This window comes from Planococcus sp. CPCC 101016, assembly GCF_007859295.1.
Lineage (GTDB): Bacteria > Bacillota > Bacilli > Bacillales_A > Planococcaceae > Planococcus.
The window spans coordinates 1,903,078-1,959,809 of sequence record NZ_VOHB01000002.1; the positions used below are offsets into that span (position 1 = coordinate 1,903,078).

62 protein-coding genes (2 of these 62 only partly in view) are annotated in these 56,732 nt (G+C 42.6%); 33 read left to right on the plus strand and 29 right to left on the minus strand.

The window, feature by feature from the left end:
* On the minus strand, positions 1-647 hold the 5' portion of the coding sequence (locus FQV26_RS08965) for an NAD(P)H-hydrate dehydratase (RefSeq protein ID WP_397431016.1). The gene continues 196 nt to the left of window position 1, outside the view; only the first 647 of its 843 coding nucleotides appear in the window; it begins with the start codon at positions 645-647; the stop codon falls past the left edge of the window.
* Positions 648-901: 254 nt separating this feature from the next.
* On the opposite strand from FQV26_RS08965, the gene FQV26_RS08970 reads away from it, so the two are divergent.
* The 6 genes from FQV26_RS08970 (at position 902) to FQV26_RS08990 (ending at position 6,495) form a co-directional block, all read left to right on the plus strand.
* A complete protein-coding gene (locus FQV26_RS08970) occupies positions 902-1,921 on the plus strand; it encodes an ATP-grasp domain-containing protein (RefSeq protein ID WP_146557148.1) in 1,020 nt (339 codons plus the stop codon).
* 56 nt (positions 1,922-1,977) lie between these two features.
* On the plus strand, positions 1,978-3,498 hold the full coding sequence (murJ, locus tag FQV26_RS08975) for a murein biosynthesis integral membrane protein MurJ (protein WP_146557149.1): 1,521 nt from the start codon (positions 1,978-1,980) through the stop codon (positions 3,496-3,498).
* Between the two features lie 235 nt (positions 3,499-3,733).
* Positions 3,734-3,859, plus strand: coding sequence for a hypothetical protein (locus FQV26_RS19015; protein WP_261384290.1), 126 nt, complete (start codon positions 3,734-3,736; stop codon positions 3,857-3,859).
* Between the two features lie 356 nt (positions 3,860-4,215).
* The gene (locus FQV26_RS08985) at positions 4,216-5,157 is read left to right on the plus strand and encodes an MBL fold metallo-hydrolase (RefSeq protein ID WP_146557150.1); all 942 of its coding nucleotides are present in this window, start codon (positions 4,216-4,218) and stop codon (positions 5,155-5,157) included.
* Between the two features lie 146 nt (positions 5,158-5,303).
* Positions 5,304-5,474 (plus strand): hypothetical protein, encoded by a 171-nt coding sequence (locus FQV26_RS18755; RefSeq protein ID WP_186759701.1) that lies wholly within the window; start codon positions 5,304-5,306, stop codon positions 5,472-5,474.
* Positions 5,475-5,775: 301 nt separating this feature from the next.
* Entirely contained in the window at positions 5,776-6,495 is a 720-nt protein-coding gene (locus tag FQV26_RS08990) for a 3-ketoacyl-ACP reductase (RefSeq protein WP_146557151.1), read from the plus strand.
* A 44-nt stretch (positions 6,496-6,539) separates the two neighbouring features.
* Here FQV26_RS08990 and ptsP read toward each other — a convergent pair whose 3' ends face one another.
* On the minus strand, positions 6,540-8,258 hold the full coding sequence (ptsP, locus tag FQV26_RS08995) for a phosphoenolpyruvate--protein phosphotransferase (protein ID WP_146557152.1): 1,719 nt from the start codon (positions 8,256-8,258) through the stop codon (positions 6,540-6,542).
* Complete coding sequence (locus tag FQV26_RS09000) at positions 8,255-8,524, minus strand: phosphocarrier protein HPr (protein ID WP_146557153.1); 270 nt, start codon at positions 8,522-8,524, stop codon at positions 8,255-8,257. The genes ptsP and FQV26_RS09000 overlap by 4 nt, the downstream gene beginning before the upstream one ends.
* Before the next feature lie 193 nt (positions 8,525-8,717).
* Between FQV26_RS09000 and FQV26_RS09005 the strand changes: the two genes are divergently transcribed.
* The 6 genes from FQV26_RS09005 to FQV26_RS09030 all read left to right on the plus strand — a co-directional run bounded on the left by FQV26_RS09005 (position 8,718) and on the right by FQV26_RS09030 (position 14,257).
* Positions 8,718-9,470, plus strand: coding sequence for a DeoR/GlpR family DNA-binding transcription regulator (locus FQV26_RS09005; protein WP_146557154.1), 753 nt, complete (start codon positions 8,718-8,720; stop codon positions 9,468-9,470).
* Positions 9,467-10,399, plus strand: a complete 933-nt coding sequence (gene pfkB / locus FQV26_RS09010) for a 1-phosphofructokinase (RefSeq protein ID WP_146557155.1) — start codon at positions 9,467-9,469, stop codon at positions 10,397-10,399. The genes FQV26_RS09005 and pfkB overlap by 4 nt, the downstream gene beginning before the upstream one ends.
* Entirely contained in the window at positions 10,396-12,309 is a 1,914-nt protein-coding gene (locus tag FQV26_RS09015; RefSeq protein ID WP_146557156.1) for a PTS fructose transporter subunit IIABC, read from the plus strand. The genes pfkB and FQV26_RS09015 overlap by 4 nt, the downstream gene beginning before the upstream one ends.
* A gap of 346 nt (positions 12,310-12,655) precedes the next feature.
* Complete coding sequence (locus FQV26_RS09020; protein ID WP_146557157.1) at positions 12,656-13,027, plus strand: nuclear transport factor 2 family protein; 372 nt, start codon at positions 12,656-12,658, stop codon at positions 13,025-13,027.
* Positions 13,028-13,198: 171 nt separating this feature from the next.
* Entirely contained in the window at positions 13,199-13,576 is a 378-nt protein-coding gene (locus tag FQV26_RS09025; protein ID WP_146557158.1) for a VOC family protein, read from the plus strand.
* Between the two features lie 93 nt (positions 13,577-13,669).
* The gene (locus FQV26_RS09030; protein ID WP_146557159.1) at positions 13,670-14,257 is read left to right on the plus strand and encodes a histidine phosphatase family protein; all 588 of its coding nucleotides are present in this window, start codon (positions 13,670-13,672) and stop codon (positions 14,255-14,257) included.
* Positions 14,258-14,291: 34 nt separating this feature from the next.
* Here FQV26_RS09030 and FQV26_RS09035 read toward each other — a convergent pair whose 3' ends face one another.
* Positions 14,292-14,504 (minus strand): hypothetical protein, encoded by a 213-nt coding sequence (locus FQV26_RS09035; protein ID WP_261384291.1) that lies wholly within the window; start codon positions 14,502-14,504, stop codon positions 14,292-14,294.
* 159 nt (positions 14,505-14,663) lie between these two features.
* Here FQV26_RS09035 and FQV26_RS09040 point away from each other — a divergent pair, with 159 nt between their 5' ends.
* The 7 genes from FQV26_RS09040 to FQV26_RS09070 all read left to right on the plus strand — a co-directional run bounded on the left by FQV26_RS09040 (position 14,664) and on the right by FQV26_RS09070 (position 21,348).
* Complete coding sequence (locus FQV26_RS09040; protein ID WP_146557161.1) at positions 14,664-15,116, plus strand: SRPBCC family protein; 453 nt, start codon at positions 14,664-14,666, stop codon at positions 15,114-15,116.
* 16 nt (positions 15,117-15,132) lie between these two features.
* The gene (locus tag FQV26_RS09045) at positions 15,133-15,588 is read left to right on the plus strand and encodes an SRPBCC family protein (protein ID WP_146557162.1); all 456 of its coding nucleotides are present in this window, start codon (positions 15,133-15,135) and stop codon (positions 15,586-15,588) included.
* Positions 15,589-15,833: 245 nt separating this feature from the next.
* Positions 15,834-17,096, plus strand: coding sequence for an MBL fold metallo-hydrolase (locus FQV26_RS18760; protein WP_186759704.1), 1,263 nt, complete (start codon positions 15,834-15,836; stop codon positions 17,094-17,096).
* 131 nt (positions 17,097-17,227) lie between these two features.
* Positions 17,228-19,231 carry an ABC1 kinase family protein gene (locus FQV26_RS09055; RefSeq protein WP_146557792.1) on the plus strand — a complete coding sequence of 668 codons (2,004 nt, stop codon included), beginning with the start codon at positions 17,228-17,230 and terminating at the stop codon, positions 19,229-19,231.
* 146 nt (positions 19,232-19,377) lie between these two features.
* Positions 19,378-19,659, plus strand: a complete 282-nt coding sequence (locus tag FQV26_RS09060; protein WP_146557163.1) for an AbrB/MazE/SpoVT family DNA-binding domain-containing protein — start codon at positions 19,378-19,380, stop codon at positions 19,657-19,659.
* A gap of 83 nt (positions 19,660-19,742) precedes the next feature.
* A complete protein-coding gene (locus FQV26_RS09065) occupies positions 19,743-20,090 on the plus strand; it encodes a type II toxin-antitoxin system PemK/MazF family toxin (protein WP_146557164.1) in 348 nt (115 codons plus the stop codon).
* A 199-nt stretch (positions 20,091-20,289) separates the two neighbouring features.
* Positions 20,290-21,348, plus strand: a complete 1,059-nt coding sequence (locus tag FQV26_RS09070) for an MBL fold metallo-hydrolase (protein WP_261384322.1) — start codon at positions 20,290-20,292, stop codon at positions 21,346-21,348.
* Positions 21,349-22,546: 1,198 nt separating this feature from the next.
* On the opposite strand, the gene FQV26_RS09075 is transcribed toward FQV26_RS09070, so the two are convergent.
* Positions 22,547-22,933 (minus strand): VOC family protein, encoded by a 387-nt coding sequence (locus FQV26_RS09075; protein ID WP_146557166.1) that lies wholly within the window; start codon positions 22,931-22,933, stop codon positions 22,547-22,549.
* Positions 22,934-23,055: 122 nt separating this feature from the next.
* Between FQV26_RS09075 and FQV26_RS09080 the strand changes: the two genes are divergently transcribed.
* The 3 genes from FQV26_RS09080 to FQV26_RS09090 all read left to right on the plus strand — a co-directional run bounded on the left by FQV26_RS09080 (position 23,056) and on the right by FQV26_RS09090 (position 26,801).
* Positions 23,056-23,619, plus strand: coding sequence for a GNAT family N-acetyltransferase (locus tag FQV26_RS09080; RefSeq protein ID WP_397431019.1), 564 nt, complete (start codon positions 23,056-23,058; stop codon positions 23,617-23,619).
* A 104-nt stretch (positions 23,620-23,723) separates the two neighbouring features.
* The gene (locus FQV26_RS09085; protein ID WP_261384292.1) at positions 23,724-24,533 is read left to right on the plus strand and encodes an AraC family transcriptional regulator; all 810 of its coding nucleotides are present in this window, start codon (positions 23,724-23,726) and stop codon (positions 24,531-24,533) included.
* Between the two features lie 168 nt (positions 24,534-24,701).
* Positions 24,702-26,801: a sensor domain-containing protein gene (locus FQV26_RS09090; RefSeq protein ID WP_146557168.1), complete on the plus strand. Its 2,100-nt coding sequence runs from the start codon at positions 24,702-24,704 to the stop codon at positions 26,799-26,801.
* Between the two features lie 100 nt (positions 26,802-26,901).
* Here the strand turns inward: FQV26_RS09090 and FQV26_RS09095 are convergent, their stop codons facing one another.
* The 7 genes from FQV26_RS09095 to FQV26_RS09120 form a co-directional block, all read right to left on the minus strand.
* Complete coding sequence (locus tag FQV26_RS09095) at positions 26,902-28,503, minus strand: pyruvate oxidase (RefSeq protein WP_146557169.1); 1,602 nt, start codon at positions 28,501-28,503, stop codon at positions 26,902-26,904.
* 134 nt (positions 28,504-28,637) lie between these two features.
* Complete coding sequence (locus tag FQV26_RS09100) at positions 28,638-28,907, minus strand: hypothetical protein (protein ID WP_146557170.1); 270 nt, start codon at positions 28,905-28,907, stop codon at positions 28,638-28,640.
* 42 nt (positions 28,908-28,949) lie between these two features.
* Positions 28,950-30,308 (minus strand): phenylacetate--CoA ligase family protein, encoded by a 1,359-nt coding sequence (locus FQV26_RS09105; protein ID WP_146557171.1) that lies wholly within the window; start codon positions 30,306-30,308, stop codon positions 28,950-28,952.
* 84 nt (positions 30,309-30,392) lie between these two features.
* Complete coding sequence (locus FQV26_RS09110) at positions 30,393-31,139, minus strand: TerC family protein (RefSeq protein WP_146557172.1); 747 nt, start codon at positions 31,137-31,139, stop codon at positions 30,393-30,395.
* A 398-nt stretch (positions 31,140-31,537) separates the two neighbouring features.
* On the minus strand, positions 31,538-31,717 hold the full coding sequence (locus tag FQV26_RS19020; RefSeq protein WP_261384293.1) for a Fic family protein: 180 nt from the start codon (positions 31,715-31,717) through the stop codon (positions 31,538-31,540).
* Between the two features lie 86 nt (positions 31,718-31,803).
* Complete coding sequence (locus tag FQV26_RS19025; RefSeq protein ID WP_261384294.1) at positions 31,804-32,055, minus strand: Fic family protein; 252 nt, start codon at positions 32,053-32,055, stop codon at positions 31,804-31,806.
* Between the two features lie 370 nt (positions 32,056-32,425).
* Entirely contained in the window at positions 32,426-32,671 is a 246-nt protein-coding gene (locus tag FQV26_RS09120; RefSeq protein WP_146557173.1) for a hypothetical protein, read from the minus strand.
* Positions 32,672-33,465: 794 nt separating this feature from the next.
* Between FQV26_RS09120 and FQV26_RS09125 the strand changes: the two genes are divergently transcribed.
* Positions 33,466-33,723, plus strand: a complete 258-nt coding sequence (locus FQV26_RS09125) for a hypothetical protein (RefSeq protein ID WP_146557174.1) — start codon at positions 33,466-33,468, stop codon at positions 33,721-33,723.
* Between the two features lie 449 nt (positions 33,724-34,172).
* Positions 34,173-34,607: a YybH family protein gene (locus FQV26_RS09130; RefSeq protein WP_146557175.1), complete on the plus strand. Its 435-nt coding sequence runs from the start codon at positions 34,173-34,175 to the stop codon at positions 34,605-34,607.
* A gap of 59 nt (positions 34,608-34,666) precedes the next feature.
* Here the strand turns inward: FQV26_RS09130 and FQV26_RS09135 are convergent, their stop codons facing one another.
* Both FQV26_RS09135 and FQV26_RS09140 read right to left on the minus strand, forming a co-directional pair.
* Complete coding sequence (locus FQV26_RS09135) at positions 34,667-35,041, minus strand: YciI family protein (RefSeq protein WP_146557176.1); 375 nt, start codon at positions 35,039-35,041, stop codon at positions 34,667-34,669.
* A 119-nt stretch (positions 35,042-35,160) separates the two neighbouring features.
* Positions 35,161-35,667: a DinB family protein gene (locus FQV26_RS09140; RefSeq protein ID WP_146557177.1), complete on the minus strand. Its 507-nt coding sequence runs from the start codon at positions 35,665-35,667 to the stop codon at positions 35,161-35,163.
* Positions 35,668-35,921: 254 nt separating this feature from the next.
* On the opposite strand from FQV26_RS09140, the gene FQV26_RS09145 reads away from it, so the two are divergent.
* Entirely contained in the window at positions 35,922-36,242 is a 321-nt protein-coding gene (locus FQV26_RS09145) for a hypothetical protein (RefSeq protein WP_146557178.1), read from the plus strand.
* Between the two features lie 3 nt (positions 36,243-36,245).
* Positions 36,246-36,536, plus strand: a complete 291-nt coding sequence (locus FQV26_RS09150; protein WP_146557179.1) for a type II toxin-antitoxin system RelE family toxin — start codon at positions 36,246-36,248, stop codon at positions 36,534-36,536.
* Positions 36,537-36,807: 271 nt separating this feature from the next.
* On the opposite strand, the gene FQV26_RS09155 is transcribed toward FQV26_RS09150, so the two are convergent.
* The 3 genes from FQV26_RS09155 to FQV26_RS09165 all read right to left on the minus strand — a co-directional run bounded on the left by FQV26_RS09155 (position 36,808) and on the right by FQV26_RS09165 (position 38,823).
* Positions 36,808-37,080 carry a MarR family transcriptional regulator gene (locus FQV26_RS09155; protein ID WP_146557180.1) on the minus strand — a complete coding sequence of 91 codons (273 nt, stop codon included), beginning with the start codon at positions 37,078-37,080 and terminating at the stop codon, positions 36,808-36,810.
* 191 nt (positions 37,081-37,271) lie between these two features.
* Complete coding sequence (locus FQV26_RS18765) at positions 37,272-37,919, minus strand: hypothetical protein (RefSeq protein ID WP_186759707.1); 648 nt, start codon at positions 37,917-37,919, stop codon at positions 37,272-37,274.
* Positions 37,920-38,277: 358 nt separating this feature from the next.
* Positions 38,278-38,823, minus strand: a complete 546-nt coding sequence (locus tag FQV26_RS09165; protein WP_146557181.1) for a TetR/AcrR family transcriptional regulator — start codon at positions 38,821-38,823, stop codon at positions 38,278-38,280.
* A 168-nt stretch (positions 38,824-38,991) separates the two neighbouring features.
* Here FQV26_RS09165 and FQV26_RS09170 point away from each other — a divergent pair, with 168 nt between their 5' ends.
* Positions 38,992-40,446, plus strand: coding sequence for a DHA2 family efflux MFS transporter permease subunit (locus FQV26_RS09170; protein ID WP_146557182.1), 1,455 nt, complete (start codon positions 38,992-38,994; stop codon positions 40,444-40,446).
* 806 nt (positions 40,447-41,252) lie between these two features.
* Here the strand turns inward: FQV26_RS09170 and FQV26_RS09175 are convergent.
* A complete protein-coding gene (locus FQV26_RS09175; RefSeq protein ID WP_146557183.1) occupies positions 41,253-41,507 on the minus strand; it encodes a hypothetical protein in 255 nt (84 codons plus the stop codon).
* 23 nt (positions 41,508-41,530) lie between these two features.
* A complete protein-coding gene (locus FQV26_RS09180) occupies positions 41,531-42,427 on the minus strand; it encodes an acyl-ACP desaturase (RefSeq protein ID WP_146557184.1) in 897 nt (298 codons plus the stop codon).
* A 397-nt stretch (positions 42,428-42,824) separates the two neighbouring features.
* Between FQV26_RS09180 and FQV26_RS09185 the strand changes: the two genes are divergently transcribed.
* The 4 genes from FQV26_RS09185 to FQV26_RS09200 all read left to right on the plus strand — a co-directional run bounded on the left by FQV26_RS09185 (position 42,825) and on the right by FQV26_RS09200 (position 45,647).
* The gene (locus FQV26_RS09185) at positions 42,825-43,289 is read left to right on the plus strand and encodes a hypothetical protein (RefSeq protein ID WP_261384295.1); all 465 of its coding nucleotides are present in this window, start codon (positions 42,825-42,827) and stop codon (positions 43,287-43,289) included.
* Positions 43,290-43,680: 391 nt separating this feature from the next.
* On the plus strand, positions 43,681-43,971 hold the full coding sequence (locus FQV26_RS09190; protein ID WP_146557185.1) for a hypothetical protein: 291 nt from the start codon (positions 43,681-43,683) through the stop codon (positions 43,969-43,971).
* A gap of 267 nt (positions 43,972-44,238) precedes the next feature.
* Positions 44,239-44,853 (plus strand): hypothetical protein, encoded by a 615-nt coding sequence (locus tag FQV26_RS09195; RefSeq protein WP_146557186.1) that lies wholly within the window; start codon positions 44,239-44,241, stop codon positions 44,851-44,853.
* Between the two features lie 587 nt (positions 44,854-45,440).
* Positions 45,441-45,647 (plus strand): hypothetical protein, encoded by a 207-nt coding sequence (locus tag FQV26_RS09200; RefSeq protein WP_146557187.1) that lies wholly within the window; start codon positions 45,441-45,443, stop codon positions 45,645-45,647.
* Positions 45,648-45,762: 115 nt separating this feature from the next.
* On the opposite strand, the gene FQV26_RS09205 is transcribed toward FQV26_RS09200, so the two are convergent.
* The 10 genes from FQV26_RS09205 to FQV26_RS09245 form a co-directional block, all read right to left on the minus strand.
* Complete coding sequence (locus tag FQV26_RS09205) at positions 45,763-46,230, minus strand: NUDIX hydrolase (protein ID WP_146557188.1); 468 nt, start codon at positions 46,228-46,230, stop codon at positions 45,763-45,765.
* A gap of 92 nt (positions 46,231-46,322) precedes the next feature.
* Entirely contained in the window at positions 46,323-46,571 is a 249-nt protein-coding gene (locus FQV26_RS09210) for a hypothetical protein (RefSeq protein ID WP_146557189.1), read from the minus strand.
* Positions 46,572-46,786: 215 nt separating this feature from the next.
* Positions 46,787-47,878: a glycerol dehydrogenase gene (locus tag FQV26_RS09215; RefSeq protein WP_146557190.1), complete on the minus strand. Its 1,092-nt coding sequence runs from the start codon at positions 47,876-47,878 to the stop codon at positions 46,787-46,789.
* A 435-nt stretch (positions 47,879-48,313) separates the two neighbouring features.
* Positions 48,314-48,997, minus strand: a complete 684-nt coding sequence (locus FQV26_RS09220) for a DUF554 domain-containing protein (protein WP_146557191.1) — start codon at positions 48,995-48,997, stop codon at positions 48,314-48,316.
* A gap of 285 nt (positions 48,998-49,282) precedes the next feature.
* Positions 49,283-50,500: a Bcr/CflA family efflux MFS transporter gene (locus FQV26_RS09225; protein WP_146557192.1), complete on the minus strand. Its 1,218-nt coding sequence runs from the start codon at positions 50,498-50,500 to the stop codon at positions 49,283-49,285.
* A 129-nt stretch (positions 50,501-50,629) separates the two neighbouring features.
* The gene (locus FQV26_RS09230) at positions 50,630-52,399 is read right to left on the minus strand and encodes an SMP-30/gluconolactonase/LRE family protein (RefSeq protein ID WP_146557193.1); all 1,770 of its coding nucleotides are present in this window, start codon (positions 52,397-52,399) and stop codon (positions 50,630-50,632) included.
* A gap of 81 nt (positions 52,400-52,480) precedes the next feature.
* Positions 52,481-53,032: a dihydrofolate reductase family protein gene (locus tag FQV26_RS09235; protein ID WP_146557194.1), complete on the minus strand. Its 552-nt coding sequence runs from the start codon at positions 53,030-53,032 to the stop codon at positions 52,481-52,483.
* A 384-nt stretch (positions 53,033-53,416) separates the two neighbouring features.
* The gene (locus FQV26_RS09240) at positions 53,417-53,881 is read right to left on the minus strand and encodes an NUDIX domain-containing protein (protein WP_186759710.1); all 465 of its coding nucleotides are present in this window, start codon (positions 53,879-53,881) and stop codon (positions 53,417-53,419) included.
* Positions 53,882-53,955: 74 nt separating this feature from the next.
* Entirely contained in the window at positions 53,956-54,105 is a 150-nt protein-coding gene (locus FQV26_RS18770; protein WP_186759713.1) for a hypothetical protein, read from the minus strand.
* A gap of 96 nt (positions 54,106-54,201) precedes the next feature.
* Positions 54,202-54,846, minus strand: a complete 645-nt coding sequence (locus FQV26_RS09245) for a DUF3885 domain-containing protein (protein ID WP_146557195.1) — start codon at positions 54,844-54,846, stop codon at positions 54,202-54,204.
* A gap of 175 nt (positions 54,847-55,021) precedes the next feature.
* On the opposite strand from FQV26_RS09245, the gene FQV26_RS09250 reads away from it, so the two are divergent.
* Positions 55,022-55,837, plus strand: a complete 816-nt coding sequence (locus tag FQV26_RS09250; protein ID WP_146557196.1) for a DUF1835 domain-containing protein — start codon at positions 55,022-55,024, stop codon at positions 55,835-55,837.
* 245 nt (positions 55,838-56,082) lie between these two features.
* Positions 56,083-56,732 carry the 5' portion of an MFS transporter gene (locus tag FQV26_RS09255; RefSeq protein ID WP_146557197.1) on the plus strand. Its footprint extends 556 nt past the window's final position, so only the first 650 of its 1,206 coding nucleotides appear in the window; the start codon lies at positions 56,083-56,085; its stop codon lies beyond the right edge, outside the window.

Consider the following 56,732-nt stretch of genomic DNA (forward strand, 5'->3'; position numbering starts at 1 on the left):
CCTTTGGCAAGCGCACTGTTGCCAGTTGGATTTCTCCAGACCTCGCCGTCTTGAAACGCCACAACGGTTGTTTGGCCTTTTAGGACGATCGCAACACCTAATTTTTGTGCCCACAGCTGGGCGAAGTAAGCTCTGTTTTTCTGCAGCTCCTCCACTTCTACGCCAGTAATTCGGGAAAATTCAGCAGGATGCGGCGTCAAGATGACAGGAGCCTGCCGAGTGGGATAGGCGCGCTTACTTAAAGCGCCAGCATCCAAAATAACGGGGAGAGGACTGTCAAGCAGGCTAAGGACAGCATTTTCTGTTACTGCGTCCGGTTCAGTTCCAGGTCCAATTGCAGCAGCTCGGTAGTCGTCGAGCTGTATTTTTTTGTCTGCAATTCGGCTCCGCCCGTCTAATAAGTAAGTCGCTTCCGGCAAGCGGGGCACCATCATCGCCATGGCTTCAGGCTCAGTCGCGATGACCAGCTTGCCTACTCCGCCTCTCATAGCACCAAGTCCGGCAAGCAAAGCGGCACCAGGCATCTCTTTGGTGCCGGCTATCAGTAAAGCAGTCCCGTAACTTCCTTTATGGCTGTCTGCAGCTCGTTGAGAAAGTGTCGCTTTTATATGATTTTCTGTCCAAAAGCCTGGAGTATCTCCAGCCATATCCATTCTTCATCCTCCTTCTGCAGTCATCTGCAACATGATTCCTGAACAGTCTTTACGATTGCCGGGATTTCATTTAGATGCATCGCCGTATAGCAATTATTCTGCTGCATTGCGTCCATCTTAAAGTTACGCAATTTCCGGTCAGATTGCAAAAATATCACCAAATATACCATGAATTCTGATAACATGAATTTATGTCGCTTCTTGTAGAAAAGAGCAATAAATGAATTTTTAAATGAGGGAGATGCAGGATGAAGAAGATCAATGTACTGGTAACCGGAATAGGAGGACCGACAGCTCAAGGGCTGCTGCGTGGATTTCTGGAAAAAGACAATGTCTTTGCCGTCGGCGCTGACCGTCGCAGATTAACATCAGGCAATCAATTTTGTGATAAAACCTACCAAATTCCCAGGTTTACTGATGAAAAATTGTATAAACAAGCCATAGCGAAGATTATCGAAGAAGAAAAGATTGATGTCGTATTTCCTTCATTGCATGAGGAAATTGAGTTGTTCCATAAATTTCGTGAAGAACTGGATGTTCTTGTCGCATTGCCGGAAAGCAACCATTTTGAGGTTCTCAGCGATAAAGAGAAAGTCTATGAATTTTTATCTGAGCATCAATTATCTCAATACATACCAAAATATGTCGGATTTACCGGAACACAAAACATACATAACGTATTGAATGAATCTTTTCCTGATGAACCATATGTGGTGGTAAAAGAAGTGACGGGCTACGGGTCAATGGGGTTCTCCGTTGTCACCAATCGGAAAAATTACCTGGCTGCTTTGAAGGCCGGCAAAAACAAATATGTCAATGTGGACGATTATTGCGACTTGGATTCGAACGATCGCAGGATTGCCATGGAGTATCTGGCTGGCAAGGAATACAGTGTCGATGTACTGATCCATAATGGAAAAGTGGTAACTGCTGTTCCACGGGAACGGACGGGTGTTTCAAGCGGCATTGTGCTGGATGGAAAAGTGGTCTATAACGAAGAGTTGATCGAAGGAGCCACACGCATAACAGAAATTCTGGCAGACAATGGGTTTTTAAACCTGCAATTCTTTAAAACAAGCGATGGCTACAAATTGACTGATGTCAATGCACGGTTCTGTGGAAGCCAGGTGATGAGTCTTGGAGCCGGTGTGAATTTCCCTTATCTGTACCTGCAATACAATATGCTTCAAGAATATATTGAAGTGCAACCAAGATGGAATACCCGGATGATTCGTTTCCGGGATCAGTTTTTTGTCCACGAAGATTAAATTGCTGCATCCTTAAAGCTTTCAAATAAACAATAAACGGTCGAATTGGGGTTCCTATGAAAAAAGCAGTTTTACTTATCATGATTTTAACGATTTTCTCTAAATTCATCGGGTTCTTTCGGGATATTACTTTATCCTACTTTTACGGCGCTTCCGGAGTCAGTGATGCTTATTTGATTTCACTGACCATTCCTACGGTCATTTTCGGGTTTGTTGCAACCGGCATTTCCACTGGCTATATTCCGATGTACAGCCGCATTGAGGAGAAAGAAGGAGAACGTCAGAGCAAGGCTTATACCAATAACTTGTTGAATATACTCCTCGTTTTTGCAACAGTCGTGGTTATCCTCGGTTTGATTTTTACGGAAATACTGGTACGGCTATTTGCCAGCGGTTTTACTGGCGATATTCTTGATTTAGCCGTCACATTTACACGAATTAGCATCGTCGGCATTTACTTTACGATGACGATCCGTATTTTAAGCGCTTATCTGAACATGAAAAAATACTATGTGGTTCCTACTTTGATCGGATTGCCGCTCAATATCGTGTTGATCATTTCAATTATTCTCAGCGACCGGTATGATTTTGTGCTGATGCTGGCAATCGGAAATGTTGTGGCGATCATCGTCCAGTTTCTGATTCTGATATATTTTGCTCACCGGAAAGGATTCCGCTATCAGTTCATTTTCAAATTAAAAGATGAGCATATCAAAAATATGGTATTTCTCGCCATTCCGGTGATCATCGGTTCATCAGTCAATCAAATCAATAAATTGGTAGATCGGACTTTGGCGTCTCAGATTTCCATTGGCGGCATTTCTGCATTGAATTACGCCAATACACTGAATTTGTTTGTACAAGGGGTGTTCGTCGTATCAATTTCGACGGTTATGTATCCGCTGATATCGAAAATGGCTTCAAAAGGCAATATGGACGGGTTGAAAAAAGCCTTGGGGCAGTCAATTACCGGCATCAATCTTTTGGTTATCCCGGCGACAGTGGGCTCATTGTTTTTTGCGGAACCAATCGTTGCATTGTTGTTTGGCCGAGGTGCTTTTGATGAGCAGGCCATCACCATGACTGCCGCTGCTTTTTTCTTTTATTCGATCGGCATGATCGGCTATGGGCTGCGGGAAGTATTATCACGGGCTTTCTATTCGATGCAGGATACACGGACACCGATGATCAACGCCGCACTGGCAATGATTTTGAATATTATATTAAACTTTATTTTGTCAAAATACCTGGGCATTGGAGGCTTGGCATTAGCCACCAGCATAGCTGCCATTTTCGGCACCGTGCTGCTGTACTACAGTCTGCGCAAAAAAATCGGTCCGTTGGATATGAAGAACATTTCTTTGCCTTTTTTGAAAATCAGTTTGGCGTCATTGATCATGGGAGGGACCGCAAAGTTACTTTATGAATTTCTGCTTTCATTTGCAGGGTTGAACCTGTCCTTGATAAGCGCAATTGTTTTTGCAGCTGTGATTTATTTTGTGCTGGTTTCCTTTATGAAGATTAAAGATGCAGATGAATTGATCGCTGGTTTGCGCAGGAAAATCCTGAAACGTTAGAGTGGAAAAACCCTCGCACATTTGGGGCTGTCCCTTAAGCCCCTAAAATAAAACAGACGAAGAAAAAGAATTCCTTTTCTTCGTCTGTTTTTTTGATTTGTGGAAAATATTCCTGAAAGTAGCTGGCAGATACCCGCTACTTTCAGGAGATTATGTGCCAATGCCACATTCCCGAACCCGTGTGCACTTTTTCGAGGCCCTGATAGGCAATATCCAGACCGATTCATAGCCCGCTATGTTAGACAAGTGGCTCAGCCGTCTTTTGGCACGCTCTATTTCTTGTCATTTCGCCTCAGTCAAATGCCTAGGACCAAACCTGCTCGTAAAAAAATGCTTATTATCCGAACATAAACTTTACTGAAAGGACTTATAATATATAAAGAATGAGAAGCGAACATAATCGTTAAATAAAAAAACACAGTTTATATAAGAGAAAAGAGCAGGAGAGATTCTACTGCTCTTTTCTCTTAACCAGTAGTGCTTGTTTGAACAGTTGCAATTGCAGAAAAAAAATGAGTAGAGACCATTCTTTAAAGTATCTTTTCAGATGTAGGTGCAATAGCAAGTTCTTGACGACCGAATATAGCAGGGTATCACTTGGATGCGTTTGAATTCATATGCAGCTCCAGCAAGTGGTAAACTAGGTTTACACTCGTTATTCGGCTTAAATTGATTTCTCAAAGCCTAAAGCGAACTATACTAAAGGGGATGGAATGTGTGGAAGCTAGTCAACCAATTCGCTTAAATGAACGAATGCACTTGATTGATGGATTTGATTTGGGGCTGACCGAACGGACGGGCACTTATGTTATTGAAGAAGAGGAACTGACGCTAGTGGATACCGGCCCCAGCCCATCAGTCAAACATGTCAAAAAGGGACTGGCAGCTTTAGGCCATAGCCTGGAAGACGTTAAATACATAATCGTCACCCATGTCCACTTGGATCATTCTGGCGGTGCTGGCCTTTTGCTTCAAGATTGCCCAAACGCTACAGTAGTGGTCCATCCGAAAGGCGCCAGGCACCTGTCAGACCCGAGCCGTCTAATAGCGGGAGCAAAAATGGTCTACGGGGAACAATTTGATGAGCTGTTCGCTCCGATTCTAGCAATTCCGGAAGAGCGCCTGCTGATAAAAAACGAAGGGGATCACTTGAAAATCGGGCCATCCTGCCTGCTTGAATTTTGGGATACCCCGGGACATGCCAATCATCATTTCAGCATTTACGATCCCGTCAGCAACGGAGTTTTCGCTGGAGATACGGTTGGTATCCGATATGAGCAGCTGGTGAGAGAAGGCATTGATCTGTATTTGCCTTCCACATCGCCCAACCAATTCAATCCTCGAGCAATGCACAACGCCATCGAACGGATGTCTTTAGCTGAACTTGATGCAATCTATTATGGTCATTTCGGTAAAACCGACAGACCCGAACAAGCATTGCGGCAATCTGAAGAGTGGTTGCGGGTATTTGTTGAAGAAGGCCAGGCAGCGCTATCTTCTCAACTAAATGCAGCTCAATTGGCAGAGCGCTTATTCAACCGGGTTCAAACCGATCTAAGGACCCGCAACGTGCCGGACGATCATGAAGTCTATCCGTATATCCGGCTGGACATGCAAGTCAGTGCCATGGGAATTTTAGATACTTTATCTAAACAATAGCCGCAAGAAACCTGTGCTCCTGCACAGGTTTTTTTATGCGTGTAAATGGAGCCACCGCTAAATCAGTACAATCGTAAGAACTGGATTAAAGAACTCAGGAGCGGGTATTCTAAAGTATACCAACAGTCAAAAGGAGTGAAGATCAAATGGGACAAAATGATAAAAAGAATAAAGATGAAGCGGAAAAAGAACAATACACCGGCACACCTGAACAGCAGCTGCCGGATTTGGAAGCCGAAGAGCAGCAAGACCGGCAAAAAGAACAATATGAAGAAACGGCCAGTACTGGAAAAGATGACGAGTCTAAAGATGAATAATTGGTTATTCATTAAATCGATTTAAAATAGTCTGGGAATAAGGATGGATTTTTTATGAATATATATGAATTTTTTGGAAATGTTGATATGAATAATTTTGTAACACTTCCAAGAGAATGAATAGTTAGGTTATTCATTTGAATATTTAATTTTAACCATGTATTTCCACGTGGGCTGTTTATTAATCCGCCTCATTAGGGTAAAGGAAAAAGTATATAGTTTACAAATTCTTTATTCTGTCCGCCAATTAAACGGACGGCATATAATCGGAACAGACTAATGAGAGGTGGAGTTACGAGTTATGCAATTATTAACAGAGAAAACGGCTTTTATTACAGGAGCGGGAAAAGGGATCGGACGCGCCACAGCGCTGGCATTGGCCAATGAAGGGGTGAATGTTGGGCTGATTGCACGTACAGAAGAAGATTTAGTGAAACTCACAGCAGAAATCAAGTCGCTTCGCGGACGTGCCGCTTATGCAGTGGCGGATGTATCCGATTTGGAGCAGGTGGAAGCGGCAGTCAAAAAATTGACAGCTGAACTCGGTCCCGCCGATATCCTGATCAACAATGCGGGGATCGGAAAATATGGGCCGTTTTTGGAACTGGATCCGCAGGAATGGAAGCGGGTCATCGATATCAATTTGATGGGCATGTATTATGTCACCAGGACTGTGCTGCCACAGATGATTGAAAAGAACGGGGGAGACATCATCAACATCTCTTCCAGTTCCGGACTGCGGGGAACTGCCGGTTCAAGTGCCTACAGCGCTTCGAAATTCGGTGTGCTCGGCATGACTGAAGCGCTTTCGCAGGAAGTCCGCAAACAGAACATACGGGTCTTTGCTTTGACCCCCAGCCGTGTCGTAACGGATATGACGTCCAAAGAAGGCGAAACGGATCAGGAAAAAGAAAAATTCATGCAGCCGGAAGATTTGGCGGAATACATGGTGGCGCAGCTGAAATTGCATCCGCGCATCTTTATTCCGACTTCCAGCCAGTGGGCAACGAATCCTTTTTAAATCATAGAAAAACGAGCCGGGGAATGATTCCCTCGGCTCGTTTTTTATTTATTTACTAGGTTCTTAACGTAGTCTTCAACTTCCTGTGAATTGCTAAGTGCCAGGATGCGGTCCGTATGATCTGCCATCTCAGCTTTAGAAAGCTTGCTGATCTGTGAGCGTGCTTTCAGAATTGATGAAGCGCTCATGGAGAACTCATCAAGGCCAAGGCCAAGAAGAATCGGGATGGCGATTTCGTCTCCTGCCATTTCTCCACACATGCCGGTCCATTTGCCTTCACGATGAGAGGCATCGATGACCATTTTCACCATGCGCAAAATAGCTGGATTGAATGGCTGATACAAATACGAAACGCTTTCGTTCATGCGGTCTGCAGCCATCGTGTATTGGATCAGGTCATTGGTGCCGATCGAGAAGAAGTCAACTTCTTTAGCAAATGTATCTGCCATAACAGCTGTTGATGGAATCTCGACCATGATGCCCACTTCAATCGAATCGCTGACTTCAACGCCTTCAGACTGCAGCTTCGCTTTTTCTTCCAGCAGCAGGGCTTTTGCCTGGCGGAATTCGTCGAGTGTCGCAATCATCGGGAACATGATCTTCAAGTTGCCGTGGACGCTGGCACGCAATAGCGCACGCAGCTGCGTTCTGAACATGTCCGGCATCTCCAGGCATAGGCGGATAGCGCGCAAGCCTAGGAATGGGTTCAGTTCTTTCGGCAAATCCAAGTAAGACAACTCTTTGTCTCCACCGATGTCCAAAGTACGAACGACAGTCGGTTTGCCTTGCATGCCTTTTAAGACAGCGGCGTAAGCTTCGACTTGCTCATCTTCTGTCGGGAACTGGTCGCGTCCCATGTAAAGGAACTCTGTGCGGTACAAGCCGATCGCTTCGCCACCATTGTCAACAACGCCTGCAATGTCTTTGGGCGTTCCGATGTTAGCGCCGATTTCAACAGCATGTCCATCAGCGGAAACGGATGCTTCGTTTTTCAGGACGGCCCATTCCGCTTTTTGCTGATCGTATGCCGTTTGTTTTTGTTTGTATTCTTCGATGGCGCTGTCGTCCGGATCGATGAGAATCGTTCCGTCCAAACCATCCACAATGACGATTATGCCGTTTTGGATGTCAGCCATCGCTGTTTTGGCACCTACTACTGCCGGGATTTCAAGCGTACGTGCAAGAATCGCAGAGTGGGAGGTACGTCCACCAATGTCTGTGATGAAGCCTTTGACAAACTGAGCGTCCAACTGAACAGTGTCGGAAGGCGTCAAATCTTCTGCGATGATGATGACTTCGTCTGAAATCATGCTTGGGCTTTGGATCGTGACGCCCAAAAGGTGGGCCAAGACCCGTTTTCTGACGTCACGGATATCCGCTGCACGTTCTTTCATGTATTCGTTGTCCATTGCCTCGAACATCGAGATGAACATATCTGTCGTTTCCTGCAGAGCAAACTCCGCATTGACGTTTTCTGTGTTGATCTTCTCTGTAATAGGCCCGACCAATTCGGGGTCGCTCAAAACCAGCAGGTGTGCGCCGAAAATCGCCGCTTCCTTTTCACTGATTTGCTCGGCTGTTTTTTTCTGGATGGCTTCCAGTTCACTGATGGATTTCTCCAAAGCGGAATTTAATCGCTCTAGTTCACTGCCTGCATCCGAAATTGTCCGTTTATCAACATTCAATTCCGGATTTTCCAAGCGAAAAGCTTTAGCAATCGCAATTCCATTGGAAGCTGCTATTCCGGACATTGTTTGTGTCATTGGGTTGAAATCCCTTCTGTCTGCATTACATCTGCCGCTTTTTCGATGGCTTCGTTTTCATCTTCTCCATCGGCTGCGATTGTAACTACTGAACCGCTAGGCACGCCTAAAGACATAACGCCTAAAATTGATTTCAAGTTTACTTTTTTGCCGTTGTGCTCGATTGTGATATCTGATTTGAATTTTGATACCGCTCCTACTAATGCGGATGCGGGACGTGCGTGCATACCTGCTTCATCTGTAATTGTAAATTGTTTTTCGACCATGATTGATTTCCTCCTTTAATGTGGGTGCAGCCATTTTATGTATTCACTGACCGAATATGACGGTTTGTAGGCGAATAAAATAAAAAAATGGCGTTTTTTGATTGCTTATGAATGATTATGATTGATTGTGGAAGCGATTTCAAGTATTATCTATTTAACAGAACTTTTACTCTATTAAAAAGAAGGTGAGAACTTGTTGACCAACGAACGGCATGCCTATATTTTACGGCTGTTGGAAGGCAAACAGACAGTTAAAATACAGGAGCTGGTAGAGTCCACCGGTGCATCGGAATCAACAATCCGAAGGGATTTGACCGAGCTTGAACAGGCCCATAAGCTGGAACGTGTTTTCGGTGGCGCTATTTTACCGGGCCGAAATTTGATGGAACCGAGCATTACGGATAAATCCACGCAGTATTTGAAAGAAAAAATCCGGATTGCGGAATTTGCTTCTACGCTCGTCCAGCAGGGAGACAGTGTTTTCCTGGATGCAGGTACCACGACCTTTCAACTGATTCCATTTTTAAAAGACAAAGATCTGGTGGTTGTAACCAATGGACTGACGCTTGTTGAAGCCCTCAATGAACAAGGCATCACCACCTATTTAACAGGTGGTTTGATGAAGCCGCGGACCGGCGCCTTTGTCGGTTCCCATACGATACAGGCGCTGCAGAACTACCGGTTCGATATCTGTTTCCTGGGCATCAACGGCTTCCATCCGGAATACGGCTATACGACACCGGATCCTGAGGAAGCAGCAGTCAAGCAGCTGGCCAGTTCCTTAGCACGAAAAACATTTGCGCTCGCTGATCATTCCAAAACCAATAAAATCAGTTTCGCTAAAATTATGGATTTGGATCGCGCCACTTTAATTGTAGATGAAATTTCCAAAGAAGCCAATGCTGGGCTTGAAAAAAAGACAATAGTAAAGGTTGTGACACCATGATATACACCTGTACGCTAACACCTTCCATTGATTACACAGTATATGTACCCGAATTTGAGAGCGGGAAACTGAACCGCTCTGAAGAAGTCTATTACTACCCCGGGGGAAAAGGCATCAACGTTTCGCGTGTCCTTAAGCGGCTCGGCGTCACAAATCAAGCGCTCGGCTATGCCGGTGGCTTTACCGGTCAATACATCGAACAGTTTTTGAAAAAGGAAGGCGTCGACACCGATTTTATTGAAACGGAAGAAATCACCCGCATTAACGTCAAGATCAAATCAGCTGAGGAAACAGAGTTGAATGGTCCGGGTCCGGAACTGAACCAAGTTCAGCTGGAAGCTTTGACCCGAAAAGTGCAAGCTATGAATGAAGGTGACTGGTTTGTGCTAGCCGGCAGCCTGCCGGGTTCCATTGAGGCGGAATATTTTCAGGAGCTTGCAAACATCTGCCAGGAAAACAAGGTCCGGTTTGTCCTGGATACTTCCGGTCCGGCACTGGAAAGCTTAACAGCAGCTCCGGTATTTCTGATCAAACCCAATCAACAGGAATTGGGTGAATTGTTCGGTGTGGAAATCAGCAATATCCCGGAAGCCTTTCAGTATGCCAGAAAATTGGTTGAACGAGGCACTGAACACGTGGTCGTTTCCATGGGAGGCGACGGGGCGCTCTTGGTGACCAAAGACCTTGAAATGTCTGCCAAAGCGCCTCGCGGAACCGTCGTCAACACGGTCGGTTCGGGAGATTCGCTGGTATCTGGATTCATCGCTTCGTTTTCAGCCGATCAAGATCCTATAAAGGCTTTCCGCTATGGAGTCGCCAGCGGAAGTGCTACCGCATTCCAATCGGATTTATGCCGCAAGGAAGATGTCGATAAGCTGCTTGACCAAGTAGAGCTTTACCCATATGAAGAAAAGGATGTGACCACATGAAAATCACACAGCTTTTAACAGAAGAAACAATTATCTTAAATTTATCCGCCGCAACGAAACAGCAAGTCCTGGAAGAACTTGCTTCCCAGCTCGACCGCGCCGGCAAATTGTCAAACAAACGCGCATTCACTGAAGCTATTTTAGAACGTGAAAGTCAAAGCACTACAGGCATCGGAGACGGCATCGCCATTCCGCATGCAAAATCGGCAGCGGTCAAATCGCCAGCTATCGCTTTTGGCCGATCACTCGACGGTCTCGATTATGAATCACTTGATGGCCAGCCCGCCCACCTGTTCTTCATGATCGCCGCAAGTGAAGGGGCCAATGACGATCATCTTGAAGCGTTGTCGCGCCTCGCAACTTTCCTGATGGATGACAAGTTCCGCACGAACATCCTTGCCGCCCAGTCGAAAGAAGAAGTGCTGCAAGTGATTTCTGCTAAAGAAGCGTCATTGGAAGAACCGGAAGCGGCAGCTGAAAACATTCCCGTCGACAGTACTCAAAAGAAAATACTAGCGGTCACTGCGTGTCCGACGGGCATTGCGCACACATACATGGCAGCTGAAAAATTGAATGAACGGGCCAAAGAGCGCGGCATCGCCTTAAAAGTGGAAACCAACGGCTCAAGCGGCGTTAAAAATCGCTTGACGGCTGAAGACATCGCCGGAGCGGATGCGATTATTGTTGCAGCTGATACGAAAGTGGAAATGAGCCGCTTTGACGGAAAACCGGTCATCCAGACAGCGGTCGGCAAAGCGATTTATGAAACGGATAATTTGTTGGAACGTGCTGTAACAGGCGATGCGCCGACATACAAACACGATAAATCTAAAGACGAAGCAGATACCGGGGAGACCAAAGGCGGTTTCTACAAGCATTTGATGAACGGGGTATCAAACATGCTGCCATTTGTTGTCGGCGGCGGTATCTTGATTGCCATCTCCTTTTTCTGGGGCATCAATGCCGCGAATCCGGACAGTCCTGAATATAATGAATTTGCTGCCATGCTAAGCACCATCGGCGGTGGCAATGCTTTCTTCTTAATGGTCCCTGTACTTGCCGGATTTATCGCGATGAGTATTGCTGACCGCCCTGGATTTGCACCGGGTATGATTGGCGGCTTGATCGCAATTACAGTAACCGGTGTTGAAGAAGCAAGCGGCGGTTCTGGATTCCTTGGCGGTTTGATTGCCGGTTTCCTTGCAGGTTATGTAACATTGCTGGTCAAAAAAGCATTTTCCCGATTGCCGAATTCCCTCGAAGGCTTGAAGCCGGTATTGTTCTATCCGGTCTTTGCCATTGCCATCACTGGGATCATTATGATGCTCGTTAATCCACAGTTGACTAAAGTCTATACAGGCATTTCCGCTTTCCTTGAAAGTCTTGGCGGGACGAACTTGGTGCTCGTAGGATTGCTGCTTGGCGGTATGATGGCCATTGATATGGGCGGTCCGATCAACAAAGCCGCTTATACATTCGGCATCGCAATGCTGGATGCACAAAACTTCAATTTCATGGCAACTGTCATGGCGGCTGGAATGGTTCCACCACTTGGTATGGCCATTGCAACTACCTTGTTCAAAAATAAATTCACCAAACCCGAACGTGAAGCCGGCAAGACGGCTTATGTGCTCGGAGCTTGCTTTATTACCGAAGGCGTTATCCCGTTTGCTGCAGCCGATCCTGCACGCGTCATTCCGGCATCCGTTGCAGGAGCTGCAGTTACCGGTGCATTGGTGATGCTGTTTGACATCGGACTTCGTGCACCTCACGGCGGTGTCTTTGTCATCGGACTTGTTGACGGAGGCGTTGCCAGCATCTTAATGTACGTACTGGCAATTTTGGCAGGAGCAGTCGTAACTGCGCTCGTCGCAGGTTCATTGAAAAATAAAGTGAAAGTAGCTGCATAATTTACAACCGCTCTAGGATGTACCAATCCTGGAGCGGTTTTTTTCTTTCCTTAACTAGATAAAAATATCCCTTAAACAAGGGAATTTGCGTATGATTTTAAAGAAAAATGGGTATTGATTAATACACATTGAACCGATAATTTCGGAGCCGCATTAAAAGAAAACTGGAAGGGGAAGAGGTGAACGGCAGCATCAGCAATATGCCAAGTAGAATTCAATCGCTCTGTTATTTGGTGTATTTAAAATAGGCTAATTATGAAAAAAACATTAAATATCGATTTTTATGAAAACACATGGTTTTAAGCAGGATGAAACAGGATAGAAGGACCGGGAGGAGCGGCTGGTTATGAAAACGGCTAAAAATACAGATTTTTTTCGTCAATTCAATGATGCTTTCTTTCAGGGAAACCGACAATTTATTGAAGATAACATTACCGAAGACGTAGTTTGGACCATTGTCGGTTCAGAACCAATTGTGGGAAAACAAGCCTTTCTCGACGTGGCATGCGGTATGAACGAGGGCTACACGGATATGGATTACACGATTGAGCTTTCCTTAACCAACGGCAGGGAAGCGGCATTGAAAGGCCGAATGATCCGGAAAGGCGCAGGAGATGCACCCAAAATTTATGCTTACAGCGATTTTTATGCATTGGATGATGACGACGAAGGAAAAATCAAGGAAGTGACTACTTTTTCCATTGAACTGAAAGAATAGAAGAAACCTCCGTGAGAAACGGGGGTTTTTCAATGGTTAGACAATGGATGAAAAGGTCTTTAAACTAATAAATGTAATTTGTTACATAAGGTTAACTTAAAAAAGTTCAAAAAACAGCAATTAACTGAAAAAACAGGGTACACAAATAAAAATGAAAAAAGGAGTGTCTCTATGAAAATTCAAGGTTTGGATCATTTAGTGTTAACTGTGGCTTCGATTGAAAAAAGCTGCAATTTTTATGAGGAAGTATTGGGAATTGAAGTGGTGCATTTCGGCGAAGGAAGGACCGCACTGGCATTTGGTCATCAAAAGATCAATCTACACGAAATAGGTAAGGAATTTGAACCAAAAGCATTAGCTCCCACTGCAGGGAGCGGAGACCTTTGTTTTATAACGGATACCCCGATTCCGTTAGTGGTGGAACATTTAGCATCACGGCATATACCAATCGAACAAGGGCCGGTCAAACGGACAGGAGCTAAAGGGGAACTGGAATCTGTCTATATCCGCGATCCGGATGGCAATTTGCTTGAACTGTCGACTTATTGAATGCTTTAGGCCTGCAAGTTTTTACGAGTGAGCCGTCTGTCTTTTTGTGGTAAAATAAAAAAATATCAATTAGGAATAGGGGGGTGACTAACGATGACCATCGTATGTTTGATTCGCCATGGGGAAACGGATTGGAATGCACAAGGGAAAATTCAAGGGAAAACCGATATTCCTTTAAACGAAGCAGGTATTCAACAGGCAGCACAATGCGGTGCGCACTTAATCGCCTCTGAATGGGACTTGATCATTACGAGCCCGCTGCAGCGCGCTCGCCGGACCGCTGAAATCATCAACGAGAGTCTGGAGTTGCCTCTGCTGGAAATGGAAGAGTTTGCGGAAAAACATTTCGGGGACGCAGAAGGGCTTACCTACGAAGAACGAGCGCTGACGTATCCGGACAGGCATTATCCGAATCAAGAAGATAACGCTTTGTTCGCTGAACGCTTGGCAACCGGACTGAAAATCATCAATGACCGCTACCCCGAGCAGCGCGTTTTATTGGTGTCACACGGCGGCGTCATTAATGCCATACTCGGTGAGCTGTCGGATGGGGAAATTGGCTCCGGAAAAACCCGGTTGTTGAATGCTTGCCTTAGCCACATCTTTTTCGATAAAGATAATTGGATTATCCGGAATTACAACCAAGTCAGCCACCTTGAAAAATCAGTCAGCCAACGATAGCAAAAGCAGCAAGACGGCATTCGTCTTGCTGCTTTTATTTTTTTCCAGCTGCTGTTTTGTCTTTATCCATCCGGTAAACATAAAACGCCATAGCTCCCATGAATAAAGCTGAATTGAACCAAAAGACAAGATCATTCAGCACGCCATTGAAAATAAGGGCATTTGCTGCTGTGATCAATTGCATGGCAAGTATGAATAATATTAATATGGTGGCGGTCTTCACTTTATCACTCCGTTCCTCTTCCATTATAGAGCTGATGCCGATTAATTCAAGTAGAGACAAATTGGAGGTGTGCTAAGCAATAAGGTGTAATTTGCCCACTGGTTCAATTGAAGTAAAGGAACGTGAATTTTGAATGTGCGAATGGGATAATGACAGAAAGCGAATGTAAAAGGAGGGGCACTAATGGTTAAATGGAAAGAAGAAATGATTATTGACGCGGAAATTGAAAAGGTATGGAGTTTATTCCGTGACGAGAACATCAAAAAATTAATGCCAAAAGTAGAAGAGCATCTACTAGTTGAAAATGAGGACAATCAACTCGGTGCTAAACATGCGCAGAGTTATCACGAAGCGAATCAGCTGCAAACCTATATTGTTGAGACCGTGGGCTATGAAGATTTGCCAGAAAAAAAACTTAAACAAACTCAATTTGACATGGGGCAGCTCTTTAACGTGTTTTATTCCTTCACGCTGCTGCGAGAAGGAGAAAACCGGACGAAATTCATTTATGAAGGTTTCAACAAAGGCAAAGGGCTGATGGGGAAAACGATGTTGCTGTCAGGCAGCAATCGGAGTCGACAGCAGACCATACAAACTTTCATGGATCGGGTAAGAGATGAATCCATGAAGCTTTGAGAAGGGAGCGGGAGAGATGACCGAGTGGAATGAGCGGAGGATAATCGCAGCACCTATTGAAAAGGTATGGGCGTTGTTTTCAGATGAACAGCTGCAATCCATTATGCCTGGGTTGGAACAACACGAATTAGTCGAAGGGCCGCCGAATCATGTTGGTTCAAAATACATCCAGCGCAATCGCTTTGGCAACCGTTTGGTCAGCTATGTCATGGAAATCACCGCTTATGAGGATCAGCCAGAACGAAAGCAAAAAGACATCGGTTTTGTAGCAGCTGGGTTATTCCGGATAACGCTTAGTTTTGGATTGACAAAACTGGATGACAGACAAACTCTATTTGTCTACAGCGGCAGCAATACAGGGGTTAATCTGCTCGGCAGGACATTGTTAAAGATCGATCCGCAGAACAGCAGCAGACAAGAAGCAGAAGAATTAATGGCACGAGTAGCGAAGTCGGCAGAGGAAGGATCATAAATATTAGCATTTGAGGATCCGATTCTTTAGCAAGTTCGGCCTACTATGTTTTTTTGTTTACTATGTAATAAACTACTTAAGGTTTTATCAAAAAAACAAAAGCGTCAACAAGAAAGAAAAAATCTCTAATAAAATCGTACAAAGAAAAAGCTTTATCCTAGCTTTTCGTGACAGCTGATTACATCATTTGTATCATAAAGAAAAGTGGGTTAAAGATTTTTGTAAATTGAGAGGGGGATGGGATGATGATCAAAGTTTATGAAAAAGAACATGTACTTTGTGTTGAAGGGGTACCTGAACAAACCCGCAGCAAGGTTTTTGTCTTTTTAGTAGACGGTATGCTGATCGATACAGGAGCTGAAAAGCTGCAGAAAGAATTGATTGGCTTTTTTGATGAACAGTCATTTGATCAAGTAGTTTTAACGCATCATCATGAAGACCATACTGGAAATGCGGCATGGATTCAGCAGCATAAACCGGTTCCTTTCTATATTCATCCAATCGGTCTTCCTCAAATCAAAGAGAATGGGGTATACCCAGATTACCGGAAACTTACATGGGGAAATCGAGCAGCATTCGATGCACAGCCACTTGGCGACCGCATTCGCTCTCGGACGCTTGAATGGCAAGTTATCCATACACCCGGGCATGCTGATGACCATGTCGCTTTGTTCCATGCAGATTCGGGACGGCTATTCATCGGGGATTTATTTGTTTCGCCCAAAACACGGGTCATGATGAAAAGCGAATCGGCAGCGCTCATTGCGGCATCGCTGCGTTCGTTATTGGCTTTGCCGTTCCGATCAGTATTTTGCAGTCATGCAGGATATTTGGAAAATGGCCGCTCCTTGTTGGAAGCAAAGCTGCTTTTTCTGGAAACCCTGCAGCAACAAATTCTTGAGCTTTATAAAGAAGGCCACACCCCTAAAGAAATCGACCATATGCTTTTTCAGAAATCCTACCCGATTATTCAATTCTCGGAAGGGGAATGGGATACCCTTCACATCGTGACATCGGTCGTTTCGGATTACGAGAAAAAAAGAAGTCGGCATTTACAGCCACGGGCCAATACGTTAGGCATTCTGCGAAAAGGCGATGCATTTCTGCTGGAACAGCAATTTGTTGCCCATTCAGGGGGAGACGGACCTTTCTACCGGCCTCTAGGCGGAACAATCGAACTCGGAGAACGCTCCGCTGTTTCATTAAAGAGGGAGTTTAAAGAGGAGATCGGTGCAGGTATTTGTATTGTTCGCTATTTGGATGTGTTGGAAAATATATTCACCTTAAAGCAGCAGACCTTTCATGAAATTACGCTCATTTACGAAGTGGAATTTGAAGATAGCGCCCTTTATGATCAGCCTAGCTTCGTCGTCACGGAAGCAGGCAACAAGACTCGTGCGCTATGGGTCAGTCTGGAGGAGTTAGCACGGCATGAAACGACTCTTTATCCAGTTGGCTTGCTTGAGTTGCTCCAAAAAATTCCTGTGCCTTCTGAATTCAACCCTTAAGGAGGTAGTAGACCTCATTGTTTTGCTACTGAATGCTTTAAGAATATCAAACAGAGTTTTGGTATACTGAAGACACAGAGCCCGCCTATTGCTGGTGAAGGATTGGCGAAGAGAGGAGAATGCCTTCCGTGATGATCTATTTCGTTATGTTACTTGAATTACTGGTGGTGGCTTTATTCATTTATTACGTGAGTGGGCGCTTGATGGGATCGAAAGTCAATTTCACCAAAAGAATTCTTTCAGTTTTGTTAGGGGTCAGTTTAACGACGTTCGTCTACTGGTACTCCTATTTGCGCTATACGGATTTCTTAAGTGAAAACATTGTCTTTGCCGTTACGGACGCTAGCGCTATCATCTGGATCGGCAGTATGCTGCTGATTTCGATGCTGTTCTATCTATTCTTTGAGTTGTTCGATCCGATCGAACTTGGGGAACGGGGAGAACGCATCACTGGCCAAAAATTCATCATCCAACGCTTGCGGCATCGTTGGCGGCGCCAGAAACGCCTGAGCCAAGTGCTGGAAATTGCTGTTCGGAACGGATTTTCCCGCACCATCCGCTATGCACGCCACCGGGAAAGCAACCGGGACTTCGCTATCGCTTTTCGGGATACATTGGAACAAAGCGGGGGGATTTTCATCAAGTTCGGACAGGTCCTTTCCACGCGGACAGAGCTGTTTTCCCCCGTATTTATTGAAGAGTTGGAAACATTGCAGCAGGACGTGAAACCCCTGACGAGTACACAAGTCACCACGATTTTAAGAAATTCCTTATCCGCAAGCGTAGAAGACGTCTTCTCTGAATTCAATATGGAACCATTGGCCGCTGGCTCTATTGGCCAAGTCCATCAGGCTGTGCTGAGAAAAACGCAGGAAGACGTGGTAGTCAAATTGCTGCGTCCGGAAGTCAAAGGCATCATGCGTAACGATCTGGACATTCTCGTCGAATTTGCCGACTGGGTCGCCAGCAAGTCAAAATGGGCTGAGAACATCGGCTTCCGCGAACTGGCCATCGGTTTTGCCAATGGACTGCGGGAAGAAATCAATTTTGGAATCGAGACCCGCAACACCATTCAAGTCGCCAACGCTTTGAAGAAAAGCGATTATCCAGTCAAGATTCCTCATGTGTACCGGGAATACAGCAACGATAACCTGATTGTCATGCAGTACTTTAAAGGAAAAAGCATTTCGAAAGGACAGGCAGTTTTTGACCAATTCAACATCGATCAAAAAGAGTTCGGACGGACGGTGCTGTTTTCCTTTTTCGAACAGATGCTGTTTTCAGGTATTTTTCATGCAGACCCGCATCCCGGCAATATTTTCATTGATGAACGAGATGGCAAGCCGATTCTTCTCGATTTCGGTGCAGTGGGACGCCTCGCCGCTCCTCAGCAAGACGGATTGAACCTGTTCATCATCGGCGTCCAGCAAAACGACGCAGAGGTAATCTACGATGCCATTAACGCGTTGGTGGAGGACAATCATCAAATTGAACGCCAAAAGCTCCAACAGGCGATTGGTCAATTGCTGCTGAAGATTTCGTACGTCGATAAGATTCCGACAGAAGAACTGATTCACTCCATGTTTGATATTGTCCGCGAATTCGGTTTGTCGTTCTATCCATCTGTCGGCATGGCACTTCGGTCACTGATTAGTTTGGACAGTACACTCCATACCATTGATCCGAAGTTTGATATGTTCACAGAAGCCAAAGTATTTGCGAAAAAGTACAAGACCGCCGTTTTGAAAAAACCGTTTACGGAACCGCGTGAAACCAAACAGAAAATCGAAGAAGAATTGGCCTTGCTGATTCCGGAACTGATGAAATTGCCAAAACGTGCAGACCAGCTGATTCAACGCATCGAAGGCGGCAAAGTGATCTTGCATCACGATGTTTTCTCGGATAAGCACAATGCCAACTTTGTCCTTCAGCTGTTCTCGCGATTCGTTCTGCTTTTTTCAGGCATCACTTTCGGATTGATATCAGCTGCCTTGTTGGCGATTGCCCAATTCATCAATACGCAGTATGCCGTCTACTTGAATACGGCAGCCTATACCGGACTGTTTCTGTGTGTCATCTTGCTGGTTCGTTTGTCCATTCAGGCGATACGTGATATGAAACGAAGCACTACGTAGAAGAGATCATGTCCTGACAGGGACATGATCTCTTCTGTTTTTATCCCTCTTTATTTTGAATGCAGCCGCCGCCTGTTAATACTTGCTCAATGTAGATACGACGTATATACTTAAATTACAAAAAGCATTTTGAGGAGCTGATTCATATGCCGCAAATTAAGCAGAAAGTTAGTTATCGGGAAGCTAAACTACAAAACTGGGGCAACAGCAAGGCGGTTCGCCTGACAAAAGATATCTTAGAGGAAGCTGGATTTGATGAAGCTGAGGATACTCTATTAGATGTTGTGATTGAACCTAATCGTATTTCATTGGTACGAAAAAGCAAATTAACCCCGTTCCAGAAGTTATTTGTTGGTTATAAGGGCGAGAAACCTGAGACGGAAGCCTTATGGGATGAAGCAGAGCCCATTGGAAAAGAAGAATGGTAACCTGATAATAAGATTAAAGACTTTTGCCTGTACTCCTTCCTCCAATGGATAAGTACAGGCATTATTCAACTGGAGGAATAGAAATGACCCACTACTTTAAAGTCGGCGACATCATAAAGGTTGACATGTCCCCAGCTATAGGACACGAACAGCAAGGTTATCGGCCTGCTATTGTTGTCTCGGAAGAAAATGTACATAAAGAAACTGATTTGATTTGGGCTTTGCCAATTACGAACACAGACAAAGGGTATCCAACTCATGTGCCGGTCAATGGCAGAACCAAGAATAATAGAACTACTGGATATATCCTCTGCGAAAAGATAAAAGCGATTGATCCATCGGCGAGAGCTGCAAGATTAACAGACGAAGCTGATCCGGAGCTTATTGAAGAGTGTAAAGCTATTATCGATGCGATTACGTATATTGGATGAAAAGAAGTGGTGTCCAATCTAGTGTTTTTGCACCTTTATGGAAAACAGTTTATTTCTAAGAATAAATTTTAAGGCGAGTGATCAAATGTCGAATAGCAAAGAACCCTTTGGTTTAGAGAGAAAGAAAGGGCAGACACCGCCAAAAAGAAAGAGGCGGATTTTAAAGAAATTCTTGGTGTATTCACTGGCGCTGCTTACGATGCTGGCAATTGCTCTTTTATTGTTTTTGACTCTACACCCGAGTTTTGGCGGCAACCCCAGTGAGGAGCAACAAGAGTTATACAGAACCTTTGCGAATTACGAGGACGGGAAATTTATCAATCCGTCATCAGACATGGAAAGCAGCACCACTAGCTCGTCATTCGAAGAAACGGATTCACTAGAAGGAGAAAGCAGACCTTCCGGAGAACTTGCCGTTTCTGAACTGGACTGGGATAAAATTAATAGTAAAGGAGATAGTTTGACCTGGTTTGGCCATTCCGCATTTTTACTGAGTCTGGATGACAAGAAAATCCTGATTGATCCCATGCTCGGGCCAAGAGCGTCACCCGTTTCTTTTATTGGGCCTAAACGCTACAGCGAAGACATGCTGGACAGGATAGACGATATGCCTGCTATTGATGCGGTCTTCATCACGCATGATCATTACGACCATTTGGATTACCAATCCATTAAGAAACTGAAAAGCAAGGTCGGCCATTTCTTTGTTCCTTACGGCGTAGCCAATCACCTGGTGCGCTGGGGAGTGGAAAAAGATCACATTACCGAGCTTAATTGGTGGGATGAGACAGAATTCCAAGGGTTAACCATCGCCCTAACACCGGCCAATCACTTTTCTGGTAGAGGGCCATTGAATCGAAACTCGACTCTTTGGGGCGGTTGGATCATTCTCGGGGAGCAAACCCGTTTCTTTACCAGCGGCGACGGCAGCTACGGTGCCCATTTTAAAGAGATCGGCGATAAATACGGACCTTTTGATATCGCATTAATAGAGGGCGGCCAATATGATGAACGCTGGCCTGATTCCCATATGGTTCCGGAAGATTCCGTGCAGGCAACTATTGATTTGCAAGGCAATCAGATGATGTTAACACACTGGGGAGCTTTTACACTTGCACGACATAGCTGGACAGAGCCGATAGAACGGGCGTCCAAAGCTGCAAAAGAGCAGGACGTGAACCTGATCGCTCCACGGATTGGTGAAACGGTACCACTGGACGGAAGTTTTCCCGCTCCTGCTTCGTCGTGGTGGAAGTAAGTTCTCGTGTTTTGAAAGCGGCTGTAAAAGATTTTCCGTGGAATAAGGAATAAAGAAAAATTCCGAATGAACCAGACTGTGTAAAGACCCTATATACGAAGTAGAAGGCTATATGATGATAGTAAGTATAGAACATTCTGATAATTTATATCGCGTGTAGATGGCTTTGTTCCGCGCAAAGGAGAATCGCATATTAATTATTGGGATTTACATCGCGTTGGAGTTTGGTTTTGTTGATTTACTTTCTTATTCCCAACAGCTACTACACATACAAGGTAGCCGATATGATTTGGCCATTTATTTGTTGGTTGCCATTTGATCTTAAATGATTCAGGATGTAGCAGCAATATCGAGAAAGACAGTTACAAGAGAGAAAGGAGCGGCTCGTTAAAGCTGCTCCTTTTGTTACGGATTAAATTGCTTGCCGGTGAAGTAAAAAGAGCGTTACTGGCTACTGAAGTAAGGCATCACACTTCAGTTTAGTTTATATGTTCTGAAAGAGCATTTATTTGGAGTAGGGTTTGAAAAAGTAAAAAGCAGTCAAAGATGGTATCGTCAAATTTCTTACGGTTTAAGCACTACTGAAGAAAGTTAGCGTAAAGAGTTTTCAAAACGGAAAAAATTTGTCTAACTGAACTGATAAGCTTTTTTATGTTGAAGACGGATTTAAAGCTTTTTAAGATGCTACAATCAAGTGATCGTTTTTCAGAATTATAAGCAGCCAGAATTATAATTAACTCAGCAGAACAGCACAGTAGGAAACGAAAGCTCGTTGAAGAGTGAAACATTCGTTTATTGAGTAAGAGATATATAGATAAATAAAGTGTGCAGTAATTAGCAATAGAAGATGAGGGGAAATTAAGCATCTTGGGTTTAAAATAAACTTTAGTTTACATAATATAAATTATCGGAAGTAGTGTTTCATCTAATAAGTATACTTAGTACAGTGAGACGAAATCGATTTTTTGCTTGAAATCAGCGATTTTGGCCGGTTTCTTGAATTTTCATCTTTTGACTGATTTCACTGCATTTCTGTGCATCATTGCAACTTCATTGCTGGATTCGAATGCTGAATGATTTTCGATCAGACAAGAATTCTTCAGCAAGATTTGTTTTCCGAATCCAATTACCATTACTTACGGACAGATTGCCTGAAGTGTTCATGGCCATCTGATTTCTGCGTTTTAACTCTTGTTTATTACATCACCAGCAAATTCCAACGGTGTCCGTCCAAATCTGCAAATCCTGCACCGTAGTATCCGCTTTGTTCTGCGGGTTCGGCAAATACGAATCCGCCTGCTTGTTTTACTTTGCCGATGATCTCATCAAGTTCATCTCTCGTCTCAACTGAAATTGAAAACAACGCTTCTGTCGATTGATCCGCATCCATGAGTTCATTTCGCGTAAAGCGTTTGAACCGTTCCTCTAACACCAACATGACATGCACCTGGTGTTGACCTACAACCAATCCCACCATTTCGTTGTTGTTGTCGTCCCGCTCCATAACCGTTACTCCGATCTTGTCGAAAAACTCACTTGACCGGTTCAAGTCCTTGACCGGTAAATTGATCCATAGCTCTTTCATCCGTGCGCACCTGCTTTCTCCTATTGATTTACTTGCAGTTTCTCCTTATAGACATCCAATTTTCCCCATCATTTTCACTTTTTATTCTAATTCAATTATCAGAATATTCATACTGAAAGTACCTGTCTCCACTCCTCATTGTCTATTTACGCTCAATTAAAGATGCCGATATGGAAAGCATGCATCAATCCTGTCAGGACGAAGAGATTTTATATATGACAGGTACTCGCCACTCTTTTACACGCGACGAAATCATCAAAAGCTACGAACGGTTCAGCAAAGATCCAAGCCGCTATGATTTTGCTGTCTGTTTGCTGGCGACTGAAGAAATAATCGGTGATTTAGCCATAGTGGACATCAATCAAGACAATAAAAAAGCCGGCTTCAGGATCTCGTTGCATAACCAGAAAATCCTAAACAAAGGGTACGGCACCGAAGCCGTTCAATTAGCGCAAGGTTTTGTTTTCAAGGATCTCCAGTTGAATCGCTTAGAATTAGAGGTTTATTCCCACAATATACGCGGCATAAAAGCATACGAGAAAGCAGGATTCAAAAAAGAAGGAACCTTGAGACAATCGCTGTATATGAACGATGCCTATTCTGATGAAATTCTTATGGCGGTACTTAAAGAAGATTACTTGAACTTTCGCAGCACTAAAACAACGTTCAAAAAGATAAGTTATTAATTCTTGGTTTAAAATTAATCCTTAACAAGTTATTTAGCGGTATTATACAGAAATTCTTATTAATTCTTGTTAAACTAATAGAAAAGCAGAAATGAGCGATTCATTTGACCAAAGCCACTGAACTCATCACCGACTCTTTTGATTTTCATGCGATACAGCCCTTCCTGATTCCATCCGGACAATCTCTGCAACAGCCGCTCCATCGCCATCCCGATACTGTGGAATTGCTGCTGGTGCTGGAAGGAACCGTCCAGTGCACCAGCGAGGGTAAACCCACTAAAGCCCCTTCTGGTACTGCTATGACTATCCAAGCCGGCAGATGGCACAAGCAATGGTACCCAGCTCTTGAACAGCAAAGCGGGTACCGGTTGTCGTTTGCAGAAGCGCTCCCCTTAGCATTGCCACCTGTCTTCCCAATCGAAGATCCTAAAGGATTGGAGAGCTTGCTGGTTCGGCTCTATCAGGAAACAACGCAGCCCAAGGACGATTCCACACAAATGACGCATTATTTAATCGGATTGATATTCAGACTTTTAAGCCGCTCCTTATACAGCGACAACTTCTCCGCTTACCCGAACTTCGAAAAGACAGTCCGGGAAATTGAACATTACATAGAGGAAAATTATCCGATTACACTTACGCTCGATTCCATCGCTGACCGGTTTGCTTTAGATAAATACCAGCTCGCCCGCCTCTTTAAAGAATATAGCGGCATCAGTCCACTTCAGTACATCATATCCTGCCGCTTGGATGCAGCGAAGCAGCTGCTGGCAACTACCGATACTTCCGTAAATTCGATTGCCGCAACTGTCGGCTACAAAAGCGATACTCAGTTTCAAGCCGCATTTAAAAAAGCGTCCGGCCTCACCCCGCGGCATTATCGTCTCGCTCATCAAAGAAAGGTAAAATTTTGAAATAAAGGGATTTTTGTTAATTTAAAAAATAAATGGTATTAGTACGCATAATCCTTTAACATATATAATAAGAAACCATTTTTACGAGTGAATCTGCTGTTAGCTGCCCAGCAGGAACTCAGAAGATTTCACATCATACATGTCCAATTTTCAGGGAGACTCGATAAAATGACGAATGATTATTACACACACAAGGGAAAAAATCCTGAAGAAATGCCTTATAAAGAACTGTTCAATGCCATGGTCCACGAGGCACATGTTAGCATGTATATATTGAATGGCTGGCAGTACGGCTACGTAAACCAGTATTTTTGTCAGCTGACGGGATACAGCGAAGAAGAATTGTTAACGGGTGAAGTCACTTTCAAAAACATGATTCACCCAGAAGATCTGGCCACTGTCCAGCAACGAATTGAGAAAGAGTACAATATCCTGGATTCCCGTGCGCGCTACCGCGTCCGTGTGTACCGGAAAAATGGAGAAATGCGCTACGTGGAAATCCATTCGACCAAAAAATTGTGGCAAGGGAAAAACGTCCTTTTTGGAACCGTCATTGATATAACAGCAGAGATTGAAGCAAGCCAGCAGTTGAAGGAAAACGAAGAGCGGCTTCACTCTCTTTTCGACTATAACCCTGATGCCGTGTTCACGTTCGATCTTGAAGGCCATTTCCAAAGCGCCAATCCAGGCTGTGAAGAACTCACCGGCTATTCAATTGACGAATTGCTGCAACTGTCTTTTACTCCATTGATTGTTTCAGAAGACTTGAATACCGCGCTTTTGAATTTCGATGACGCTATACGCGGCATGGCGAAAACCTATGAACTGGCGATTACCCGAAAAGACGGCAAACAACGAAACTTGCTGGTCAATAACTTCCCGATGAAGTCAGGCGGCAACATCGTCGGCACATGGGGAATCGCAAAAGACATCACCGATAAAATCAAACATAAAAAAATGATGGAAGAGCTGGTATTTTTTGACCCGTTGACCCGCTTGCCAAACCGCAAATTATTCGAAGACCGGTTAAAGCAAGTAATTGAACGGACGGGACAGATCATCAATCAACCCGCTGTGCTGTACATGGATTTAAATCGCTTTAAATTCATCAATGATTCACTCGGCCATCATTTCGGCGACGAGTTGCTGAAAAAGATCGCAGAGCGTTTAGTAGACATGGTGGATGGGACAGGTACCGTAGGAAGATTTGCAGGAGATGAATTTGCGGTCCTTTTACCGGACATGGACCAAGAACAGGTTTTTCAGCTGGCGGGCCAGCTAATTGATTCACTGACTACGCCTTTTGAAGTTCTTGACCACTCCCTCACGACGTCTGTCAGCATGGGCATCGCTTTTAGCAGTGGAGCACAGGAAACGGTCGATAGCTTGATCAAGAAAGCGGATGCAGCCATGTATTGCACAAAGAAATACAAAATACATGCCTATACCGTCTACTCACAAGAACTCGATCAACAAGCCGCCTATAAAATGAACATTGAGCGGGAATTAAAATCAGCCATTTCAAATCAGCAACTGGCGCTGCATTACCAGCCCATCACCGATTTGAAAAGCGGCAGACTCAGTGCCATGGAAGCCTTGATTCGCTGGAACCACCCGGAACTGGGCATGGTGCCGCCGGATCAATTTATTCCCATTTCAGAAGCAAGCGGACAAATTGTTCCAATCGGCCGCTGGGTGCTAGAGACCGCCTGCAGGCAAAATAAAGCCTGGCAGGACGCAGGCTACCTGCCTATAAAAATTTGCGTCAATATCTCAACGATCCAGCTCCAGCAGCCAAATTTCATTCAGACCGTCGAAACAGTCCTTGGTGAAACTGGACTGGAAGCGAAGTGGCTGGAACTGGAAGTGACAGAGAGCATCTTGTTAGAAGACACAGACGCCTTAAAAGACAGTTTGCACCACTTAAATAAACTGGGCGTTTCCTTGTCCATTGATGACTTTGGGACAGGTTATACTTCCCTTAGTTACTTGCGGCAATTCGCTTTTGACCGCGTGAAGATCGACCGCAGTTTTGTCGAAGACATCAGCAACGAGCAAAACGGCAAAGCGATCACCGCTACGATCATTTCACTGGCGCATCAGCTGAACATGACCGTAGTCGCTGAAGGCATTGAAGACGAAATTCAATTGGCTTTTCTGCAATCGGAAAACTGCGACGAAGGGCAAGGCTATTATTTTAGCCGCCCGCTCCCTGCAGACAAGCACGACTTAGATCTTCTATTCACAAAAAACACCAACTCAGGATGAGCAGAAATTATCCATTTTCGATTTACATCAGTGGATTAAGAAGCAACGCAATAAAAGCAGCCGGTTTTTTACCGGCTGCTTTTTCGTATATCATTTTTGATCAAGATGGCGGCGCACTGTCTTCTACATAAGCATCAATTACCACTGGCTTTCGGCTTGTCTTCGCTTGAGCCAGCGCTTCCTGCAGTTCAGTCCGATTTTTCGCAGTATATCCTTCTCCACCGCAGGCACGGGCAAATGCCGCGAAATCGATGTTCCCCAAATCTGTTTCGGTCGCTTTATTCCCCATTTCCTCTTGTTCGTGTTCGATCAGCTGGATTTTCTGGTTGTTGAACACGACGAGAATCATCGGCAGATCGTATTTGACGGCTGTCACAAAGTCTTGCATCCCCATCGAGAATCCCCCGTCGCCAAGCAGCGACACGACCTGTTTGTCCGGATAGGCCAATTTCCCGGCAATTGCTCCCGGAAGGCCGCAGCCCATAGTGGCAAGCCAGGCAGAAACGACGAGCTGCTGCTGGGTCAGCTGAAGATAACGAGCCGCCCAAAGCGTCACACTGCCAACATCGAGCGAGACGACCGCATTGCGTTCCAAAATGGTCTGCACTTCCGCAATGACTTGCTGCGGCTGCAAGTATTCCGTTTCTTTGTTCATGTCGTCTTGCAGGGTGTTGTGCCACTCGGTCCGTTTTTGTTGGTACTTCAAGAGGAAATCCTCTTCCTTCTCGCCGAGATTTGCGGTCAGCCAAGCAGCAGCAGGTGCCAGTTCTCCGACAATGCCAACCAGTACCGGGTAATATTTGCCAATCACTTTCGGGTCCACATCAATCTGAATGGCCGGCACATTATCCGGCAAGTACTCGCGGTATGGGAACGCGGTGCCTGCAAGAATCAACAAGTCGGCTTCTTTCATGGCCTGTTCCGAGGGCTCAGTTCCGAGTTGGCCCAATTGCCCCAAGTTATGCGGATGATCGTCTGGGATGATGCCTTTGGCAGGAAATGAAGCAATCAGCGGCGCTTTCAACTTTTCTGCAAAGGCCAGTACTTCGGCACTTCCGCCTGTTGCTCCTTTGCCTGCTAAAATCACCGGTTTTTTTGATGCCTGCAGCAATTTCAGCGCGTCCTGCAGGTCTTCTTCCGCTGCCCGGATATTAGGTTTGGCATAGGCCGATGACGTCAGCGCTTTGTCGCGTTTGATTTTCGTGCTGAACAGATCGTCTGAAACAATCAGCACCGCCGGCCCTTTTTCGGCATAGGCCGTCCGGATCGCCTGATTCAGCATATCCGGCAATTGTTCCGCGTTCTGTACGCGGCGGTTGTAGACGGCGACTTCTTCGAACAGCGACTCCAGCTTCAGTTCCTGGAAACTGTCCGTGCCGACCAAGTCACTGCTGACTTGTCCGACAATCGCCAGTACCGGCGTTTTGTCTTTCTGTGCGTCATACAGGCCGTTTTGCAAATGAACCGCTCCAGGACCCGCAATGGATAAACAAACGCCGATCTTTCCGGTCAATTTTGAATAAGCGGACGCTGCAAGCGCCCCCGTTTCCTCGTGGCGGATTTGGATAAACCGGAGCTTCTCTTCTTTTCGCAGCTCTTCCATAAATTCATTGATGGAGTCGCCCGGCATTCCATAAATATGGTCGACTTCCCACTCCTTCAGCAATTCGATAACATAGCTTCCTGCTGTCTTGTCAAACATGGACATCCCTACTTTCTATTGTCTAAGTACAACCCTTATCTCTAGCTCATACCTCCAGGGAATTAATGTTAAACGTTCGAATTTCAATAAAAAGAGCCCGTAGTTGCCGCTTGGCATTAAATGAGCTCTTTTGCTTATTTGGAATTGTTCTGGTATTCACGCAAAAACCGTTCTTCGCGCTTTTTATTAATAAAGTTCCAGATGAGGTAAATGATAACGGCGATGGCCACCACCAACAGGGAACTGTAGAAAACAAAGTCGAAATCCATCTCGTGAACAATGACTTCTTCGACACCCGCAACGTTCATTTGACTATAAGTGATGCCTTCATAACCGATCCACCAAAATGCCAACGGAAGCCCAATCAATAGGCCGCCAAGCAATGAACCAAAGAACTTCCTCATATGCGTCCCTCCCCATTCTCAACAGTCAAAGGTCTCATTTGCCTACTCCAACGGGAGCTGTGTAGGACTCGTGTAAATGTGCTTGAACTTCCCGCTTTTCGGATGAACCTGCGGCGCTTTGTCGGACAGATAGATTTGCGCCTCAATGCCATGGCCGCGAAAAAAGGACTGGAGGCTGTGTTCCGCTGTTTGAAAGGCGTCTTCAGGAAATGGTGCCTGCAGCCGCAATTCCAGTGTGGTTTCATTTTGCTGAATGAGTTGAAACCGTTCGATTCCTTCGACTTTTGAGATAATGGATTGCACAGCGAGCGGCGTCACTTTACGGCCTCCTGAAAAACACAAAATGTCATCGGTACGCCCTTCCGGTTCAATCCACCGACTCGCTTTGCCGCACGGACAAGGCTCATCGTGAATAGTCGCGCGGTCGGTCAGTACGTAACGGATAAAAGGCTGCGAGTAATTGAATAAATTGGTGATCAACAGCTGATCTGCGGGTTCTCCGTCAGCGACTGGCCGGAAGTTCCTGTCTACCGCCTCGACGATCAGACAGTCTTCATGGATATGGTAGCGCCCTTCTCGGCATTCACAGGCGATAGTTCCGGCTTCTGTGCAGGCGTAGGTGGATTGGATAGTGCAGCCGAAAGCTTCCCTCAGCTGCGTACGCAGTTCAGCACTTAAGTGTTCACCACCTGCCATGATCAGCACCGGTGCAATCGTCAAGTTGCCGTTCTGCTGTTCGGGCAGCAACAGTTCAAGTGCGGTCGGATAGCCGCCGAGGAGAGCCGGTTGAAAAGCGTTCAGTTGCCGGACGATGTCTTCTGTGTCTTGACGCACATCGATGATCACCTGATTTTTCTTCCACGGCATGCGCCGCTGGTTGTAGCGGACCGTGCCATTGCCCAGGTAAAAGCCGCCATCGACGAAAAGCCCCGCGGTCCGTTTCCCGCTTTTCAAGAAGGCTTGAAAGTCCTCACGCTTTGCAACGCCGCGCAATAGGGCAATGGCCGATACCACATTCATGGTGGTTTTGTCATACAAAATGATAGCGGGATGCCCCGTAGACCCTGACGTCGTATGGACCAGGTAACGGCCATTCAATTTCCGTCCAATGTTTTCAGGAGTTTCCATAAAGCGCTCGACCTGTTGTTTCGATACGGAGCGGTCGGTGAGCCAGTCATTGAAATGTTCCATCAGCTCCGTCTTGTGAGTAACGGGCAAATCCGTTATTTCGAACGGCCCGCTGATAGGCTTGAACCGTTCGCTGAAATACGGACTGTGCTGCTTGGCGTGCTGCACCAAACGCGTGAGGCGCTGCTGCTGAAGGTACAACAGTTGGTCGCGGTCCAGTTTCCGCGCTTTATGGGTGATGCGCAACGCATTGACAAGTCCCAGCTGTCTCATGCTGCTTCTCCTTTCAAAAGGGAGGAATTTGTTACGACCAGTTTACCACGGCAGGACGGCAGAGCGGCTTTTCAGCATGAAATATTAACTGACTTTCTGCTTGATTCCGATGGCTGCACCGACTGCGACAATGCCGATCATGACCGACCAGAACACAAGGGTCCACGGCAAGGAATGAGGAAAATCATGCGGCAGTATTCCAATTTTCTCATGGGACAAGGTCAAGACGCCCAATTTGACACCGACCCACCCCACTACGATAAAAGCGGCGGTCTCGAGTTGCGGATAGCGTTCCAACAGACGGACAAACTTATGGGCCGCAAAACGCATAATCACCACACCAATCAAGCCGCCCGCAATCATCACCGAAAATTGGCCACCATTGATGCCGCCAACTTCGAAGTCTCCCCAATGTGGGAGCGTCATCGCAAGCGCTACCGCTGCAAGCATCGAGTCTACCGCAAACGCGATGTCGGCGACTTCGATTTTCAATACAGTAGTCCAAAAACCGGAACGGCTGCGAGGCTGATTTTCTAATAAATTTTGGTGGGCTTGTTGGTCATACAAGTGCTTGGCTGCGATAAACAGCAAATACAGCGCGCCAAGTGCTTGAATCTGCCAAATATTGACCAACAGCGTAATGGCAAAAAGCGCCAGAAACCGGAACAGGAACGCAACCGACAATCCGTAAAACAAGGCCTTTTTTTGCTGCGCTTTTGGCAAATGCTTGACCATCACCGCCATGACCACCGCATTATCCGCCGCAAGCAATCCTTCCAAACCAACTAGTACCAGCAACACCCATGCATATTGAAGCATCAACACGTCCATTGCCTTTCTCCTCCTTTTAACATCAAACAAAAAAGACCCATGCCTAAATGAATAGGCAAAGGTCTCGCTGAGCGTTCGTATCTGCTATCACAACCGATGATGAGCTCATCATGTCCTGACGATTGTGAAAGAGGGATTCCCCTCCAGCTACTCCCCCTTGTCTGAGGGGCAAGCATATAGGTGGCATCTGTCCAAACCTGTAGGATTCTTTTCGTAAAAGGAAATTGCTTGTTGGTATTCAGCTCTTTACTAAGTTTATACCACCATTGCCATGCTTATTAAACTGAAAACGGTTGTTTTTGAAAGGAATTATGTTGATTTTAAAATTGAATAGTACTTATTCATGTTTTATGGTGAGAGGCTGCATGTCGCCTTAAATGCTCGCCATTTCCTACTTTTCATAGTAAGTCAAATGCTGTATATTTTGATATTAATAATCTCGCAGTCTGTCTATTGCCAACTATGAATGGGTGAATATAAATGAATTTAAAATAGAATAATGCGGTTAGCTCCAAAGGATACAGACGATTTTTCTTTAGGTCATAAAAGGTGAAGAGCTCCTCTATTTCATTCGGCATCTGAAAAAATGAGGCGGTTTATTTAGTCTGCCAGAGATTCTCACGTTGATTGAGAGATACCTACCCAGATTTTCATCTTCGACGTTTTATAAGATCAAGTGATGGATCGTCTTTAGGGTGCGATCATCCAAAGGCTCAGTTTGACTGACCTGCTCCTCAATAAAGCTGATGGCTTCTGCGTGATTGAGGACATCGAAATGCTCCTGTAGCCGTTTACCACCAATTGTTAAGCCATCTTCCATGACTACTTTGGTTTCAATCAGCGATAAGGTATTTCCTTCGATGGCATTCGAATTATACGTCCATTCCACACGATACACGTCGCGGAGGTTCTTCACAGCCGCAGCCGGAAGAGGTCGGTGTTGATTTAATTGTTTTTAATTTGTCGATGCGATTAAACTGGCTCACTTGTAACAACTGCTTTTTAAGAAATTTAAGGAATTACCATTTGATTTCAGTAGTATTGAAGCTAAATAGCGTAATAGTCTTTATTTTTATTGGACGTCTATTTTATATGTTCGTTAAATAAGTATTTTGCGAACAATTAAAAGCTCAGTTAGGAAGCTAACCGATATACATGGTTCTCTTCCCTTTCTCTGTACTTCTCAGCTTACTGATAAGTATTTGCAGTTTTATCATCTTTAAAGGTATAACGGTAGGATGATTGTTTGCCATTATTGCTGCTCTCATAATGATTCTATATTAGAGTTAACTAAACTCTGTTCCAATTAATAAAAGATATGCCATTCCTAACATTGCAATATTTGATAGAGTTCCAATAAGGACATACCACATTTCTTTAGATCCTAAAGCAAACCCTATCCCTAATAACGAAATTAAACCAATTATCATTGCATCTATTTCATCATCTATAGGTAAAAAGAAGAAAATCATACTTGTTATGGCTGCAATTATTGATAAATCTCCTAATATATTTCTTGTGTTTTTCTTCATTATGATTCCCTCCCTACGAAAATGTCCATAACTTAATCTAACTAGCTTTTTTAAAAAGGAACTTTAGAAATAGATTCTATAGAATTACTGGAATATCCTTCCTAACCGGATTCGTTAAATGCCCTTGAACAGATTGCCTTTAGTTACGGAAAATTTTATCTTTGATGTGATAAGTCTTTGATGAACCGTTCGCAAAAGTACACTTTTTCAGACAGAAAGGGAGAGTAGATGCTAGTCAAAATGCAACTTCTCTCCCCTTCTATTTATGCAGCTACCGATAATCCCTCATATGTAAACTTCAATCTATTCATTATTTTGATTAAGAATCCAATATATAGATATATATAAATTTAGGCTTATTAATATAAAAACCTTATTTATCAGGAGTTTAATTTGACACTTATTTACACCTTTGGTATCTTTATTACTGAAGTCCTCACGTATAAATATGTAGTTATATGTCAAGCAACAGCTGTTGAAGGTAGTAGAAGCTCTTTCTAATTATACACGGGCATTTTCTACGAGGAACGGCATTATATCAGTCAGCCTGCAAGAAAATCGGTAATCAACAGACCCTTACTCTATCTTCTCCTTCAATACTTAAAAACCTTAATTTAGTTAAAAGAGACCTTGAAGTCTCTAGAGATGGCAATGCCATAAAATATTTTAAGCCCGCCCATTCACTCTTAATTTAAATGAACAATTAGGGTTAACTTATCAAAAACAATAACATTAAAAAGTAAGGAAAAATAATTGTTTCTCAGTAAAAATATCAATAGATTGGATGGAAAGTTATGATCAGCAATCAACTTGAAACGTTCTTTATTCTTATAGGATTTTATCTTCCTTACACTCTTCCGTTTTTGAGTATAGCTATAATTATCATATTAATCGTGTTGGCTTTAAAAATTCGTCGCATAAAACAACAACTAGAAGAATGTTTGGAGGTAAATCGACAAAATAATATTTTCCAGCAGGAACAAACGAAAAATATGGATGAACTCAATCAACGGTTATCTGGTATTGAACTTATGCTCAAAAAGATCGAATAAAAAGAATTGAGGAATGCAATCAATAAAGTTGCATTCCTCAATTCTTTTTACGTTCAGTGAACAGTTCCGATAACTCCATGATATGTAAACTGATTACCTAGCTTCATTACTATTCCTTAAGCATGCTTATATTCATATTACAAATCCATTTAACTTCAATTTATTAACTGCAACAAGACTATTTATAAACAGGTTTCTTCTACTTCTTTCCGAGGATAAAAGAATAGTTCAAGCAGTTGTTTTATAGATGCTGCATCTTTAACGATATCCTGCTAAACTACTTCCTCTTCTATTTAAATTAACTGATACCTATTTACCCCTCTTGTATCAACAAATAGATCTGCAATTTCAAAGCAGGAAAAACAAGCTGAACCCCGAATTAAGACTGGATACTCATAAGAGCTGAATTACATTTTTTTATATGGCAATCAGGAAAGGGGAAGACATTCATGATGAAGAATTTTTCTGACGTGCAAGATGTTCTTGAAACATACAGAACCGCCATTCAAGAAAAAGATATCGAAACATTATTGTCCCTCTATGCTTCTGAAATCCACATCTATGATTGTTGGGAAAGCTGGGAAAGTAAAGGAATTTCTTCATGGGAAGCGAATGTATCCGGATGGTTCAGTGGCCTACGTGAAGGAAACGTTCTCCTTAAAGTTACTTTTGATGATGTTGTCATTGAACAAACTTCAACCTTGGCTTTTGTCCATTGCGCGGTGACTTATACAGGATATCATGAAGAATCGGGTGTGCAGCTTCAACAAACAACCAATCGGTTCACCTATGGACTGAAAAAAGCGACGGATTCATGGGCAATTGTCCATGAACATTCTTCGTTGCCTATTGATTTTGAAACGGGAAAAGGCATTTTTGATTGACACTGAAACAGACGATGAAAATCTTGAGATAGACTAAAGGGATTGCCTGTGCAATCCCTTTAGTCTTTCATATTGAAGAAGTCGATTGCGCGGATTTCAATTTCCCAGCCAAGCTGTTCTCCTAAACTGACCTGGACAGTCGGATGTAGAGAAGCCACTCGGATTGCTTCTTCCATGTTCCGGGCTTCTAAAATGAACGCACTTCCAATCATTTTATCCGACCGGGTTAGTTGGCCTTCACCAACTTGTATCTTCCCGCCAACCCGCTGCAAGCTCTTCACTTCTTGTGCAACACCTGCATCTACCAGCATATGTCCACTGTTGGATAATTCCTCGAGATGAGGCTGACATTCCATCATGATGGAATCAATTTCTTCCTTTGGCAATGCATTCATCTTTTCCTTATCCAAGTAACCCAAGCACAAGTAGTTCATCTACAAGCCTCCTTTGAGATACGTATTTCCCCTTGTTTTTATAAATTTCAGCGAAGGGACTAAAATCAAAATCCGTAAAATCAATTTCCAAAAAAGTTTGCTTAACAATACGCGATAAACTACATTTCCTTTTCCAAATAACTTTCAAGCGCCTCTTTTTGGCGCAAGTGATGACGGGAATGCATCTCCACTAAGTCAACCCATTCTTTTGCATTCAGCCAGCCGAATCCCCCGTGTTCAACTTTATAATTCGGATTGATTGAAGCCACTTCCCTTTCCCAATGCTCTAGCCTTTTAATTACCTCTTCCACTCTTTTCGCCAGTTTTTCTCTGTCATCTGAATTGTTGGGCGAGGCATTCATTTCATCTGGAAGTCTGATTTTTATTGGCGGGAAGCCACCATCTTTAAATAATTTCTTGCCAGCCAAAGTTTTACCTAAAGGCTGCTTTTCATTTGATGCAGCACATATTTCTACATTATCGAGATACTCATGCGCTACTAGAATGATATGGTCATACATTTGCCCAATGGACCAGACTCCTTCTTTAGGAATATGCTGGAGCTGTTGTGACGAGTATTTGCTAAGCTCATTCTTAAAAATGAAAAGCACTTCTTTTCCCCTCATTTACTCCCTCCTATCAGCAATTTTTGAAGTTTTAATTTTCAGACTTTATTTCAATGATAATTGTACCATAATTAATGAGAAAGCTTTTAGGTCTTATTCTAAAAACATAAAGCTTTCGTAAAAGTACACTTGGCCAAACAAACCTAAAAGTCTCACAAACATAAAGCATTTCAATATTTTCTAAACGAAATAAAAAACTTTTAAAAGTCTTTTAAAAGGTATATAATGGACATAACCTAAAGGAGTGGATAGAAATGGCGATGAGAATACTTGATATCCCCACAACTTCGATTTCGAATGTCAAACGGTCACCCATGGAAGCTTTTCAGAAGGCCGATCAAGAAGCTGCTGGGGTGTATGTCTTCAACCGTGAAAAGGTTGCAGGTGTGATGCTCACTCAAAAACAATACGAGTCCTTGAATCGAGAAATAGAAGAACTTTACGATCAGGTGGCTGATTTGATGGCTGAAAAACGGCTGCTGACGGAAAATGTCTCTACTTTCTCAGATGTGGAAGTTCGCGGTGCAATCGCAACGGAATCCCCTGTCATTGATGAAGAAGACGGGTGGGAATAATCGTTGTATCAGCTTGAATGGACACAGTATTCAAAGGAAGATTATGACCAGCTTGATGGCAGCCAAAAGATCTTTGTCAATAAAGCGCTGAATCGGATCCAGTTAAGGGGCATGGAAGCCGGCCAATCCCTTCATGGCAATTTGGCGCAATGCAATAAGTTGAAAAACAAGAAGATGGGCCTGCGGATCATTTTTAGAAAAGTCGAGGGAACCATTCAAGTGATTCAGATTGTGGCCATTGGGAAACGCGATAAAGAAAAGATTTATCAAATGGCTGAAGATCTAATAAGCTAACTGAAAAGAAGAAAAGGTTTCTCCGACCAAAAAGAGCCCGGCATACCGGCACTTCTAAAGTGCTCGCTTTGCCGGACTCTTTTTTATTAGAACGATTCGTTCTCTTGTTTGATGGCCGCTACCTCTGATACTCTGATGAGATGGAAAACGAATAGATACCACCGTTTCGTTTTCAAACCATTTATACCAGTACCTTTCATAGAAAAGGAGTTAGGAAGGAATCTGTATGTAAATGTTTCTTCAGTTTATGAGACAAGTGGGTTTTTCACGTCTATTTCCTTAGCCCGATAATCCCATTTCGCCGATAAATGATTTGTTGTGTTTCCAGGGTTTTAAGAATCGCCACAAGTCCCTGGTGTGAAATTTTCATCTCGGAAGTTATCTCCTTTATTGTTTTGAATAGTACCCCTTCTGAGGTGCAGTTTCGAAAGAAGTAGGCTATAAATAGGTCTCCATTTTTCGCTGTCACTTCCTTTTCTTTGTTGAAACAGTTTCGAGCTTCTTTCTTAATCGTTTTTTCTATTGATGGCAAGTATTGCGCCATGCAGAATTCCTCTTTTCTCGCAGCTAATTTCCACTAGTGCGTCAGCTTTTTAACTTGAAATTCTGGTTGCTTCATCTTTTAACCAGCAAACTTTTACCGACCCATCATCTAATTTAAAAAGCCCCTTCTCTAGGTTGAGGGAGAAGGGGCTTTTGAATTAAATCCTCAGCTTACAAAGAAAAATATTGTACTTATGGTGTCTCTGTTGGTTCCGGTGTCGGTTCTGGTGTTGGTTCCGGTGTCGGTTCCGGTGTCGGTTCCGGTGTTGGCTCCGGTGTCGGTTCTGGTGTTGGCTCTGGTGTTGGTTCCGGTGTCGGTTCTGGTGTCGGTTCTGGTGTTGGCTCCGGTGTCGGTTCTGGTGTTGGTTCTGGTGTTGGTTCCGGTGTTGGCTCTGTTTCTGGCACAACAGGTGTAACTTCAATAGACCCCAATAAAGTTTGTGCAGCTGAAATACCGACGAGTGAAGCAATAATGGTTGTGTTTGCTTCCACTACGGCCGAAGATTCGTTGCCGAATTTTTTAGATACTGCACTTAATTGATTGGCTGATGCTTGTAATCGATTGCTAAGTGAAGCCAACTGGTCTTCGTAATAAGAAAACTCTTCGGTAGTCAAAGATGCTGTAGCATTCAATTCTGTCACGAGGGCGGATAGCTCAGCATTCACGGAAATTACACGGTTTTCCACTGGCGTTAAACGTTTCTCTACAGTTGCCCCTTTAACTTCTGACTTTGCTTGAACAGATGCATTCGGACTAGCGGCAAGTGCACCGCCTTGTGCAGATAGTACAAGACCGATGGCTAATGCAGGAGCTGCTATTTTAAAAAGTTTTTTATTCAATGTATTTCCTCCTTTTAGTAATTTCTTGTCTTGCTATTACTTATTTACCCCGTCGAAAAGCCCCTACTCTTAATTTTCTTATATTTAACATTTAAGAAATGTTTATGTAATAAAAAGTAAAATTATTTCTTTCTTATAATGTTAAAAAATCTTTTTTTTACAATATAAAAAACAAGTTTTTTTCGGGCTGGTGAGCGAGCCGTTGTGTAAGCGGAAATTAAACGAACAAAAAAAGGAAGAGACTTTCTATGAAGTCTCTTCCCTGCCGATAATCTCTCATATGTAAACCACTTTAATGCTCCACTAACTTCCGAATCTGATGACTGGAATTAGTTGATAGAAATGATCAGCTGCTTTTTCAAGTTCTATACATCAAATGAATTTGATCGGCTATATACTCGGAACTAAAATGAATTCCATCTTTCAACCACCACATCAGGATGCCATTCAGGGAAGCCACTTTAATATCAACGGAAACATACTCCATTGGCAGCGCATCTTCTTTTTTTCTCCTTCTTGTCTCCATTAGCCTTTTCAACAAAACAAATAATTCTCTCTCAAAATTGCGCATCTCAAACAGTACATTTAAAAATTTTCGCTGTTGATACAAAAAATCTAGGAATTCGATGAGTTGCTCCTGATCCGATAAATCTTCTGTAAGAGTTAAAGCTTCTATTTTGTCCGACAGTTGGTTGATGATTTTATCGGTAATCTGCTTCAACAAATCGTGGATATCTTGGTAGTGCAAATAAAAGGTTGTTCGGTTCAACTTGGCGCGTTGCGCTACTTTTTGAATCGTCAATGCGGAGACAGCCGGATTTTCTGCCAGCAATGATAAAACCGCTTCTTCAAACATTTCTTTTGAACGAATGGAACGCGGATCTTCTTTTTTGTTTATCGACATTTCCTTCTCCTTTGTCTATTATTTGGGTTTTTAAAAACACTCTACTTTTCACTGTTGCTTAGTCGACATTTCCGCTTAAATTGCTGTTAGGAAATGTAAAGTGGATTTGTTACTATTGATTTTATCGACAAATTGTCGATAATGCAACGATAGAAGAGGAGTTCGAAAATGATAGAAGAAAAAGAAGGAATCAATAAAAAAATATTACTCATTGTTCTTATTTCCGGTTGTTTTTTATCGACACTGAACCAGACCTTACTGAATGTCGCGTTTAGTGACTTAATGGTTATATTTAACGTGTCTGCTGCCACCGTTCAATGGCTGGCAACAGGCTTTCTGCTTGTAAATGGGGTTCTGGTGCCGGTTACGGCCTTTTTAATGAAGCGTTTTACCACGCGGCAATTGTTCATCAGTTCAATGCTTTTCTTATTTGCCGGTTCCATGATTTGTGGATTCGCCATGAATTTCGGCATGCTGCTGACTGGACGAATGATTCAGGCTGTAGGTGCAGGTATCATCATCCCGCTTATGATGAGTGTGATTTTCTATATGTACCCTGCTGAAAAACGGGGCAGCGTAATGGGGATTATTGGCTTTGCCATAATTTTCGCCCCGGCGATTGCACCCACATTGTCCGGTTTCCTGATTGAATACGTTTCCTGGCGATGGTTGTTCCTTGGATTAGCGCCCTTCTCACTCTTGGTAATTGTTCTTTCAGTTAAATATTTAGTGAATGTTTCCGAGACCTCAAAAGCGAAACTCGATATCGCAAGTGTCCTATTATCGACCATCGGGTTTGGCGCCGTCTTATTCGGATTTAGTACCGCCGGCAGCAGGGGCTGGGATGACCCGGTTGTTCTTTCTTCAATCATGATTGGGATTGTCATCACTGCGCTTTTCTGTTTCCGCCAAATTAAATCAGTGGATCCTTTGTTAAACTTATCTGTATTTACCTACAAGATGTTCACCATCACTACCCTTATTAACGTGTTAGTGACTATGATCATGTATGCAGATTTGATTCTTTTGCCGATATACCTTCAAACAGGACGGGGATTTACAGCGCTTGAAGCGGGCTTGTTGCTGTTACCGGGTGCCGTTATTAATGCCTTCCTGTCTCCAGTGACAGGCCGAATGTTTGATAAATATGGCGCAAAACCTCTATTTATCACAGGGCTGATTTTCATTATCATTTCCATGTGGGCCGTAACCGACCTAAGCGAATCGACGACCTATCTATTCTTAATGATCCGGACGATTGTTTTACGGATTGGCTTAAGTTTTATTACCATGCCACTCAACACAGCTGGACTGAATGCTTTGCCAAGACATTTGGGCACACATGGGTCAGCGGTAAACAATACGGTTCGCCAACTTGCAGGGGCTATCGGAACAGCCGTTGTTGTGACGGTCTATTCCACCCAAGCTGCAAGTTATGCCACGACAATTGAAAACGAAAACTCACAGATTTCTTCAGATCAGGTGATCAGTTTGTCTTCCATCTTCAGTTCAGCTGATGCTTATCAATTCATGTTAATTATCGCTTTCGCTGCTTTGGTTCTCACGCTATTCATTCCGAAAAAGCCAAAAGAAAAAGAAGTCACTATTCCGATCGAAACGTAAATAATTTTAATGTAAAAACAAGTCTTCCTTTCTGGGTGAGACTTGTTTTTACGTTTCTCCTCTTTTTGCGATCATCAGAAGAATGATTAAAAATTTAAAGTTGAGATTTTCAGAATAAAAAAGATACTTATAGCCCTCCCTTTAAAGCGTTCGTAAAAGTACACTTTTAAGAACGCTCTAAAAAGGGCTCAAAATGACCAAAAAGAGCGTTCGTAAACGTGTCAAATCACTTTACGAACGTTCGCGAAATTGCATACACTTTTACGAACGGTTTTCAGGTATAATTACTCCTTGTTCAAGTAAAGCACCAATTTAAAAACCGCATTATAAATAATAATTACATCTATTATGAGAAAAATTAAGAACACTACGCATCTTAATATGAGCCTTTGTTTGTACTTTTTCTTTGTTTAGGGTTGAGGTAAAGGTGAGTTTCATTATGTAATTTCACACGGAGAAAGTGAAATCAAATAAGATCCATTAGGAAGCGATGCCTTGAGTTCTGACGTTCCTCTATTGTCTATATCAATATTTTAGAACGTAAAAAGCCACCTTCCAAAGAAGATGGCTTTCCTTTTTCCGACTCCTGTATCTTCGGTTCCTGATATATAATGAAGCAATTATTTATTCTTGCCGTGTTAATATCATGGGAACCTAGTTGGATTCTCTTTTCACCAATCCAAATTTCATCTATTTCACTAAAGTGATGCATCTTTAATACATTACGTACTTATAATACTGTTTTAAGAGATTCAATTTATTGCTCATATGCTTTCAACTTAGACTCAATAACTATAGTTGAGTAATTAATTTTCGATTTCAAGAATAGCCTCGATTTCTTCTTGGATCTCTCTATTCACCATAAGAGAACGTTTTTTTCTCAACTCAAGATCCATTTCTTTGTCAATGAAATTATTCGTATGTTTGTCAAAACAATTAAAACAAATAGAGTAAAAGTCTTTTTTCTCTTTCTTTAAAAAATTAAATTCCCACGTTTCAATTTCCAAATAACTTACTTTATCTTTCGTTTCTTTTCCACATAATTCGCAAGTTGTTTTCATTATAAAAAAACCCTTTCATACATCTAGCTTTTATTTTTTCCTAGCTGGCGATCTTTAATTCTTTTTAAGCGCCCATGATATTTCATTATATTCGCTTGTGATTGTTTGGCAGCTTCGCTAGTAGGTTGCAAGTTGGCAATATCCCAGTATTTAATAACTACATCTAATACTTGGTCAAAGTATTGTAGTGGTCCATAATTCGTATCTATTGCAATGGTTTTCATTCTATCGTTAAAGTCTGGCATAACGGCACCTGGCATAGAGAAATTAATAATTACATTCTCAAAATAAACAATGAAATTCGGATCAAGTTCAAGATGTGCTTTCACTGTGTCGCGATAGAATGCATAATGAAGTGCTTCGTCTTTCGCTACACGTCGAAGTAATGTTGCTAAATCTTTGTCGTAAAGACCCGCTACCTTAGCTACATTATTATAAAAAACTAGTGTAGCTAACTCTTGCAAAGAAGTATAGGCCATTGTTGCTAGAGGATTAGTGAAATCTGGAAACCAACCACTTTCAACTACTCGTTTTCTTAATTCATGCAATCTTACGGGATCTACGTTTCGTGTCACCAATAAATACGTTTCAAGTAAGTTAGAATGCTGGTCTTCTTCAGCCGTCCAAGTGCGTACGAAATCATTTATTACTTCCATTGAATTTTTAAATGTATAATCCAAATGCGAAGTATACCAAGGTAAATTTACTTCTGTAAGTAATGCTGTTTCTACAGCAATAATTACACCTTCTGGAAGAGTTACTTGACTCTCATCCCAAGGAACTCGTTTAAAGGACATGGCCTTGTCCCATGGAATAAATTCGTGATAGCTCCAGTCAATATTTGCAGAACGTTCCTTATGTAATTGATATAATTCTTTAATGCGCGGTTCTAAGCGTATATCCAAATCTGAATTTAACATTATCTTTTCTCCTTTAGGTGTTTTTCTAACTTTAAACCATTTGAGTTTTTTTAACAATTATAATTTTAGAACGTTGGTGTAACCGTCAAGTAGGATAGATCAATTTTTCACAAATTCGGTTTTTTAACTTTTATTATTGAATATAGACATTTCTCTATTTTTATAACCAAATGGTACAATTGAAAATGTATTTAAATAAGTGGAATTGGAAAAATAAAGGGATTCAGAATAAAGAAGTTCTAATTCATATTGGCGAGAATCAGATTAAGTGGCAAATGGGAATTTTGATGTCATGGCTTACTGGTATGTTGGTTTAAATAAGTATGTGATTAAGAAAGATTAATCTTCCATAAATGGGCTATTTGGTTTAATAAAAACTGAACTCTAGAGGTGAAGTATGAAGCTATATTTGAAGTTACTTATAGGATTACTTTTTACTTCAGCACTGACAGGCTGTATTGGAGAAGACTATGATGTAGGTGTTCCAACTGCCCATTTATACAATGATACTGGAGATATACAATTAACAGAAGCCAATATCAGTTGGGAAACGGAAAGTGAGAACGTCTACGAAACCATAGAGGATGTTCAGGAATTTGGATTATCACAGGATGAAATAAAAGTTTCTGCAAATCAAGACGGAGCTTTAGATTTCAAAGAGAACGAGAAAAATGGTGGAGACATATGGACAGATCCTAAGATAACAGCCGTTCTATTAAATGGTGAGGAACAAATCGACATTAAAATGGATGATGCAAGAGTATTTAGATTTCCATCTGACAAAGGCAATTATGTATTAGTGGTCGAGTTTAAAAGTAATGCAGGTAGTGCGCAATACGTAGGAAACATCTTGATTCAGTAATCTTAAACTACCGGGTGCGATTATTGAGTAAAGAGTTTGGAACAGAGTGGCGGTGGCTACTCTTTTTTTATTTGCACTTCCCCTTTTTTAGGGTTTAGACGAAGACTGCTTTATTTTGTACATCGATATGCAATAAGGAAAATTGATTCAAAACTTGTAAACGATATAAATCCAGTATAGACATTCTTATAATTTTATAACCAAATGATATATTTTAGAAAAAACGCAAGCTGTTGACCTTATGCCTTATTGGCGTGTTGATTGAAGCAAGTGTGTGATTGCATAAGGTTAATCTTCAATAAACGGTCCATATTGTTCCGATTGTGAAACTAATTGCTGTCTCGCTCTATCTTACTTAATAGTAATTTCCAGTGGAGAGGGAGATATAACTATGCGGTTGATATTAGGGATCATCGCAATAGCGGCAACCTACCTCAATCTTTTTAGGTATGCAACAGGCAAAGACTATAAATGGGCGATGGCAATGGGATTATCCTTTACAGCATTAACAGTCGTCGCAGATTACAGTATGGTAGCTGATTGGGTAAAGGTAGAAGACTGGCCTGCTTTACTGGATGTAGTCCCTAAGATGGCAGCGGCCTTATGGGTTTTGACGATACTATCGATTTTATTAAATACAGCTCCCCTGCTGCTAGAACTAAAGAGCAAAACTGATGATTGATTATTGCTGTGAATCGTCCGACGTTTTCTGAAAAAAACGGCATTAAGAGAAGACAAGACAAGTAGAATAAGCGATTGGAATGTATCTTTTTTCTATATAAAATCAATTTCTTTTGTTTTTCTTGTGAGATCAATAGAATCAGGAAACTGAATGTAACTTACTTGATATTAAGTTACATTCACTCAACGTTATATGCGCTGCACATCCTAGTTAAAAGTGTGATACTAAGAACCAAAGATATTATTCAATGTAAAGGGGACAAAACTTATGAGTAAGGTCTACATTACTCAAGAAACTCTCGGGACGGATAGAGAAACGCTCTTGTATGAGGACGTTCAAAACGTTGTAAAGTTTTATATAGGCCCCTCTGAATCCATGAACGATTCTGATTCGACATGTGAAATGCTAGTTGAGTTCATTTGTACGAAAGCCCTGTTTCCGATCTATCTTACATTTGAACCGGTTACCGGAATGGAAGATGATTTGGAACGCCTTTTCCAAGGCAAAAACATTGAATACGCTTTACGATTTGAGGGGTTGAAAAACAAACGCTTTCCTGTTTTAAAACTCACCATCGAAACGCCTTCTTCACTGGCCTTTGTTTTGCAAGAAACTTTTTGGATAGCATCTTGTAATCACTTCTACGCCTTTTCTTTCTCGGATAATATCGTGTATAAACGCGTGATAGGGAAGAGCTGGTTTGGACGTGAGAAGACCTGGATATGGCCAAACTTTGACATGAACGGGGCTGCAACCGTTATCGAAGTTTGGCATGACGGGGATGGGATGAACATCTATACAACCGAACCCCACTTCTCAACAATTGAAAACCTGGCCAGCTATTTTCCACCCGAAACATCGATTGTAAACAATGAAGAGTGAATGTAACTTAATTAGCATTAAGTTACATTCAGACCCAATAAAAATTCTCTGCAAATGTTTCTTCACACTTAATAAATCGGAGAGTAAATCCTACCGGTATCAGTATCTAATATAAAATCAACTTCAATGTTCTCTGAATAAGGAACTTGATCGAAGTTATGAAGCCTACAAAATACATTGGCAAAGTCACGTGACTCAATTTTTATTTGTTCTGCTTACCGATACATTTGCTTCAATTGCTGCTTAGAACATTTTTTACCTGTCAATAAGGCTTGGTTGAAGTAGCCATCAATTTCAATAATCATCATAATAACGGCTGGTTGCTAACCAGCTATATAGCTTAAATTTTTTACTACGTTCCTTCTCTTATATTCCTAGAATTACTATGGATCAAGTACTTCGAATGTAACTTAATTGCTAATATGTTACATTCAGAATTCTTAAAAAGTATTCTTTGTTTTGGGTTAAACTAAAGACAGTTATTGTCTTTTTTTAAGATAATTGTCCTAAGCTAGTCCAACTTAAGAATTCAGAACTAGTAATTTTTAAGGTAACTACTATTCGTGTGAGAAAGGCGGAGCGCTGATATGGAGAGATTAGATAATTCCCGTTGGAAAATGAGTATGGCTGGCTTTACTGCGTTTGTGTTAGCTTCTATTTTCTTCTTAATAACGGGACCTAATATAGCTGGAATACTTGGTTTTTTAATATCAGCGATAGTATTGTTCATTCTAAACGTTGGTTATGTTTTTTACACAAACAAGAAATCAGGGAACAAAAAAAATCAGATATAGACTCACCACTAAACGTTTGTTTTTCCCTTGAATGTGAATGTAACTTAATTCACATTAAATTACATTCGGTCTCGCTTATTTTTTGTAACTAATAAAAAATGAACCTAGATATGAGCTATTTGAAAATAGGCAATTGCTGGTCTGACATTAAATCCTTTAGGAAAGCTTGATGATCCGAGAAAAGATTCTTAGGCAAACCCTCCAGATTGTAAAACTTGTTGTTTAAGGATTCCTCGTTCTGTTTAATTAATTGCCCTTCATAATCTCGACAGGTAAATAAAATTTGGACCATGGAAACTTGGTCGCCATTAGGAAAAGTTTTGTCATAATTCGAACCAGAATAAATACCGAATAACTTAAGCTCTTTTATTCGCAGTCCGGTTTCTTCCAAGACTTCTCTTTTCGCTGTCTCTTGTACACTTTCGTCCATCTCCATAAAACCGCCTGGAAGACCCCACTCGCCGGTATCTGAACGCTGCTGTAAAAGAAGCCGATTTTCTCCATCAAATACAAAAGCACCGGCAATTACCATAATCACTTTTTCATTGCCAACCATAGATCTTAATTTTTTAATGTAATCCAAGTCTCTAGACCTCCTGTATCGTAAAAGTGAATATAATTTAACTGAACTTAAGTTACATTCAATTGCTTAAACATCCTAATTCATCTGAATTCTTAGGGTTCACTTATTCCCATTGCAAATAAAAGTAGAAGGGCAACTATTAATGGAATCAAATTCACTGCAATTCCGAAAATCATCCATAGCAATTGTTTAGAAAATGTTGCAAATAACAGCCCAATAACCGAAAGAGTACTTAATATTAGTATGGTTAAATATATGTCTCCATCTGGTCCTCTCATTACAAAGAATGCAGTGACACTAATAACAAACATTAATAGAGATAACAAACTAAATTTATTCATTTTATGTCCCCTCTAATTTGTTTTTATAAGCCAACTTTACATGAACCACTTAGCCATTTTCTTATATATTTTATACCAAAATACCCCAATACCCTTTGATCTTATTTTGCATTAAAACCAAAAGAGTTCGTAAAAGAGAAGGAGGTAACTCATGTTGCTGAGTTACCTCCTTCTTTGTTATCCTTCAATCTAGTAATACTTTCTTTTACCGGAGATCAGGCTGTTGTAATTGCATTTACAGCTAAAATAGCATCTGCAATTTGCTCTGGTGTAAGTTCCGGATTCATATTATGCGATGTTTCTCCTGCTACAGTGGCTAACTCTCCAATTTTCAGTAAATCTTCATAGGCTGCATTTTCTAAATGGAGATCTTTCAGAGTTGTTGGCAGCTCAATTTCTTTGAAGAAGTCTGCATAACGTAAAATGTCCGATTCTGAGTATCCCTCTAGTACTAATTGAGTTAAAACACCATAGGCGACCTTTTGGCCATGTGTCAGCTTATGGATTTCTCCTTCAAGTGCAGTAAAGCCATTGTGGATAGCGTGTGCTGAAGCCAGTCCGCCATTCTCAAATCCTAACCCCGATAATAAGGTATTTGCTTCGATAATTGCTTCGACTTGTGGTGTAACCAATCCTTGTTTCGCAGCTCTGTACGCGGCAATCCCTTGATCGAACAGCACTTCTTCAGCTTTTTCTGCAATAGCCTGTCCAGCAAGAGTTGCCTTCCCACCAGCCATAGTGTTCGAATTCCGTTTCAGTGAAGCTCTGGTTTCGACAAATGTCGCCATCGCATCTCCCATGCCTGATGCTAAAAGAAATACCGGTGCATTGACAATTACTTTTGAATCAACTAAAACCAAATCCGGATTTTTAGTGTAGAATTTATAACCTTCAAATACACCATCATCAGAATAAATTACTGAAAGTGCGCTGGTAGGAGCATCCGTAGATGCCGTTGTAGGAGCAACTACTACAGCAATCCCAAGGGCATCCCCAACGGCTTTTGCAGTATCAATCGTTTTTCCTCCACCTAATCCGATTACAACATCAGCATTTTTGTCTTTCCCCACTTTAGTCAGACGATCAATTTCCGTATTGGAGGCTTCACCGGTAAACTCTTCATAAACATAAGAGGTATTCGAAGATTTAAAGCTCTCTTCAACTGTACTTCCAGTTATTCCCCAAACGGTGCTGTCGGATAAAATGAGCGGTATTTCCCCAATTTTAGAGACTTCTTCCCCAAGTTCACTTAGAATACCGGCCCCTTGGATGTATTTTTTCGGTGAAATAAAAATTTTCTTTTGCATGATAAATTGCTCCTTCCTGGTGACAAAGTTGCTTCTACTTTAAATAACGACGTTTTATATTCTTTTCCTGTAATTTTTAAATACCAGGTATCTTCCAGCTAAACTTAACTCTTACCCTGACTTGTTGTCAATGAACCCGACTTTAGTTATTTAGAATGATACTTTCATAAGATAAAAATAATCATGCCATTTTTGTATTTAGACTCTTAAAATCGGTGGAAAAGGATTCTTTAATTAAAAAATTTTAAATGGTGAATTTAAACTCTAAAGGTGTATGAGCAACTTGTCACACTCCGAGCAGTATCCAATACAAAAGGATATGGCATTGAGCAAAAAAATAGAAAGACTTATATCACATTGCCCACTTTCCGATTATCCAAGGATATATAAACTAACTAATCGCCACTAGAGTCCATTTGGAGAACAATCTCCTACTTACAAATGAAATAGATGAATAAACCCAAAGACTACTATTGGGACCAACAAAGATGGAAGGAGATTTAATGTGTTGAATTTCTTGATTCCCAGAATACTTAAGCCCGATGCCATGATCAGCATGCCGCCAATAATGGTAATTTCGTTTAGAAGATCCGGATTCAGAGAATTCCCTATCAAAGTAGCCAATACGTAAATAGACCCTTGCCAGACAAATAAAATAATTCCTGATATGGCAATGCCGATTCCAAATGTGGATGCTAAAACGATAGAGGTGATGCCGTCTAACATGCCGTTTGCGAGGAGGTATGTATAGTCTCCATTCAAAGCGGCATCGATAGGGCCTAAAATTGACAATGTTCCAATACAGAATAATAAGATAGCCGTCGCCAGTCCTTCGGCTAAATTACCTGAAGAGTACTTATTGATCAGACTGTTAAATCTCGACTCCAATTCCAGTTTCTGCCCAATCACGCCTCCCGCAGCTAAACTCACGATAAACAGGACAGGATATTTGCTATTGGGCAAATGCTGAACGAGTGCATCAATGCCTAAACCGAGTGCTACGAGTCCCATAGCTTGCATAAGAATTTGGTGGTACTCTTCCTTCAACCCCTTTTTTAACATACTTCCGATCAGACAGCCTGCCAGAATCATTCCTGCATTAAACACTGTTCCAAACATAATCACGACTCCTTTAAGTTAGCTTTCTTACTAAAAATATAGACCCTCCTGCTAGAGGAGGGTCAACCTTTTATTGGTATCTGGATTTCTGTCAGGTAGTCTCCTTAAAAGCAAAAATTACAAAACGATAGCCTCTAACAAGAAGTTATATAAATCATATAGACATCACTGAACAACATATCAGTATAAATAAAAAGCGGAAGAAAATAAAAAAAAGGAGCAGAAGAACTTTCTTCCCACTCCTGTTTTTATACAGTAGATCATATTCTAATATTTACTTGAATATTAGTTCTTATTCATAGCAACTTTCTGCTTGTGTCCGGTTAGTCCAAAAAAGGCCAGCATGCCAAGAACCGACGTGCCGAACAGAATGGCACCCATCGGCACAGCCGACGTTTCATTGATGCCGACAAGCGGCGAAACAAGAGCTCCGATAACCAAGGGCAGCATGCCGACAACTGCACTGGCACTGCCTGCCCGGTGTTTCTGTCCTCTCATCGCCAAAGTGAACGAACTGGTGAAAATCATTCCGATGGCTGTCATGTAGATGAAAATTGAAATAACCAGTGAAGCAAGCGGGCCTTCAATGATCGTCATGATCAACAAAATAAATGTCGCGCTGACCGCAACAATGACTGCCACTTGTAGCAGACGGTGTTCGGAAACGATGCCGCCGAACTTGCCGATGATAAAACTTCCGATAATCATCGCAATTCCGTTGATGCCGAACAGCACACTGAAGGTTTGAGGCGAAACACCGTAAATCTCCTGGTAAACAAACGGCGTACCCGCGACATAAGCAAAACTGCCGCCGTGGACCAAGCCCACAACTAGGGCGTAACCGATGAAGGGACGCGCCTTAAACAGGCTCCCCATCGTCCGAATGGAGTGTCCGATTGAACTTGGCATGCGGTCTTCCGGCGGCAATGTTTCCGGCAGACGGAAGAAAACGACAATCACCATGATAACGCCAAGCAAGCCGAGGAAGTAAAAGATCGTTTCCCACCCCGCGAACGGCAAAGCCAGAATACCGCCGCCCGCAATCGGCGCGGCCATCGGGGCAACGGCATTGATGACCATGAGCAGCGCAAAGAACTTCGTCATTTCACGGCCGGTGAAGATATCACTGACCACGGCACGGGAAAGAACCACGCCGCCCGATGCGGTGAAACCTTGAATAAAGCGGGCAGCAATCAACATTTCGATATTTGGTGCCACCGCGCAAAGAACGGACGACAGCGCAAACAGGATGACCGAAATGATCAAGGGTTTGCGCCTGCCGACCGCGTCACTGAACGGACCAACGACGATTTGTCCGGCTGCAAGTCCAATTAGGCAGGCTGTTAAGCTGAGCTGGACAAGCGAGACGTGTGCGTCCAATTCGTCTGCGATCGCCGGAAAAGCCGGCAAATACATATCGATGTTCAGCGGCGCGAGAATACCGAGCATGCTGAGGATCAAAGCCAGGCCGAGCCGTTTTTTTCCTGTGGGGTTTTGCAACATATTAAGATAACACCTTTCATTTCTAGATAAATCCTTATTAACTATACAATATTCCGGTGAAAGGTGTAACTCTCTATGGAAATCAATCAGGCTCAAAGCAGCTTTTTTTCACCTTTTTTCATTAGCACCTCAGCTTCTGGCTGAATTATTCCTATTTTTGTCAGGCATTAATTCCACCGCCAGCAGCGCCTGTTCTTCGATGCTCGCAAAATACAGCATGCCGCGGGACTCCACCACTCCCGTCACAGCGTGATAGTCAATCGTTGAACTCTGCAGATCGAGGAGACAGTTCCCCTGTTCGTCGAAAAGCATGGCCCACGCCGTTTTAGCGGGTTTTGGCTGCAGGCGTTCTGGTACCCGCCACAGCAGCTTCCGCAAAAACACAGGCGCCGTGCCCAGTCGGTCAAGTAACGGATTGCGGTTCGTCATCATGGCCACCCAGAACTTGCTGTCTTTCAAACGGGAAATGTTGTCCGGAAACCCAGGCAAATTAGCGGCTAGGATTTCCCTCTTTCCGGCTTGGGGTCCTCGTATCCATAACCGGTTGAGCCGGTAGCCGTCTGTTTCCGCAAAAATCACGGCCTGTTCGCCACTTGAAAGCGTAAGCCCGTTGGCAAAATGCAAGTCTTCCAAAACCACTTCGATTCGGCCATCCGGATCTCTCCTGAATAGCCGACCTGATGGCCTGTGTTCCATCAACGCGCCTGTGTATTGCTCAAAATCGTAGCGGTTACTGGATTCCGTAAACCAAATCGTTCCATCACTCTCAGTTGCCGCATTGGAACAAAAACGGAGTGGGACCCCTTCCACATACTGGACCAGTGTTTCAATCACACCCGTTTTCGTGTTTAGCCGAAGCAGTCCTTTGTGCGCGTCGCATACCAACAGACGCCCATCTGGCAGCACTTCAAGGCCTAACGGACGCCCCCCTGTATCGCCGATAGTTTCTTCTAGATGCTGCTCCGGATCGATGCGCAAAATGCGTCCATCTTCCACACCGCATATCAACCGGCCCTGGTCATCTACGACAACATCTTCAGGCCCGTAGCCGCTGAGTGGAATACGCCATGCCCGCGGGAAAGGTGTTCGACCGGATTTGCGTGTGGCACGACGTGGAGCCGGCGGCAATCTCCGGCGCACAGGCGTGAGAGTAGGCTTCGGTTGGGGTTTGGTTTGCGGAAGCGTTGGTCTCCCAGCTTTCGTGAATACATAGGATACCTCGACGGGATAAGCATGAATCGCTGCGCACTGCTTTTCCTGCCCCCTTAGCGTTCCCAGGAAACTGGGTGATTCTAGCGCCTCCAGAAACGTCGAGGCATCAGCCGCACCAAGAACGAGCATCGCGTTGTAGTCCCAAAGGTCCGTATTCCGTTTTTTTTGAGACACATCGAACAGCTGATAACGGACTTCTGAAAAACCTGACACTTCTGCAATTGCAGGTGCCAGGTTATTTTGGATGAATGATTGGAAATCATCCAACCGAACGGATGGTTTCCGTCGGATCAGCACGATTTCACGGTAAGTTGTTTGTGGATGACGGGTGCAGTGCCGCAGCGTACGACAGCTTTCCACGTTGGACTGATAAAGCACCCTATCGGCAAATACAGTTTCTCCATAGATGCCCGTCAGTTTCCGGTGCCGATTGGCTGTAGCTGGTTTCAATACATACTCTTCCATGCCATCAATTCGGGATAGCGGTTGTACCACTGTATCTACTCTGAAAATCGTTGGCCAATGTCCAGGCTGATTCGTAATGAAATGGTGCTGTCGATATTCAAGCACTCCATTAATCCGGGCTGCTTTTTGTGCATAAGGACCACGCCAGAAATCAATTTTCTGTGTATGCGGAACATCTCCGCGCAAATCAATCAATGCAGAAATCACTTTTTTGCTTCGCATCGCCGGTCACTTCCATTTCTGATAATGGGTTATTCTAATATAAAACGCCAGAGTCCTCAGTTTTTTTAGAACATCCAAGCTTTAATTTTGTTGAATAATTTTATACCAGATTTCAACTTGCTGCTGTGTTTCCACTGTTTTGTACTTTTCCAACTGAATTTCAAGTTCTTCCAAGTGTTCGAATAAGCGCAGGCCCTTTCCCAGTAAAAGCGGTGCAAAAGCGATTTGCAACTCATCGGCCAGTCCAGCGCGCAGCAACTGCTGGCTGATATTTGCTCCCAGCACCAATACATCTTTGCCGTTTGCTGCAGCTTTTGCTTGAAGAATGGCTGATTCAAGTCCTTCCGTCACAAAAGTGAACGACAGCTTGTCGTTTTCCTTCGGGTGTTTTATGGGAGGATGATGGGTCAATACGAACAACGGCACCTGGAACTCATAATGATCGGCATAATCATCCGGATCACCGGCCATATCAAAAGTATTGCGTCCCAAAACAACAGCTCCCGTATTTTCAGCCGCTGCCAGCACCTCTTCATGGGGTTCATAACTCTCATACAGTTTTTCAATTTTGCCATACTTATCCTGAACAAACCCATCAAGTGAAACGATCATGCCGAAATACACTTTAGCCATATCAATCCCTCCTAATTTTCTAGTGGCTAAACGTCTAAGTGGTACCTAAGTCTGTTTACTCTTCGGAAACACCAAAATAATTGCTCAATGGATCTAGTGATTTGGGATAGTTTGTTCTTCTATTCGTTGTAAAGCCGCTTTTCCCCTTTTAATTTTTATCTATGTGATGAATTGTTTGTACTGAACTTACCTGCTTTTCATTTTCTTGTGGACGTTTTTGTTTTTTTAAAATAATCCTTAAGTAGTTTAATACATTTATTATGAAAACCAGTTTTATTCATAATTTAATTTTTTACAATGTGGAAAAAAACACGCTAACTGCAAAAGCTCTATACGTAAAAAGAACTTTTGACGAATTAGAGTGTTTCCGTAAGGCTATTTCGCTTAATTTATATCGCCCAAATATACCTTGTTTCTTTTGCTATTCTTATACTCCTCTACGTACTTCCGTATCCCTTTTGGGTAAATGCGGTAGTCCAATAAATTAGCAATAGGCAGCCATTCTACTCCTATTTGATGGGAATCAGGATTCGTTGGCAGTTGAGTATTGGTTTGCGGAGGTTTTATTTGACAGACAAAATAGTATTCTATTTGATGAACATGACCATCAAAATCAGCATGTTCATGATTTTTTCCAATGTACTCACGGACATGAAGAAGCTCGTTTACTTCTACCCTTTGACCAAGTTCCTCTATGCATTCCCTTCTTACTGTTTCTGATAAGACTTCACCGTGTTCTTGACCACCGCCTGGAAAAAGATAAAAGTACCCTTCCTTATCTTCATTTTTGGTCAATAAAACTTTCGCATCTTCAATGATGATCGCTTTCGCTGAATTTCGAATCAACATCCCTTTTACTCCTTTCAATAATTTTTTAAAAATCTATTACCGTTTTTTCAGGAATATCTTCTCGCCAGAACAGTTTAGCGTCTGTTTTCCAACACTTTTATTAAATCATCTATTCGCAAGGCAATATAAATCAATGCCATTGCTGCAATCGCTTGCCACACAACACCGAAGAAAACCCCCATAATCGCACCAAAACCAATATATATAGCTAATTGCTTATCCATTTTATAATTCTCCCTCTACTTCAAAGTAATAGATTATTCTATTGAATAACCTTTCGTTCTTTTAGGAATGCCTACATCATGCTCTAACTTGCCTATTCATTTAAACAACAAATCAATTTCTTCTCTGTCATAGTCCAAAATCCAACTATTAAAATCTTCATGCAGGAAGCGAAGTTTTTCTTTATCAGCTGCCAAAATATCGCAACCCCGATCATCGTATAAATGAAAAATCATGTTTCGCGACAGATTAATGAAATAAACATTTGAACCAACTTGGGGATTGCTTTTTAAAATCCTTGAAGAATGCCCAAAATCCTCATAACAAATGGCTTGCAGCAATTGCGGATAGCGAATATCCCCCTTCTGACACGGTAACCAATAGCGATATGTTTTTGACTCTTCTTCCAAGTCATCAAACTCTTGAAGCTGCAGCCGATTTAAGACTGTTCTATGCTTCACATATTTGCGGTAAACGTTTAGCGGCTTTTTGTGAAGAAAGTTATTCTGAGTCTTTGTAAGAATGTCTGTCATCAAAAGAAGTTCATCTTCAGTCCTAAAGACGGCATCAAATAATGCCCCTGCGCGGGAAAAAGTCTGTCGCATAACTGTAGGATCATCAAAAGGAATTTGAGGGTCTGAAATTTCAAATCGCATACTATTTTGCCAAATGTAAAATAAAGCCGGTTCAAGCGCAAGTCCGTTAAAATGTTTGATTAAATATTGCTCTGGATTGACAATCATCTTATTCCTCGATTCTTTTAGCGGTAGTTGATCATATCTCAACTTTTTTACCTGTCTTCTTATTCTCGTCTACTAGTTTCTTAAATTTGAAAGTTGCATTTGTTTCAATTATTTAAGTTGTGATACGATAAACCCAAATATTGGATGAATTACAATTTATAGAAGGAGTGTTTACATGATTCATGTAGTTACTGGAGATTCAGCTACAGCTGCCTTGAAAAAAGCTTTACAGCATCGAAATGACCAAATTATTGGCTTGCCAATTGATTTTTCTACAGGCCCTATTAACTGTATACAGGAAGAAAAGGGCATAGAACTTCGTAATCGATGGATAACTTCCTCTTTTAATTCATTGAAAAAACAGTCTAAAAACCAGCAATCTATTTACGAACGGTCATTAAAAGATTTGTTGGATATTGAGAACGGTCAGGAAGCCACCCTTTGGACGTGTGAAAATGCCTCCGAACAAACCGGGCTTCGTATTGCCTGCTTTCTGCTTGCAGGTAAACAACTTAAAATGAATATTGTAAATACACAACAAGCCGTCGCTGTTTCCACAAAGGATATTGACATGCACATTTCTATTCGGCACACGGGTGAATGCAACGCCAACCAATTGTTGCACTTCTATAAATATTCGTCGTCTTTGCTTACAGAAGAAAAGAGAACCGCTTTTGAACAGGATGCAGAAAAATTACTTTTAAGTACCAGCATTGTCCGCTCCTGGTGCGACAGCAAAATTTTAGATGAACCAGAAACAAGAGATGATGTATTTATCATGGAAAGAATCCGAAACAACCACAGAGACTGTCCTAAGTCTGAATACATTGACGCCATCCGTATAATTGGTGAGGTGCTGAGCCTGTCGGAGCAACCACTTTCGGACTCCTGGATTGACTACCGGATCCGCTTCCTTATTCAAAACGGCCAATTGGCTTATAAAGGAAACCTTCAATCCATGCAAACTTATAAAATAAAAAAATTTCATTAGCGAATCTGAATGTCTATTTTACAGATTAAAAAAATTCTTTCTCTCACTATATCCATTATTTTGTTTGTGCGCCATTTAATTTCCATTTAAAAGGAGTATAATGGGAATAATCAATCATATCGATGATTCTCAGTCCCCCGAGACTCATTCCAAGAAAGGAACATCCAACATGATTTGCTGTCCAATCTAACTAGCCTCCTTTTTTATAAATCATTTACGATTTAGAATCTTGGGGGATAGTATATATGAAACTGAATAGAAATTTTAACCTATTGCTTACCGGTCAGTCTTTAGCTAATATCGGCGATATCTTGTATATCGTCGGCATCATTTACACCATCTTTGAATGGACCGGCTCTGCAACGGCGGCCGCTTTTGTGCCTTTCATCATTACCGGCTCCATGTTCATCTCGAACACGTTGACGCCTTTATTGATGGGACGTTTCAATCTGAAATGGCTGCTTGCCGGATCTCAACTGGGAAAAACAGTCATTTTAATGGCACTCGCTTTTTGGATGCCGCAGTTATCTACGAGCAATTACGCTGGGGCGTTTGTAATCATCAGTTTTATCGCCCTACTGGATGGCTGTGCCAATCCGGTGACTCGTTCTCTCATTCCGATTTATGTAAAAAAAGATTTGCTTTTGAAAGCAAATGGAATTACGGAAACGGTGACACAGTTAATTCAGACCGCGATGTGGTTTGTAGGGAGTTCACTGCTGATTTGGCTGACAGCAAATAACTTGATGTGGTTGACGGCCGGATTGTTTTTGCTTTCCAGTATCCTGTTAAGCGGCTTGGATTCTGTAGACTTCACTCCTGCAAAGCAACAGGGAACGTGGCAGCAAATCACCAGCGGCTGGAAGACGGTTTTGGCTTCGCCGCTACTGAAGCG

What these genes read in the sequence shown, in the direction of transcription:
- FQV26_RS08970 (WP_146557148.1), top strand. Translation starts at nt 902, where the DNA reads ATGAAGAAGATCAATGTACTGGTAACCGGAATAGGAGGACCGACAGCT.
- murJ (WP_146557149.1), top strand. Translation starts at nt 1,978, where the DNA reads ATGAAAAAAGCAGTTTTACTTATCATGATTTTAACGATTTTCTCTAAA.
- FQV26_RS19015 (WP_261384290.1), top strand. Translation starts at nt 3,734, where the DNA reads ATGTTAGACAAGTGGCTCAGCCGTCTTTTGGCACGCTCTATTTCTTGT.
- FQV26_RS18755 (WP_186759701.1), top strand. Translation starts at nt 5,304, where the DNA reads ATGGGACAAAATGATAAAAAGAATAAAGATGAAGCGGAAAAAGAACAA.
- FQV26_RS08990 (WP_146557151.1), top strand. Translation starts at nt 5,776, where the DNA reads ATGCAATTATTAACAGAGAAAACGGCTTTTATTACAGGAGCGGGAAAA.
- ptsP (WP_146557152.1), bottom strand. Translation starts at nt 8,258, where the DNA reads ATGACACAAACAATGTCCGGAATAGCAGCTTCCAATGGAATTGCGATT.
- FQV26_RS09000 (WP_146557153.1), bottom strand. Translation starts at nt 8,524, where the DNA reads ATGGTCGAAAAACAATTTACAATTACAGATGAAGCAGGTATGCACGCA.
- pfkB (WP_146557155.1), top strand. Translation starts at nt 9,467, where the DNA reads ATGATATACACCTGTACGCTAACACCTTCCATTGATTACACAGTATAT.
- FQV26_RS09015 (WP_146557156.1), top strand. Translation starts at nt 10,396, where the DNA reads ATGAAAATCACACAGCTTTTAACAGAAGAAACAATTATCTTAAATTTA.
- FQV26_RS09020 (WP_146557157.1), top strand. Translation starts at nt 12,656, where the DNA reads ATGAAAACGGCTAAAAATACAGATTTTTTTCGTCAATTCAATGATGCT.
- FQV26_RS09025 (WP_146557158.1), top strand. Translation starts at nt 13,199, where the DNA reads ATGAAAATTCAAGGTTTGGATCATTTAGTGTTAACTGTGGCTTCGATT.
- FQV26_RS09030 (WP_146557159.1), top strand. Translation starts at nt 13,670, where the DNA reads ATGACCATCGTATGTTTGATTCGCCATGGGGAAACGGATTGGAATGCA.
- FQV26_RS09035 (WP_261384291.1), bottom strand. Translation starts at nt 14,504, where the DNA reads ATGGAAGAGGAACGGAGTGATAAAGTGAAGACCGCCACCATATTAATA.
- FQV26_RS09040 (WP_146557161.1), top strand. Translation starts at nt 14,664, where the DNA reads ATGGTTAAATGGAAAGAAGAAATGATTATTGACGCGGAAATTGAAAAG.
- FQV26_RS09045 (WP_146557162.1), top strand. Translation starts at nt 15,133, where the DNA reads ATGACCGAGTGGAATGAGCGGAGGATAATCGCAGCACCTATTGAAAAG.
- FQV26_RS18760 (WP_186759704.1), top strand. Translation starts at nt 15,834, where the DNA reads ATGATCAAAGTTTATGAAAAAGAACATGTACTTTGTGTTGAAGGGGTA.
- FQV26_RS09055 (WP_146557792.1), top strand. Translation starts at nt 17,228, where the DNA reads ATGATCTATTTCGTTATGTTACTTGAATTACTGGTGGTGGCTTTATTC.
- FQV26_RS09060 (WP_146557163.1), top strand. Translation starts at nt 19,378, where the DNA reads ATGCCGCAAATTAAGCAGAAAGTTAGTTATCGGGAAGCTAAACTACAA.
- FQV26_RS09065 (WP_146557164.1), top strand. Translation starts at nt 19,743, where the DNA reads ATGACCCACTACTTTAAAGTCGGCGACATCATAAAGGTTGACATGTCC.
- FQV26_RS09070 (WP_261384322.1), top strand. Translation starts at nt 20,290, where the DNA reads ATGCTGGCAATTGCTCTTTTATTGTTTTTGACTCTACACCCGAGTTTT.
- FQV26_RS09075 (WP_146557166.1), bottom strand. Translation starts at nt 22,933, where the DNA reads ATGAAAGAGCTATGGATCAATTTACCGGTCAAGGACTTGAACCGGTCA.
- FQV26_RS09090 (WP_146557168.1), top strand. Translation starts at nt 24,702, where the DNA reads ATGACGAATGATTATTACACACACAAGGGAAAAAATCCTGAAGAAATG.
- FQV26_RS09095 (WP_146557169.1), bottom strand. Translation starts at nt 28,503, where the DNA reads ATGTTTGACAAGACAGCAGGAAGCTATGTTATCGAATTGCTGAAGGAG.
- FQV26_RS09100 (WP_146557170.1), bottom strand. Translation starts at nt 28,907, where the DNA reads ATGAGGAAGTTCTTTGGTTCATTGCTTGGCGGCCTATTGATTGGGCTT.
- FQV26_RS09105 (WP_146557171.1), bottom strand. Translation starts at nt 30,308, where the DNA reads ATGAGACAGCTGGGACTTGTCAATGCGTTGCGCATCACCCATAAAGCG.
- FQV26_RS09110 (WP_146557172.1), bottom strand. Translation starts at nt 31,139, where the DNA reads ATGGACGTGTTGATGCTTCAATATGCATGGGTGTTGCTGGTACTAGTT.
- FQV26_RS19020 (WP_261384293.1), bottom strand. Translation starts at nt 31,717, where the DNA reads ATGCCGAATGAAATAGAGGAGCTCTTCACCTTTTATGACCTAAAGAAA.
- FQV26_RS09120 (WP_146557173.1), bottom strand. Translation starts at nt 32,671, where the DNA reads ATGAAGAAAAACACAAGAAATATATTAGGAGATTTATCAATAATTGCA.
- FQV26_RS09125 (WP_146557174.1), top strand. Translation starts at nt 33,466, where the DNA reads ATGATCAGCAATCAACTTGAAACGTTCTTTATTCTTATAGGATTTTAT.
- FQV26_RS09130 (WP_146557175.1), top strand. Translation starts at nt 34,173, where the DNA reads ATGATGAAGAATTTTTCTGACGTGCAAGATGTTCTTGAAACATACAGA.
- FQV26_RS09135 (WP_146557176.1), bottom strand. Translation starts at nt 35,041, where the DNA reads ATGAACTACTTGTGCTTGGGTTACTTGGATAAGGAAAAGATGAATGCA.
- FQV26_RS09140 (WP_146557177.1), bottom strand. Translation starts at nt 35,667, where the DNA reads ATGAGGGGAAAAGAAGTGCTTTTCATTTTTAAGAATGAGCTTAGCAAA.
- FQV26_RS09145 (WP_146557178.1), top strand. Translation starts at nt 35,922, where the DNA reads ATGGCGATGAGAATACTTGATATCCCCACAACTTCGATTTCGAATGTC.
- FQV26_RS09155 (WP_146557180.1), bottom strand. Translation starts at nt 37,080, where the DNA reads ATGGCGCAATACTTGCCATCAATAGAAAAAACGATTAAGAAAGAAGCT.
- FQV26_RS09165 (WP_146557181.1), bottom strand. Translation starts at nt 38,823, where the DNA reads ATGTCGATAAACAAAAAAGAAGATCCGCGTTCCATTCGTTCAAAAGAA.
- FQV26_RS09170 (WP_146557182.1), top strand. Translation starts at nt 38,992, where the DNA reads ATGATAGAAGAAAAAGAAGGAATCAATAAAAAAATATTACTCATTGTT.
- FQV26_RS09175 (WP_146557183.1), bottom strand. Translation starts at nt 41,507, where the DNA reads ATGAAAACAACTTGCGAATTATGTGGAAAAGAAACGAAAGATAAAGTA.
- FQV26_RS09180 (WP_146557184.1), bottom strand. Translation starts at nt 42,427, where the DNA reads ATGTTAAATTCAGATTTGGATATACGCTTAGAACCGCGCATTAAAGAA.
- FQV26_RS09185 (WP_261384295.1), top strand. Translation starts at nt 42,825, where the DNA reads ATGAAGCTATATTTGAAGTTACTTATAGGATTACTTTTTACTTCAGCA.
- FQV26_RS09190 (WP_146557185.1), top strand. Translation starts at nt 43,681, where the DNA reads ATGCGGTTGATATTAGGGATCATCGCAATAGCGGCAACCTACCTCAAT.
- FQV26_RS09195 (WP_146557186.1), top strand. Translation starts at nt 44,239, where the DNA reads ATGAGTAAGGTCTACATTACTCAAGAAACTCTCGGGACGGATAGAGAA.
- FQV26_RS09200 (WP_146557187.1), top strand. Translation starts at nt 45,441, where the DNA reads ATGGAGAGATTAGATAATTCCCGTTGGAAAATGAGTATGGCTGGCTTT.
- FQV26_RS09210 (WP_146557189.1), bottom strand. Translation starts at nt 46,571, where the DNA reads ATGAATAAATTTAGTTTGTTATCTCTATTAATGTTTGTTATTAGTGTC.
- FQV26_RS09215 (WP_146557190.1), bottom strand. Translation starts at nt 47,878, where the DNA reads ATGCAAAAGAAAATTTTTATTTCACCGAAAAAATACATCCAAGGGGCC.
- FQV26_RS09220 (WP_146557191.1), bottom strand. Translation starts at nt 48,997, where the DNA reads ATGTTTGGAACAGTGTTTAATGCAGGAATGATTCTGGCAGGCTGTCTG.
- FQV26_RS09225 (WP_146557192.1), bottom strand. Translation starts at nt 50,500, where the DNA reads ATGTTGCAAAACCCCACAGGAAAAAAACGGCTCGGCCTGGCTTTGATC.
- FQV26_RS09230 (WP_146557193.1), bottom strand. Translation starts at nt 52,399, where the DNA reads ATGCGAAGCAAAAAAGTGATTTCTGCATTGATTGATTTGCGCGGAGAT.
- FQV26_RS09235 (WP_146557194.1), bottom strand. Translation starts at nt 53,032, where the DNA reads ATGGCTAAAGTGTATTTCGGCATGATCGTTTCACTTGATGGGTTTGTT.
- FQV26_RS09240 (WP_186759710.1), bottom strand. Translation starts at nt 53,881, where the DNA reads ATGTTGATTCGAAATTCAGCGAAAGCGATCATCATTGAAGATGCGAAA.
- FQV26_RS18770 (WP_186759713.1), bottom strand. Translation starts at nt 54,105, where the DNA reads ATGGATAAGCAATTAGCTATATATATTGGTTTTGGTGCGATTATGGGG.
- FQV26_RS09245 (WP_146557195.1), bottom strand. Translation starts at nt 54,846, where the DNA reads ATGATTGTCAATCCAGAGCAATATTTAATCAAACATTTTAACGGACTT.
- FQV26_RS09250 (WP_146557196.1), top strand. Translation starts at nt 55,022, where the DNA reads ATGATTCATGTAGTTACTGGAGATTCAGCTACAGCTGCCTTGAAAAAA.